Here is a 57,671-nt window from a genome sequence, read left to right on the forward strand (position 1 = left end):
CAAAGCTGTGCGTCTTGGCCTTGTAGGTGAGGTCGCCGTCGCCGGCGTCGACGGTCAGGCTCTTGCCGTTCGAACTCACCGTCACGTTGCCGGACGCGTCCATCTTGATAGTCGCGCCGTCCTTGTGGGTGATCGAGAGAGAGCCGTCCGGAGACAGCGTGAGGGCCTGCTTGCCCTGCGGCTGCTGGGTCTGGGCGGTCGAGTCCTTCCCCGTGGCGGGATCCTTGCCGCCGCGGTTCGGGACCGTGCCGGCGCCGCCCATCATCACGGTGCCGTCCTTCTTGAAGGCCATCACCGCACCGTTGCCATGCACGATCCAGTGCTCACCGGGCTGCATCCCGGCGGGCGGCTGGGTCTGCTCGGACACGTGGCGCTGCTGGATGCGCCCGCTCATGTGGTCGCCTCCCACGAAAGCGACCTCGACCGGATCCCCGACGTTGGGCAGCGAGAAGATACCGTGCCCCTGCCCCGTCGCGACACATTGGATCGGGAGCCAGCCGGACGTCGAGTTGTCTGGGTCGTCGGGGTCGTGCGGCTCGAACCGCACTTTGGCCGAATAGGTGTCCGGGTCGACGCTCGTCACGGTGGCGTTGCGTGGGTGCTTCCGCGTGAAGGCGACCCGCTCGACTTCTTGGCGTATGATGCCCCGCATCATTTCGTACATATGCACGCTCTCAAGTCCTAGACCTGCGGATAGATCTGCGAGGCATCGGGGAAGTTCGCGCCCAGGGCGGGTCCATTGGCGCTATCGAACTGGTGCCGTGTCACGCTCGCTGCAATCTTGCGGCCGTCGAGGTGGATGGCGGTGTGAACCACCGTCTCCCGCTGCCTCGGCACAGGTGCCACCTCGGGGCGGGCTCTGGCTCCCCCGATGCCCTGTCGATTGCCGATGCCGGCCCGCGCGGCACCATGCCAGTCGCCCCAGCCGTGCTTGGCCGCCCACCCCATGGCGAAATCGGTCTGCTCCTTCCAGGTCTTGGGGTCCCGGGCATCGATCCCGCGCCGGCGAAGGACGTCGCCCAGACCGCCCGCGTTCATCCCTCGGATCCCGGAGCCGCCGAAGTGCAGCTGCCAGTCTCCGAACGACGTGCCCTTGTCGCCGACGTAGGTGTTGAACCCCTCGCTCTGCGCGACGCGTAGGGCGACCTCTGGATCGATCCCGTTCCGAAGTGCTGCCGCCCGGATGTACGCGGCGCGCTCGGCCCTGGAGGCGGTGTGGCCGATGCCGGATCCGGATCCTACCGCCAGGGCGCTGACCGGGCCGCCACCGCCGCCGAAGCTCGCGCGCTGGATCAGGCTGCCCCCGCCACCACCGCCGCCGTTGAACGAGATGTTGTTCACGACCGCCTCGGAGACGATCAACTTCTTCATCAGCTCCAGGAGGGAGTGGCCGAAGCTGTCGAGGCTCGATTTCGCCTGGGGGGCGGCCGCACCAACCTCGCGGGCGCCGGCGGCGACGTCTCTGGCGCCCTCGGCGACCTTCTTCTGCTCGGCCTGACCCTTCTCGGCCATCTCGCCGAAGCTATTCATGAGCCAGCCGGCGCCCGACTTGATGCTCTCCCAGATCGAGCCAGCGCCATTCTTCAGCTTCGCCGGGTCGATCGCACTACCGGAGGGGCCGGCCTTGAGCAGGTCGGGCATCTTGCCATCGAGTGTGGCCTTACCCTCAGCCAGCCTGTTGAAGCCGTCGGCCCCCTTTTCCACGAGCTCCTTCGGGCTGAAGCCGAAGAGCTCCTTCCAGGGGATTAGGGCGCCGAGGATCGTGACCGTGGCGCCGGCCCCGACCGCGATGGCGATCGGCGGAAGGGCTCCTAGCGCCGCCGCGCCGAGACCCACCGCGCCGGCTGCGCCAACGCCGCCAGCGAGGGCAGCAACGGCGCCGAAGGCGCTCTGTGCCGCCAGCGGGTTGTCGTGGAGTTTCTTGCCGAGGGCGCTGACCGTCTCGCCGAGATCCCGGAGGATGTTGATGGCGCCCTTCACCTCGGGGTCGGCCATGGTGCTCCCGAGCGTCTTGAACGTCTGGAGGAACATGACGAGCTGGCCACCCATGGTATTGTTCAGGGCGCCGTCGGGGTCGCTCTGCGTCTGGAAACGCTTGAGGTTCTCGTCGATGTTTCTCTTGTTGGCGTTCATCTCGTGGAACATCTTCGCGTAGTTCTTCGCGAAGCTGAGGTTGTCGATCGCCTTGTCGATGCCCTCCTCGCTCGTGATGCCCTTCCGCGCGAGGGCTGGGAGGAAGAAATCCTTGAACCAAGCGTAGATGTTCTTTTTGAGGACGTCGGCTCCGATGATTGATCCGGATTCGAAATCCTTCTTTCCGCGTCGGTTGCTGTCCTTCTGCAGGCCGAGGCTGACCAGCTCGTCAGACTCCGTCCCATTCGACATCTGCCCCTTGAGCAGATGCTTGGCGAACATGTAGATCGAGTCGCCAGCCGCGCCGCCGTTCATCTGCTCCGAGAACATCGGCAACACGCCGCCGACGAACTCCGGCGACCACCCCGTCGCCGTACCGCCGGAGTGCTGGACTGCGTTGAAGAGCTGCTTGCCGTTGAAGATGCCGCGTGTGCCGATCGCACCCTGCATCACGGCATCGAAGTACCGCTGCTGTTCAGCCGCGGGCCGGGCCATCACGCCCATTTGGTCGAGACCGCGAGCGAGATAGCGGCTCTGGCCGCGCTCGTTCAGCTTCCCCTTCACCTCCTCCTGATCAATCAGGGCGGTGATAGCGTTCATACGCGTCACCATGGGGAGGAGGTGCCGCGCCTCCGCGAAGTCGCCCTTACCGAGGTCGGCGAGGTCGGTGATCGTCTTCATGTTCTCCGTCGGGTCGGTGTACCGTTGGGAGAACGCGAGGGCGTAGGCGAGCTGCTTGTTCTTGGCGATCTCGGCGTTGAGCTGGGCCTTCGACATCGGCCGCCCATGATCCAGCCCACCCTGGATGCGCTGGATCTCGGCCACCTGGTCGACGCCGCCGGCGTTCTTCAGGATCTCCTGGAGGTAGTGGATCGAGGTCGTCGGGGCACCGATGGCCGGGTATGTGCCCACGATGGCGTTCGCCTGGTGAGCGCCGGGGCGGTGACGATGCGCTCGCGGGTTGTGGCCGCCGGAGCCCCCACCGTAGCGGATTGAGCGGCCGCCCGCGCCTCCCGAGACGGACGGCATCGCCGGCATCCGCATGGCGCTCGCGACCTGCTCCATCTTGCGCAGCGCGGCGGTCGCCCGGTTGATGCGGCCCTCCCAGGCATCGAAGGACTTCCCGACGCCGCGGGCGGCCAAGCCGACGCCCTGGGTGGCCTTTCTGGTCTCGGCCAGTTCCTTCGTGCTGGCAGCCGCCCAGCGCACAATGTCATTGGCCGGAGCTTGGCCGCCCCTGTGCGACCTGACCCGATCCATCGCGGCGACAAGGCGGTTCACCACCCCGGTCGCGTGCTCGATCGGGCGCTCCCACTTGCTGACCTCACGGGTGACCTCGCGCGCCGTCTTCTCGGCACGCTCCATGGTCTTCAGGAGCTTGGACATCTCGGGCCCGAGCGAGCCCGTGAGATCCAGGGATGTCTGGATGCGGTAAACTTCGGTCATGGCTCCGCCAACCGGCCGGGCAGGTGGCACCCGGCCGTTCATCGAGGGGCTTCGTTTGTCGTTGAGGTGGCCGGCCGATCAGTGGTTGATCTGCCCGGCCAAGTGACCGCCGATCCGGTGGGCAATAGCCTTCACCACTTCGGCTTCCTTCGTCGCGCCCGCGAGCGCGAGAACGGGCCTGGCGGGTATCCGAGGCGTGCCGAGTTCCTGCCAGGTCGCCTTCTCGTCATCGGACCCGACGGCGGCGTGATGGGCGTCCACTACCTTTGCGCCATAGCTGTCGCGCAGCCCCCCGGCCTCGAGGAGCGGGCTGTCACCGGCAGATTTGTGGGCGATGGTCTCGGATTGCAGCGAGGCCCAGCCCGTTTGGTAGGTGCCCGGGTAGGACCGCGCCTCCCGGAGGATGATCTCCGCGCCCTCGGCGAGGGCGGCGTGTTGTGCGGCCGGCAGGCTCGCAACCTGCCGGCTCATGAAGGCGGCGAATTCGCTGAACGACCTGAAGGAGCGGCTCACGGCTCAGTCGTTCTTCCAGCACCACGCGCTGTCGTCCCAGTCGCCTCCCTGTGTGATCCCGACCGCGATCATCCAAGCTTCGCGCTCGATGGCATCCATCGGCGGATAGGTCTGGTCGGAGCCGAACACGATCTCCTTCGGCACGCCGGAGGTGATCAGGGAGACAGACGAGAGGAAGCCCGGGTGCCTAATCAGTTTTTTACGGTCTGGCGCTCCTGGGCGTCCTGAGCCTCGGCCTTTGCCTTGGCGGCGGCGGGCGTGTCTTCGACTTCATCGTCGGCGCCCCCGCTCATCTCGTGGATGACGAGGGCGGTGATGCCCTCCTCACCGAGGCGCTGCGCCAGCGCCTCGAAGGCTATATCCGTCTGCGGGAGATGGACCGTGTCGCCATCGATCGACGCGACCCGCGCGAGCCGCATGCAGAACGAGAAGAAGGGGCTGTTCTCACCGCCAAGGCGGCGCAGCAAGCGCATCTGATCGAGTACGGTGAGCTCGCGCAGCCCAAGATTTCGACCACGGCTGTCGCGGACCGAAAGGGGGGCGGGTGCCGCGGCCACGGCGGAGGCAGCAGCGTGGGAGCGAACAGAAACCTTGGTCATGGGGTGTCCTTGAATGAGGGGGAGGTGGGGTCGCGCGGAGCAGCTTGACCCCGGCGATCGTGGGCGATTGGCGGGAAGGGGTGATCAGAGGGCGAGGGACAGGCGGCGGTTGAGGCCGGCGAGGTCCTTCGTGAACCGCTCAACAGCGGGCGACACGTTCACCAACCAAGAGTGGAACGCGGCGTCGTGTTTCGGTGAGACCACCCCGGCCTCGTACCCGGCGGCGAAGAGGTCAGCGAAAGCGACCATGCGGCTGAACTCGCCTCCCAGCGCAGTGGCATGAGGAGTGAAATCGCGACAGAGCTCGTCGGTAGAGATGCCGTTTCTGACCGGGATACAGGTCCTCATGCACGAGCCATCGTCGAGCAACTTGGCCTCTGTGATGCAATCGACCCGAGCGCTCTCCTGATCCGGTGACTTGCCTAAACTCAACTCAGATATATCGGGGTTGATGCCGAAAAACAGGCAGGCGATGCCGGCCAGAAGACAAATATCCGCGCCGTCGAGCACGGTGTGTGTGGGAGCGATTTGCTTTTGCATGGCTACTCTCCGAATCAGGTGTGATCGTGGGGTTCTTGCTCGGCATCTTCGCCGAGGGGACCGGTCCCAAGTTCTGGTCCGCCAGCCGGGCCGACGAACTCTACGAATAGCGGGGATCGGTTCTTCCGAGCCGTGGCTGTACACCGGGCACGGAAAGCTGGCACATCTTCACAGCCTTCCGGGATAAAGAAGACTTCGATCAAGCTCACTCGTTTGAAACTCGCGAGCTCTTCTTCGATTTTGCGAAGGCGCTTCTTGAGCGATGCTTTCATGCGCGGCTCTCTGACGTTTAGGCGCTCGACGGCCGAGCGGGGGTCGGACCCGCTCGAGCCGATCAGCGGAGTGAGCGCTCGTAGCGGGTCAGCCGGGCGCCGATCTCGAACAGGGAGTGCTCCAGGCCATGGATCACCCCGATGGCGTCGCGGACCGGGCCGCCCGCCGGCATGGCCTTGGCGAGAAAGGCCGGGTCGTCGGCCCGGTCGATCAGGCTTGCCGCGTAGATTTGGGCCTTGGTGATGGCGCCGGTGGCAGGATCCCGGGCGGTGACCCGCACAGCCAGCGCGGCGGACTTGTAGACGCCGGCCACCACCTTCACGGCCGCCGCGCCCCCCTTCACCGCGAGGGTGACATCGACAGCGCCCTGTGCGTTGACGGAAAGGTCAGCGACCCCGCCTGCTGCCGTGGCGCCCGGGGTGAACTGCTCCAGGAGGACCGGAGCGCTGCTGAAGAACTCGGCCGCCGCAGCGCGAAGGATCGCGGGATCGATGTGGGCCGCGCGGGGGTCGCTCGGGCCAGGGTCGACCGAAGCTGTCACCTGCACGGAACCATCCGCCAGCGCGACGGGATCTGAGAGGCTGCCGTAGAGAAGCATCAGGCCGCCTCGGCATGGGGAACGGCCAAGGCATCGGCGTCCGTGAACAGGCGATCCGCGAGCACCTGCCAGATCGTCTCGTCCGTCTCGTTGGCCGGCGTCCGAAGCGATACACGCTTGGCCGTCATCACCTCCGCAGCGGCATTCATCAGCCGAAGGAAGGGACCGCGCGCCTCGCCCTCCTTCAGATAGCTCTTCCTCTCGGCCCACAGGCGGAGCCCGGCCAGGCGCGTCTCAAGGGGGATGAGCTTCTCCAGGTGCGCCTGGATCTCACGATCGAGCGCCCCCAACTCCTCTTCAAGTACCGGGACGACGATGTCATGGACGGCGATGCTCGCCCGGTTGAAGTCGCCGTGCGCCCGGGCAATCTCGGCATTGACGACCTCGATGGCCGGGCCGGCAGCCTCGGCAAGGGCCTCCGCTTCGGCCAGCCGCTCGATCAAGTCCTCCCGGCCGTCCCCCGACAGCTTGGGCGGACGGCCAGAGCCATTTAGGGCATGGTCCGCGAGGGCGGCCACCGCCTGCGCCTTGAGGCCTGCGAGCTGAGCCGCGAGCGCCTTCGCGGTCTCGCCCCGGATGGCGAGACCCCGGGCGGAATTCTGCCGCTCCTCCACCTTCTTCTTCGCGGCCTCCAGCGCCACGATGCGCCGGCTCAGTTCGCCGCGAGCGACGCTACGCGCCGGCGGGGTGTGGGTCGGGGCGGTCTCGTTCTTCTTACTGGTCATGTGATTGGCTGATCCTGTTGAGGAGGGGCCGTCCGTGGTGGACGGATCGCGCCACGCACAGGCGGCGGCGATGGATGGACCGGGCGCGCAGCGCGCCGGTGAAGGGGGAAGGGCTTGCGGCCAGGAGGCGACGCCGTCACACTTCCTCAAAGAAGAGTGACGAACAGGGCGAGCAACGCCATGGCACGCAAGCAGTTAGTTGAGGCTGTGGCCTATTTCCGGACCAGCTCGGCGACCAACGTCGGCGCCGACAAGGACTCCGAGAAGCGCCAGCGCGCCGCGATCGAGGCGTTCGCCAAACGCGCGGGCTATGTCCTCGTGGACACGTTCTATGATGCCGACGTGCGCGGCAGCGATCCGGTGGACGTGCGGCCAGGCTTTGCGGCCATGCTGGACCGGATCGCCGGCAACGGTCTGCGCACCATCATCGTGGAGACCGCCAACCGCTTCTCGCGCGATCTGATCGTGCAGGAGACCGGGCACCGGTTCCTGAAGGACCAAGGCATCACCCTGATCGCGGCGGACTCACCCGAGACCTTCGTGGAGGACACGCCCACCAGTGACATGCTCCGCCAGATCCTCGGGGCCGTAAGCCAGTTCGAGAAGGCGTCGCTGGTCGCGAAGCTGAAGGGTGCCCGCGAGCGTAAGATGAAGGAGCAGGCGGCGGCTGGCGAGAAGGTGAAGTGCGGCGGCCGCTCGTACCGCGAACTCAATGGGGCGATGGTGGATCTCGCCCGCAAGCTGCACCGCTATCCGGTCAACGGCCGGCGCCGGTCCCTCCGCGAAGTCTCAGCGGGGCTGGCCGAGGCTGGGCATTGCGCGGTGTCTGGGAAGCCGTTCGGCGCCGAAGCAATTAAGCGGATGGTCAGACAGTGATTGGTTTTTGCCCACTTAGAAGACAAAATAAGGATCGCCATTTGGTAAGGTAAGATTTCTGACGACGCTCGCCCTTAATTGGTCCTTCTTGACATAATCTATTTCATCTTTGAGTTGTTTCATATTCAATCCGTCTTCGCATCTCTCAATATATACTCTTGATACATACATTCTTGAGCCGGATGTGCCGAAAGCAATGCCACCCAGAGACATGATGCGCGCTTCTTGATGTCCATCGAGAAATTCGTCGTTGAAAACCGTAACAAGAAAATTTGGGCTCTTTTGAACTACATTTCTCTGGAGGCAAATATATCGTCGTCTTTTTCTAACCATGTACCCGTGAAATTCTTCTGATATGGCTCCTTCAATTCCATATTTACTTTTATGATCGTCGGTATCCCCCTTGTATCTGCGTATCTCCGAAACACATAGAGCGTGGGATATTGGATCGACTGTGATTTCGAATACTCCGACCGTGAACATGTCGGGAATTTTCAAAGAAGGTCGGTATAACCGGTAGAGACCCGCGGCGAGTTGCTTTGTTTCTTCCTCAGTGGAGGGGTTGTATCTCAAATATCTAAGCAAGGCAAAATACATATAATCATAGAACCCGCCTAAAAGATCGACCTGAAAGCCAACGTCAATGTTTATTCCCTGTTCATGAATGAATTTATTTAGAGCGTTAACATTTTCGGCAGTGATATTCGCTCGGTCCGGATCGGAAAGAACCGACCTTAACCGTTTGACATTCCAGCCAAGTTCAGGGGCAGCTTCCAAAAAGTCTTCATATGACCAGTTTTGACGTTTGCGAAACAATTCGCATCGACGCAATGCTTCAGCGGCGTCAAGACGATTTGGAATGCGGGTTGGATACAAAAGGGTGCGTAGAGGCAATGCGACCTCCATAGCGCAAAACACTATATCCGAACTGGGATCGGAGGAAATGTCAAGCCTTTGAAATGCTGCGAACCTGAAGTTCCTAGGAATTGAGGAACGGGTCCTTATCAACGATCGTGCTTTCCTGGCCGGCGATCTTCCCGACAAAGTTGCCGTCAATATCGCTGCCAGAGGAGGCCATCATGGGTAATGGTACTCATACCCCGGGAGCTTACGGCGCCCTTGGGTTAGTAACCGAAGGACATCACGCGCTTCATGTGTTGCTCGAGCCATTTGCCGGGTGTGATGGGCTTTGGAGCTGTGCGGCGCGGTTCTATGCTCTGGAGGGAAATCCGCTCTGGGGATCTTTGTTGGCTGCCGCGTTTATCATTGCTTCGTTGTATGGGCTGGCTCATTCGAGCATCAAATTGGCCCAAGCCCTCTTCGGTTCCTCAGGTGATCGAATTGCCGAGGTTCGACCGAGAGCTAAAGCGAAGAAGAGCTCTACGTACAAGAAAAGACAGCCCTCACTTACAAATAAAATCCACAGAACCAGCAAACGAAAACCGGTGAAGAAGGCTGTAAGGCAAGCAGTCTGATGTAGCTATTGGAGGTGCCGGCGCAGAGATCTGCGCCGGCTCAATAGGAGGTAGCGCGTTGGTGTGGTCGATGGGTGGAGGAGTTCACGCCTCCACGCCTCCACGGATCGAAGCCCGCCTCGCCTGGGGCGCGCTACGCCGCCATGCGGCTGGCATCGGCCTCTGCGGCTGCCGCTTCGAGGTCTGCCAGGATTGACCCCATTGCAGATGCCTGCCGCTTGGTGCGCCGGCCGCGCGGATCTGGCTCGGCCGGACACGGCGCTCTGAGGCGAACTCACCGTCTCGGGGACAGTTGCCGGTCCACGGGTTGCAAATGATTAACGAACGGCTAAGCTCGATACGTAAGTACTTGAGGGAGGCGATCCCATGAAATCAGTCGAGGCGCATCGCGAGAGCCACCTAACGACGCAGCAGCCCGCATTGGCAGCCCACCATCTGCATGAGGCTGAGGCAGAGCAGGATAGGCTCCGCCGCCTTCACAATGCTCGGGCAAGGCAACGGGCCGCCCGACATCATCGCCGCGGCCAAGCAATCTGAGGAGGCGCAATGATCCGGATCCGCGCCACAGACGATGGCACCTACACGGTCTACCGCGATGGAAGGGCAATGGTCACCGGCCTGACGCGTGACCAGGCCCAGGCCGCAGCTCAGTCGCTTGGGACGACCGTCACCGACTGACCGCGGCTGCAATCCGCTTCATGCTCGCCCCATTCACGGCTGGGATCCTGAAGGCGTGGGAGAGTTCACGCATGCACGGGTGACGGCCCGAGACGGTAGCCACCCATAAGAGGATCACGTGCGGTCTGGTTCACCCGTGGGCTCTTCCACCAATGATCCTTGAGCCGGCCGGCCGCGCTTGGCGTCTAGCCGATCCATCAGCGCCGAGATCCCTCCGCTTGCCCCGGTGCGCCTAAGCGCGGCCACCTGATCGCGGAGGGCCGCCTCGCGGGCTCGGCCGATCTCCGCCTCAGTTGGGATGGGCCGGCCGTCGGCGCCGGCCATGGACCTGGCGCGGAACGCCTCGGCGAGCTGCTCGACCTTGGCCCGGTCCTTCGGGCTCGGCAGTTCGTAGACCTCGGCGTTCAGGATCCGGTTGACCCGCACGAACTGGGCGCGGACCGGGATCATCCCCTCACGCGCCTCAAGGGCGAACTCCGCAGAGTCGGGACGGAACCCGATCCGGCGCTTGATCAGCGTACGCCCGCTCCGGAAGCGCTCGCTCGCCTCGATTACGGCCCAGAGCGGAAGATCCCGGACGGCGGCGGCATATTCCTCCTCGAGGAGCTGCTGATCCACGGGGTGGGTCGCGTTCCCGTGCTCATAGCGACGCAGAAACCGGTTCACAGCACCTGCGAGCAACTCGGGGCTGTCGCAGGGCTCAAGCCGCCGTACCAGGCGCTCCGCGGCGGCGGAGAGCGCTTGACGCTCGCGAGTCGTGACCGCTCTGTCCGACCGTACGGAGTAGTGCGTCGGACGGGCGGGATCCACCTCCAGCCGCCCATGCAACTCCTCGATCCTCGCCGCGAGCGCCTCCCGCACCTCCGTCGAGAGCGCCGCCTCCGTCCTCGTCGTGCTCAGGACCCGCAAGGAGGAGGAGTTCGACGGCGTCGGGGGTGTCACTGGGGACATGGAGGGCTCCTGTAGCGACGGCTTCGCGTACCTGAACTTTGAGTTCTTCGATCCTCTGGGCGGCGGGGCTCATTCGGGGTTCGCGGCTATAGCGTCCCGCTGATCCGGGAAGCGGCACCGCCTGACGACTTTTCAGCGTTCGGGCCCGCAGCTGGTCCTCGACCCACATAGACGGGTCGAGCTCCCCGCGAGCCTTGGCTTCGCGGAGGTAGGCGAGGATGACGTTCGCCTCGCCGTAGGCCATGCGCATGAAGTGGCCGACGAGCTTCTGGGCCATGAACTCGGTCCGCCCAGTCATCTCCTGGATGAGCGACACCCCCTCGGTCTCCAGCAACTGGCGAACGTCGCGCAGAGGTTGAACCGGCGCAGCCAGCCGAAAACCTTCCGTGGTCTCAACGACGCCGACCCCGGCGATGATCTCGACCTCGACCGGCCGCTTGAGCACAGCTTTCGCCTCGCGCTCTCGCTCGCCCGCTGACTGATGACGGTTCCCCTGATGATTCTGTGACGGTTCATGTCCGGCACCACGTGCCGCTGGTTTGGCACCACGTGCCGCTTGCTTGGCGCCACCTGCCTGTTGCCGGCCGACAACCGGCACGTCCTGCCGCTTGGGCTGGGCGCCGATTTTGAGAGTGATGTTGTCGCTTCGGCGAGAGCCGTCGGAGCGACGCTGCTTTTCACATGTGATGAGGCCCAGCTCGCGTAGAGATGCGATCGCACCACGAACCGCACGAGGGGAGAAGCCGGTGTTTTGAGCCAGCGTCTCCTGCGATGGCCAACAGAGCCCATCTTCATCCGCGTAGTAGGCGAGCGCGATCAGGACGCACTTCACCACCGGCGAACCACAGTCGAGCGGCATGACCCATTTTTGAGCCGCGAAGCTCATGGCTTTCGTCCGACCCTGCCGGCACTGTAATCAGCGCGAGCACCATCGCTCGCCGGAGTTGGCACTCCAGCCCTCGTATCCAAATTGTGCATGGTCTTACTCCGCGGCGGCGGCGATGACCTCAGCGGGAAGTTCGATGCGTTGACGCGCGAACTGGTGGCGGATCTGCTCGCTCGAGCGATCTCCAGCGTGGTATCGAGCCAAGAGCTCGTGCTGCTCTTCAATCCAAAGCTGCACAGCGACTCTGCTCAGGACGAGCTTCTTTCCGATAAGGCGCCCGAGGCCGAAATCATGGCTCCAGCGAAGCAATGTTGATCGGCTGACCCCAAGCAATTTTGCCCCCTCTTCGGGAGACATGCGCTCGTCAGGTATATACGGGATGAGCACGAGCCGGTTGGTCACGACGATCTGACCCCTATAGTAGACCTGTGCGCAACTGACCTATATGCCGCTCGATCTTGAATCGACCTACGACAGATGCTAGCAGTACGGGCCTTCAAGGCACAGGTTATGGCCTGCTGCAGTGAAGCGAGATAGCTTGCAGGCCCTCGCAACACTTAAAAGGGCTCGACGTGGACAGAATCGCGTCGAGCCCTTCTGTTTTAAGTCGGGTCTTTCCGTGTGGAAAGCCCGATAATGATCAAATACGGCCATTGCGGCAGAAAAATTCTGATCACGGCTCACACTTTGGGGCTTGACCACAGAGGTATCAAGTTCAAGGCGCGAACATTTATCCAAGCTACTTGGATATTTCTGGGCGCATCCTCGACGAGATCGGATCCGCCTCGCCGGCTACCCACGTTGCACCCCAGCCAGAGTTGAGCAGCTAATTCGCCTTGGCGACCGGGTCGGCAGACGCATCGCTAACAGCCTGACCTGAGCGCATCTGGTCGGCAAGCCAAGCTTGTAGCGCGTTCCGTTCGGCGTACATCCGCCGCCCGCCAAGCCTGAACACTGGCGCGATCCGGCCCTTCGCCACGAGGAAGTAGACCGAACGCGGGCTCAGGCCGAGAAACGCTCCTAATTCTCTGGCGCCAACGAGGAGGGGATTACCAACCGGCACGGGAGGTTTGCACCTGGTGTTCATTTGGTAGTCCTTCGTTCTCTCTGTCTCTCTGGGAACACAGCGTAATTGAGGAGCAAAAAAATAGGCGCGCCGGAGCGCGCCTGTGGGTCTGACGGGGCTGCCCAGCCCTGGCGTCGAGACACCAAGGCAAGCATCGGCCGGCCAGGAACGAGAAAGGCGCCGCGCAGGTATCCCCGCCGGCGCCTGATCGATGTTTGCGTGTTGGTCTATACGTCAAGCGATACTTGGGGGGAAGCCCCTATCTCACCGTTCGCCGAGCTTTCTTAGGCCCGCGCGCGCTTGGGATCGCTGCGGGCTGGCTTTCGGGTCGTCGGCCGACTGCCGGAGAGCTTCGAGTACCTTCTCCTCCTCGGACCGTTGTACCGGAACGGGAGCATCAGATTTTGGCCGCGAGTCGGGATGCTTACTGGCCATTGCGTTGCTCTGATTTCTCTGCCCCTCGATGGGGCGCGGGTATCATATCTAACGAACCGGGCCACGCTACCGGTCGCTTCGACGGCCAAGCCTCTATCTGCTAAGCTTACTACTCTTCCCCGCCGACACGCCTGAGGTGGTCGCGACTCCAACGGCATTGTGGCGGGCAGACATGCGATGACAGGCGGATGTGGGCCAGTTCCTCACATCCAGTCCGTGAAGCCTTGGCCGGGCGGTCGCGTGAGGGTCGGCGCAGCGGGGGATCTGGACACCGCAGGCGCCGGCCCACGGCCACGATGCAGGGCCAGAGCCGTATCGAGGTGCCGGTGGGCAAGCGCAAGACGAAGACCCTCTCGTCTTCTGACCGTCTCACCCTCGCCAAACAGCGCACCAACGAACTTGTAAATCACATGATTTCGTTGATTGCGCTTCACGAGTCTAACCAAGTCATTTTAAAGACCGATGTGTTATCTCGGCAGATCCCGCGTTCCTATGCCGCCCACGCCTTCAACAATTTCCGTTTTAGTATGGCCGGCTTTGAAGTAGTGCGGCTGTGTGCATTTTGGGAGCCGCCCGACCCCCAGGATGCCAGCATCCCCAATGTGCTGCACTTATTCGATGACCCGGAGGTGCGGGCAGATATACGAGCAGGCATTACGGGAGGGCAGAGTAAGCCGCACATCAGCGAAGAAGCTTATGTATCCGTTTTGGAAGAGATGGCCAGGGAGATCGATGCTCTGATCGACCAAACTCTTGCCAGGGCTCGAGCCGTAGAGAGCAGCTCTCGACAAAAATCCGTCAGAAATCATCGTCACAAATTCCTTGCGCACAACCTCAGTAAAACACGAGCCGAAGAGGCCGGTACTGTTGCACCCATGAAAAATAACGATGTTGATTGGCTGTTTTCTGAGACAGAAACTATCGTTGACGGCCTGCATCATGGCCTGAACCGTACGGGCTTCGATTGGCCGGGGTCTCACGCGATATCCAAGCGGCAGGCAGAGAGCCTTTGGAATTGGACGAAGTTCGAGGGGTTGAAATAGGATTGATTCAGGCCGTCTCGCGACATGCCCGCCATTGTATGAGGAACCGCCCTTGAGCCCTTCCTTGCTGAGGTCGCGCAGCCTAACGTGCAGCTGGCCCTCGAGGAGCCCGATGACCTGCGGGCGATTGTCAACGCGATCCTGACCCTCGACGCGCTCGCCGGCATCATCCATTCCACCGGCGTGGCGGCCGGCGATCCGGCGATGGGCTCCCACGAGAGTGACGACCTGTATCGCGATGCGCTCGTAGAGGTCTCGCGCAGCTTCCAGGTACTCCGGGATGCAGCAGCCTCGATCAAGCACGGCGCACTCGATCCCAAACGGAAAAAGGCTCGCCTCGTGCGGGGGTCCAAGGCGCTGAGGGCGGTCCGGAATGGGGTCGGCCTCTTCCAATGCGGCGACCGTCTTGGAAGTGATGTGATCGTAATCGAGTTCGATCCAGGACCCGGGTACGTGCGCGCCAGCGATGTGATCGCCGACAGCTACCGGATGCTGAAGCGGATTGCAGAGGGCGAGCCGGCCCGGACGGACGAGCATGATCGAGGCAGCTTCTTTCCTGACGGCGACTGAACCCGATCATATGACGTCGACTGTTACTTGACACATGACACCAACCCCTTACATGACGTCATGTGACTGGGCCGCGGTGCCCCGGGGTGGGCGTCATGAAAAGAATTATCGAGGGCAAAACGTATAATACCGAGACTTCAACTCGGATTGCCAAAGCACCACAGCACGAAGATGAGATGGATCAGTTCGATCTTCTCTATCAAACCCGACACGGCGCCTTCTTCTGCTACTATGGCGGAGAGACACCTTTCGGAGACCCATTCGAAAATCTTAAGCCGCTCAGCCCGAGCGAGGCTCAAGCATGGTTGGAGCGCTATAACTTCGTCGATGAGATCGAGAAGTTGTTCGGCGAACAGCCAGAGGCGGGCGAGGCCGAGAGCCGTATCACTGTCCGCATCCCCGACAGCCTGAAGATCCGCATCGAAGCTCTCGCCAAGAGCAACGGCCAATCGCTGAACGCCTGGATCATGCGCTGTCTCGAAACCTGCGCGAATGCGCAGGCCCACGGTCAGGGCCGCTGAGGTCTGCCGTGGCGATCACCTTCACCCCGCGCCGTGGCGCGATCCTTATGTGCGACTTCGGGCCGGACCCCCTGGACCCACGCACCTTCCCCCTTCGATTGCCGCCCGTCTCCGCGGCTCCAGAGGTGTGGAAGGCGCGCCGCGTCATTGTCGTGTCGGTCGACCGGCTGAACCACAAGCATGGGGCGGGACCCGGGCTCTGCACCGTCGTGCCGTGCAGCGCGACCCCGCCGGCCACCGCGGGCCCTTGGGATGTGCCGTTTGCTGCTCGCTCCTATCGGTCCTTCACGAAGGATGTCTGGGCGAGCTGCGCATCCCTATTTCGGGTATCCCATGCCCGCCTTGATCGCGTCATCGCCGGCCAGGGCTACCGCGGCGATTTCCTGGTCCCTGATGACATGGCGCGGGTCGAGGCCGGGATCCGCTCCGCCCTCGGGCTGTGATTGCATCCTTGTGGGCAAGGGCCCATATTAGGTGGGTCCCCGCAAGGGGCTTTGGGAGCCGGCATTCAGCCCAGCGGGTAGAGTTCGTCGGCTTCAGAACAGGCCCTGCCGGCGCAGTCCGGTGGGGCCTTTCTCATCTTGAGCCCACTGCGGACCGCTGCGGTCGAGCGGACCAACCAATCAGGTCCTCGCGCGCCTGCGGCCGCGTTCGCCCTGTTCACGTGCGGGCCGGCGGCCGCGCACAGGCCTTCGCCCTATGTAGCGGGCTTGTCCGTGCGGAGGTCGAGCATGTGGGAGCCGGAAATCCTCAGGCGCGAGGAGGACACGAGCCTTATCTGGATCGCCGCACCGTTCGAGATGCCGCGCATCTCGGGAGCGCTGATCGGGCGGACTCTACTGATCGACGGGGTGCCTCATCGCGTCGAGACTACGATGGCAGGCGCAACGCCGAGGGATACGCCCATCGCCAAGGGCGAGAGGATCAGCCTGCGGGTTCGCCCCCTCGAAATGGGCGGCTGATCTCGGGGGGCCAGAGCGGCCGTCCAACTCATCCGCCGCTGCCGTGATTGCGGGGATGGCGGAGGGCTCATTTTCCGCCAAAGGCGAAAGATCGTCTTCACGAGTTCACGCCTTCAGCCTGACACCCTTCGAAGACTGCAGGAGTTCAAGCGTCGTGGTGACTTGGTCAGCGCTTGCAGGCTCGGTAGCGACCCCTTCTGTGTCACGTAAAGGTGCGCGGCTGATGAGGGCTGGGCAAGAGATGGTCATCACGGGGACGGGGAACGTGTTCGCCGACCTTGGGCTCCCCAATCCGACGCTGTGTCGGCTCAAGGCTGATGTGGTGATCCTGATCCGCGATGAAGCTGAGCAGCTCGGGCTCTCTGAGGTCGAGTTGGCGCGGGCCGTTGGGCTCTCGCCGGCCGAGGTCTCTCGCCTCTTGCGCGGCCAGGTCGGCGACTGCTCGCTAGAGCGGATGCTCGGCTACCTCACATCCTTGGGGGTGGACGTTGATGTCGTCGTTCGCGCGAGGACCGGCCAGCTTCGTGGGAGGAATGGTGACTTGCCCACGCTGGCGTCGGTGGCCGTGGGGGGCGGTTGGCACGAGGTGATCGTGGACTGGTCGGACGGGCCCCGCGCCGGCACGAGTGACGTGATCGACCTCGGCCCGCTCATCTCCACGCACGCCGCGCTCAGGCCGCTGCGCGACGACTCTGCGCTGTTTGCATCGGTCCGGCTGTCGGAGCACGCCGACGCAATCGAGTGGGGGCCGGACGATGCATTGGCAGTCTCAGGAGCGACCCTGGAACGTCTCGCGGCCGAGGCGGTCCGAGCCTCGGAGTCGATCGAGGCGGGCGCCTGATAAGCGAGTGAGCAGGAGGAGGCCGAAACCGCCAGCTAGAGCGGCGGCCGGCAATCCGAACGTAATCGCGCTCGTCACGGCTGCATGACGATCGAGCCGGCAGGCTTCAGGGCCATCTTCGTCACCGCGTCACGCGCACGGCGAATGACGCGCTCCGCTTCCGCGGCGGGAGAGGCGACGACATGGGCCGCGTTGAGGTCGAGCACGGCCGCGCACTCCGGATGCCTCCGCTTGAACGACAGGATGCCAGCCACAATGCACCGCCCGAAGGCTTCCGAGAGATCCGGTCGCCTGGCTTGAAGCCCGAGGACGTCCGCCCGCAGGCTTGCAATGCTGCGCTGACTGACGTCGGACGGAGACTCGGCAGACGGAACTCCCTTTGGTCGCTGATGGCGCCTACAGGCGTGGGACCGTGAACTCCTCGACGGGTGGAGGATGCAGCGGTTCGCCCAAGCGGCATTCTAGGAATCAGCGCCTATTTTCCTGCTCTTGGCCTGCATTTGCAAGGTGGTGCGCCGGACGGCTCCTCCCATGCTTTCGTGCCGGTACGTCAACATGTCACCGCACCAAGACGAGGCGTGATCACGCCAGCGCCCAATCGCGGCTCAACCGATTACCCGCCGACGTCGAGGGTCCCATAGTCCGCGTGTTCGTCGATCGCGGACTTGGTGGCGAGTATCACCTTGCGCAGCTGGACCGGGGGCGTTGCGCACGGCTGCCTAGCGGCCAACCACTTCCGCGCCCTCAGACCCGTTCGGACCGCTGCCGAGTCGAGCCTCTACGGCCGCTTGCGCCGCGTCAAAGGCTTCGGCGGCGAGCAGCATGGGCCTCCCCCCTCACTCACGCGCAACCTAAAGCTATGTCGGCCAGCGCGGGTCCGAGACGGTTTGCACGACTTGGAAATTACCTAGCCTTTTCAATTAGGCCGATTTCCTGCGTTTGCAGAGAATACCCTATCAAATCAACATCTCAACACAGCTTGAGGTGCTAGTCCCGAGAGGGGTGGAGGTTCGAGTCCTCTTGGCCGCACCACATTGTTTCGGTTGCCCGGATCTTCGGCAACCCGGATGTGGTGCCACGCATGGCGGTGCGCCGCTGATCGTCTGAGTCTTCGCGCTGATCGTCGACCTGTTGGGCAGCAGTCCCCCCTGGCGCTGCTGGGTGCTGAGCCGCACCGCCCCGCCCTGATCGCCGACCTGCTGCGTTACGCGGCCGCGACGGGAGTGCTCGTCCGCTAAGCGCGGCGCTCGGCCTGACTGCGCCGCAACCCGGCCCTGCATTGACTTCGCAGCCGCACACCCGCATATCGGCGATGCAGCGTCAGCGGCCGCCATGGCCCGCTTGAGGGGGCTGCGTGACGGATCGGGCGCCTTCCCGGCGTGATCCGGCCCCCCTCTTCATAACGTGCATGCACCCGGGTCGCCCCATCACGCGGGCTGCCCCCTGCCAACGGACCGGCTCAAACACGGTACAGCTCGCGTGCGACGCGAGGCGCCCGGCCGGCCCTGCTGCATCGGATACATCCTTGACCCAATTCACCGATTTCGGACTCGCCCAGCCCGTGCTGCGGGCGCTCAGCGAGGCCGGCTACGTCGCGCCGACCCCGATCCAGGCTCAGGCGATTCCGCCTGCCATGGAGGGTCGCGACCTCTGCGGCATCGCCCAGACCGGCACCGGGAAGACCGCGGCCTTCGCGCTGCCGATCCTGCACCGCCTCTCGCTCTCGGACCGTCGCGCCCCGCGCCGCGGCTGCCGGGTGCTGGTGCTCTCGCCGACCCGCGAGCTCGCCAACCAGATCGCCGAATCCTTCTCGGATTACGGTCGTCACCTGTCCTTCACCAATACGGTTGTGTTCGGCGGCGTCACGATCAGTCGGCAGGAGCGCGCCCTTGCGCCGGGCGTCGACATCCTCGTCGCTACCCCCGGCCGGCTGATCGACCTGATCGAGCGCCGCTCGCTGACCCTGGAAGGCGTCGAGATCCTCGTCCTCGACGAGGCCGACCAGATGCTCGACCTCGGCTTCATCCACGCCCTCAAGCGCATCGTGAGGATGCTCCCCGAGAAGCGCCAGAGCCTGTTCTTCTCGGCGACCATGCCGAAGAACATCGCTGGCCTCGCGGCGCAATATCTCACCGATCCGGTCCAGGTCGCGGTGACGCCCGTCGCCACCACGGCGGAGCGCGTCGACCAGCAGGTGATCTTCGTCCATACCGGCGCGAAGCAGGCTCTGCTCGGCCACATCTTGCGCGATCCGGCGATCGAGCGCGTGCTCGTCTTCACCCGCACCAAGCACGGGGCGGACCGGGTCGTGCGCGGCCTCGACAAGGTCGGCATCGCGGCAGCCGCGATCCACGGCAACAAGAGCCAGCCTCAGCGCGAGCGGGCGCTGGCCGCCTTCAAGGACGGATCCTGCCGGGTCCTGGTCGCCACCGACATCGCGGCCCGCGGCATCGACGTCGAGGGCGTGAGCCACGTGGTCAATTTCGACCTGCCGAACGTGCCGGAGAGCTATGTCCACCGGATCGGCCGCACCGCTCGGGCCGGGGCGGACGGCCTCGCCATCTCGTTCTGCAACGACGAGGAGAAGGCCTACTTGCGCGACATCGAGCGCGTGACCCGGCAGAAGGTGCCGGTGGCGGGCTTCCCCGAGGGCTTCAACCCGCCGTCGCGCCAGGAAGCCGCCGAGATCGCCCGCGAGGAGGAGCGCCGCCCCGAGCGGCAGCGGCCCGGCGCCGGCCGCCAGGGCCAGCGGCCACGGCAGCAGCAGGGCCGTCCCCAGCAGGGCCGTCCCGAGGGCGGTCGCGGCTTCGGCGGCCAGGGCCAGGGTGCCCCCCGGCAGGGTCGGCCCCAGGAGGGTCGGACCGACGCCCGCGGCGACGGGCGGAGCCACGCCACGCAGGGTCGCGACGTCCGCGCCGATCGGCCGGCACGTCCGCAGGGCGAGCGCCCCAACCAGGCTCGTCCGAGCCGCGACGCCCGGCCCCAGCGGGGCGATGCCCGGCCGCGCAATGGCGGCAGCGGCGAGGGTCGCAACATCGGCTGGCTGGAGCGGGCGCCCCGCTCCTGAGCGTTAGGACCGAGCCACCCGGACGGGTCCGTCCGGGTGGCTTTGTCTCTGGACAGCGCGCGGCCGATCAGCGGCACCGAACGGGGTGCGGAACTCCCTGGCGCTTTGAACCCGACCGGTTTGCCCTTCCGCTTCCGCTCGGAATTTGGCATCCTGGCGCCGTGAACTTCTGGTCGGCCCTTCGGCTTCTGTTGCCGCTCCTCGCGGTGATCAGCCTCGCCCTGACGCCGGTGACCGCTCCCGCGGTCACCGCGGGCCCGCACGTGCCGATGGCCGGGCCAGCCCACGGCCATGGGGACCATTACCACGCCGTCGCGTTGGAGATGGCCGCCAGTGACGCCGTCATGATGGCGGACATGGACACCATGCCGTGCTGCCCGAAGCCGGCCAAGGCCGACTGTGCCAAGGGCTGCCCGCTGATGGCGCTCTGCCTGGCCGGCATGGCCTCGCTCCTTCCAGTCGCGATCGCCCTCCCCGTACCGACCGCGATCGGTCTGAGCACCTGCTGGCCCGAGGCCGCAGCCTTCGCCAGCCGGGCGGGGACCCCGCTACCCGAGCCTCCCCGAGCCTGAACCCGATGCCGCCGGCGCGCGCCGGCCACGGTGACGCGCGTCCGCGCGCACCTTCCATCGCGTTCAGGAGACAACACCCGTGATCAAGCTCCCCCTCGCGCGTGCCGCCGCGGCCGCGCTGCTCGCTGCCGTCCTGTCGGCTCCAGCCCAGCCGGCGCACGCCGAAGTCAAGGATTACCGCTTCGAACTCGTGCAGCCGGAGACCAAGGTCGGCGAGACGGTCCTCGCTGTCCGACTCGTCGACCGGCGCAGCGGCAAGCCGGTGCCCGACGCCGTGATCTTCGCCAAGCGCCTCGACATGGCGCCAGACGCCATGGAGGAGATGGCCACCAAGGTCGAGCAGCTGCCGTCCACCGAGCCCGGCATCTACCGGTTCAAGGCCAGACTCTCGATGCAGGGCCGCTGGCGCCTGTCGCTCGCCGCAAAGGTGCAGGGTGAGACCGGCACGGTCGACGACCAGCTGATCGTCCAGGCCGCCAAATGAGCCGCACCGCCTGGTTCGCCGGGGCCCTCGCCGCACTCGCGGCGGGGGGGATCGGCTATGGCGCGGGGCACCGGGGCGACCCCGTGCCGGCGCTGGTTGCGGCAGCCCGGACGCGGTTCGCCGCCTGGTGGCCGAACGGAGCGGCGCCGCCCATCCCGGCGGCGGCGACCGGTTCCGTGGTCTATTATCAAGACCCGGACGGGAAGCCGGTCTACGCGCTCGCCCCGATGATGACCGCGGACGGGCGCGCGTTCCGGGCGGTGCGCGCCAGCGAGGACGTCCGCTTCGGTCTACTGGACGACGCTGCCGGTCCCGACGCGGCCGGCGCGGAAGCCGCCGGCCACCGGCCCGATTCCGGCGCGCGCGCGATCCTCTACTATCGCAACCCGATGGGCCTGCCGGACACGTCGCCGGTGCCGAAGAAGGACTCGATGGGGATGGACTACGTCCCCGTCTACGCCGACGTGGATGGGGGCGGCCCGGTCGTGACGGTCCCGGTCGGCCGGATCCAGCGCACCGGCGTGCGGATCGCGACCGCAGAGCGGCGCGTGGTGGCGCAGCCGGTGCGCGTGCCCGGCACCCTGGCCCTCGACGAGCGCCGCGTCACCGTCGTGGCCACCCGCTCGGACGCCTACGTCGACCGCGTCGAGAACGTCACGACCGGGGACCGGGTCCGCCGCGGCCAGCCCCTGGTCCACATCTACGCGCCGGAGATCAACGCGGCCGCGGCCCAGCTCATCGCCAATCCCGGCTTCGACGGGGCGCGGCGGCGCCTGCAGAACCTCAACATCTCCGAATCCGTCATCGACGCGATGGAGCGCACCCGCACGGTGCCCATGGCCATCACGTGGTCGTCGCCCCGGGACGGCATCGTCCTGCAGCGGAACGCCGTGGAGGGCATGAAGGCCGCGGCCGGCGACACCCTGTTCCGGATCGCCGACATCGCGGTGCTGTGGGTGCTGGCCGACGTGCCCGAGCGCGACCTCGCGGGGATCCGCGTCGGCCAGGTTGCGACCGTGCGCCCGCGCTCGGCGCCGGGCCGGACGGTCACCGGCAGGGTGGCGGTGATCTACCCGCAGGTGAATCCCGAGACTCGTGCCGCCCGGGTGCGGATCGAGCTGCCGAACCCGGACGGCACGCTCCTGCCCGACATGTACGCCGACGTCGCGATCGACACGGGGAGCGCCGAGCCGGTGGTGGCGGTCCCGGACGACGCCGTCCTCGACACGGGCACGCGCCAGGTCGTGCTGCTCGAGCGCGGCGAGGGCCGCTTCGAGCCGCGGGCCGTGACGCTCGGCGCGCGGGGCGAGGGCTTCACCGAGATCCGCGCCGGAATCGCGGCCGGCGACCGGGTGGTCACGGCGGCGAACTTCCTGATCGACGCCGAGAGCAACCTGAAGGCCGCGCTCCAGGGCCTCGCCTCGCCGCGGGACGACCGGCAGGCGGCCCGTGCGGGAGGCGCGCCGTGATCGCCCGCCTCATCGCCTGGTCGGCCCGCAACCTGGTCCTGGTGCTGGTCGGGACCGCGCTGGCGGTCGGCGCCGGCCTCCAGGCGCTTCGGACGCTGCCGCTGGACGCCATCCCCGACCTCTCGGACGTGCAGGCCATCGTCTACACCGAGTATCCCGGCCAAGCGCCGCAGGTGGTCGAGGACCAGGTCACCTACCCGCTCACCACCGCCATGCTGACGGTGCCGCGGGCCAAGGTGGTGCGGGGCTTCTCGTTCTTCGGCGTCTCCTTCGTCTACGTGATCTTCGAGGACGGCACCGACCCGTACTGGGGCCGCTCGCGGGTGCTGGAGTACCTCAACGGCGCGGCGCGCCGCCTGCCGCCCGGCGTGACGCCGACGCTGGGGCCGGACGCGACCGGCGTCGGCTGGGTCTACCAGTACGTCGTGGTCGCGCGGGAGCGGACGCTGGCGGAACTCCGCGCGCTGCAGGACTGGGTGATCCGCTTCGCGGCCTCGCGCGCCGAGGGCGTGGCGGAGGTCGCGGGCGTCGGCGGCTTCGTGAAGCAGTACAACGTCGTCGTCGACCCGAACCGGCTGCGCGCCCAGGGCATCACCCTCGCGGCGCTCCGGGACGCGGTCCGGGCGAGCAACGCCGATGTCGGCGGCCGCACGGTCGAGCTCTCCGAGTTCGAGTTCATGGTGCGGGGCCGCGGCTACCTGCGCGGCGTCGCCGACATCGGGAACATCGTCCTGAAGAGTACGGGCGGCACGCCGCTGCGGGTGCGGGACGTGGCCCGCGTCGAGCTCGGGCCCGACGAGCGGCGGGGCATCACCGAGATGAACGGCGACGGCGAGGTCGCCGGCGGCATCGTGATCCAGCGCTACGGCGCCAACGCCCTGTCGGTCATCGAGAGCGCGAAGGCGAAGCTCGCCGCGATCGCCCGGAGCCTGCCGGCCGGCACCGAGATCCTGCCGGTCTACGACCGCTCCCGGCTGATCGAGGCCGCGATCGACACGCTCCGGCACACCCTGGTCGAGGAGAGCCTCGTCGTCTCCCTGGTCTGCGTGGTGTTCCTGCTGCACGTGCGCAGCGCCCTCGTCGCCATCCTGATGCTGCCGGTGGGGATCCTGATGGCGCTGGCGGGCATGAAGGCCCTGGGGCTCGGCGCCAACATCATGAGTCTCGGCGGTATCGCCATCGCGGTCGGCGCCATGATCGACGCCGCGATCGTGATGATCGAGAACGCCCACAAGCACCTGGAGCGGGCGCCCCCCGGCAGCGACCGGGTCGCGATCCTGGTCGCGGCGGCCGCCGAGGTTGGGCCGTCCCTGTTCTTCTCGCTCCTGGTGATCACGGTCAGCTTCCTGCCGATCTTCACCCTGGAGAGCCAGGAGGGCCGCCTGTTCGGGCCGCTCGCCTACACCAAGACCTTCGCGATGGCGGCCGCCGCCCTGCTGTCGGTGACGCTGGTGCCGGCCCTGATGGTGCTGTGCGTGCGCGGACGGATCGTCCCCGAGCACCGCAACCCGCTGAACCGGCTCCTCGTCGCCGCCTACCGGCCGGTGATCGCCGCCGTGCTGCGGGCCCGGGTGCCGACGATCCTGCTCGCCGCCGGCCTCCTGGCGGCGACGGCGTGGCCGGCCCGGCAGCTCGGCTCGGAATTCATGCCGGACCTCGACGAGGGCACCCTGCTCTACATGCCGACGACCCTGCCGGGGATCTCGGTGACCAAGGCCGGCGAGCTGCTCGCCACCCAGGACCGGATCATCAAGAGCTTCCCGGAGGTGGCCTCCGTCTACGGCAAGGCCGGCCGGGCGGCCACGGCGACCGACCCGGCGCCGATGGAGATGTTCGAGACCGTGATCGCCCTGAAGCCGAAGGCGGAGTGGCGGCCGGGCGTCACGCTCGCGGGTCTCAAGGCCGAGATGGACGCGGCGCTGCAATTTCCCGGCGTGTCGAATGCCTGGACGCAGCCGATCCGCGCCCGCATCGACATGCTGGCGACCGGCATCCGCACGCCGGTTGGCGTGAAGGTGCTGGGCACCGACCTCACGGCGATGGAGGGGCTGGCCCGGCAGGTCGAGGCCGCGCTCCGGACCGTGGCGGGCACGTCGAGCGCCTACGCCGAGCGGGTGATCGGCGGCTACTTCCTCGACATCACCCCGGACCGGGAGGCGCTCGGGCGCTACGGCCTCCGGGTCGGGGACGTCCAGGACGTGATCGCCACCGCACTGGGCGGCCAGAGCGTCACCGAGACCGTCGAGGGCCGCGAGCGCTACACGGTCAACGTCCGCTACCCACGGGCCTTCCGCTCGGACCCGGCCGCCATCGCCGACACGGTGCAGGTGCCGCTGCCGGCGGGCGGGACCGTGCCCCTGCGCGAGGTCGCGGCCGTGGCGCTGAACCGCGGGCCGACGGCGATCCGCACCGAGAACGGCCAGCTCGCGGTCTACATCTACGTCGACATCGCCGGCCGGGACCTCGGCGGCTACGTCGCGGCGGCGCGGCAGGCGGTGGCCGACGCGGTAACGCTGCCGGCCGGCACCACCCTCCAGTGGAGCGGGCAGTACGAATCCCTGGCCCGGGCCGAGGCGCGCCTCGCGATCGTCGTCCCGCTGACGCTGCTCCTCGTGTTCCTGCTTCTCTACCTGAATTTCCGGCGGCTCACCGAGACGCTCATCGTCATGCTGTCCCTGCCGTTCGCGCTGGTCGGCGGGGTCTGGCTGCTCTGGTGGATGGGCTTCAACCTGTCGGTGGCGGTGGCGGTGGGCTTCATCGCGCTGGCCGGCGTCGCGGCGGAGACCGGGGTGATCATGCTGGTCTATCTCGACCACGCCCTCGACGCGGCGCGGGCCGCCTGCGACCGTGCCGGCCGGCCCCTGACCCGCGCGGACCTGCGGGCGGCCATCATGGTCGGCGCGGTCGAGCGGGTGCGGCCCAAGATGATGACGGTCGTGGCCATCATGGCGGGGCTGCTGCCGATCCTCTGGAGCCAGGGCGCCGGCTCGGAGGTCATGCAGCGCATCGCGGTTCCGATGATCGGCGGGATGGTCTCCTCGACCCTCCTGACCCTGATCGTCATCCCGGCGGTCTACGCCCTGGTGAAGGGCTGGGGCCTGCCGGCGGCCGGAGGGGACATGCGGCCGGCGGCGCGGTCCCACCAGCCGCGGAGCGCCGACACAGTCGCCGGATGATGGCTCGACCGTTCTTGCGAACGCAAGGAGGCGATCCGGCTGGCGCCACATCCGCGGATATGGCGCTTCCTCGGGTCACTGCGCTGCGTCGGTGATGAAGAGCGGATCTCCGCGAGCCAACCGTTCAGTTCGCCCGCGAGACCTCGACGAGGGTGTCGGAGAACGAGGGGGCGTGGCCCATGTCGGTGGAGGCCGCCGACCAGATGCGGCCCGTACTGGTCGATGATCGCCTTCCAGCGGGTGACGATCGTGTCGAGCGCCTCGTCCCAGGTGATCCGCTCGAACTGCTTGGAGCCCTTCGGGCCGACGCGCTTCATCGGGTAGAGGAGCCGGTCCGGGTGGTAGTGGCGCTTCTCGTAGTCCTTCAGCTTCACGCAGAGGCCGCCACGGGTCATCGGGTGGTCCGGATTGCCGCGCACTCCCTGGAGCTGGCCGTCCTTGACGTCGAACAGCATCGAGCAGGTGTCGGGGCAATCGTGCGGGCAGCCTCCGAAGAAGACCTCCGAGAAGGCCTCGGGCCGGTCAATCTCGTTGGTGGCTTCCTCCCTGACCGGCCGCGAGCGTCCCGTTATTGTGCGGGTTTCTCAGCGCGGCGCCGGTCCAGCCTATATGCGAAAGAACAAAACTTCTGATCCCATGCGCGGCGGTCGGTCCGCTCAGAATCGTCGCCCGGGCTCAGCTCTCCGGCAGGCCGGCGCGACGCAGTCCGTCATAGATGCGCGCACGCTGGGCGAGGAAGGTCGGATCGGTGGAAGTCAGGCTCCGGTACCGGGCGAGCGTGTAGCCGGGCCGTAGCCTGAGAAATTCGGCGAGGGAGGCCCGCGCCTCCGCCTCTCGGCCGAGCCGCGCGAAGGCGCAGGCGAGATAGAGGTGTGGGAAGTCGAAGAGCGGGTTCACCGCAGCCGCGCGACGGAGCGGCTCGATCGCCTCCTGATCCTGACCGAGATGGAGCTTGGCCAAGCCGTCCCGGGCGAGCCACGCGCCGAGCAGGGGATCCTTCGGACTGAGGCGGATGGCGGCGGCGATGTCGCGTTCCGTCTCCTCGGCCCGGCCAAGGAAGATCTGGATGAGGCCACGATAGGCGTAGGCGCGCGCGAAGCTCGGATTCAGGACGAGTACCCGGTCGAACGCGGCGAGGGCCTCCGCGTAGCGCGAGCGGGCGCGCAGGGTCTCCCCGCGCAAATAATGCGCGAAGGGATGGGTCGGATCGCCCTGCAGGACCGAGGCGATCGCCTGCTCGGCCGTATCGAGATCTGCGGTCCGCTCCGTCGTCCAGCCGTTCAGCACGCCATCGACAAGCACCTCGGCCAGGCCCAGGCGCGCGTCGACATTCGCCGGATCGAGACTGAGCGCGCGCTCGAACAGCGGGCGGGCCTGGGCGTGGTTGTCACGGGCGAAGGGCCGGTTGAGCAGCGCCTGTCCACGCATGATCAGGTCCACCGCGTCCGCCGGCTGACCCGACCGGGCCTGCGTGGCGGCCTCCAGCAGACGCACGCCGAGGGCGCGGCCGACCTGAGCAACGAGGACGTCCTGGGCGGCGCCGACCGCAGCCCGCGGTCCGTCATAGCGATCCGCCCAGAGGGCGGCCCCGGTCTCGACGTCGGTGAGCTGCACGGCGAAACGCACCTGCTCGCCGCTCTGCCGCAGGCTTCCCTGCACGACGTAGCGCACGCCGAGTTCGCGGCCGACGGCACGCGGCTCGACCGGCCGGCCCCTATACGCTTGGGCCGTGCCGTGGGCGATGACGAAGGTGCCCGGTGCGCGGGCGAGATCGGCCGAGAGGTCCTCGGCGAGCTGCTCGGCGAGATAATCCTGGTCCGCCTCGCCACTCTGGTTCGCGAGGGGCAGGACCACCAGCGATAGCCGCGGGCGCGCGGGCTCGGCCGGCCCGTCCGACCGCTCCGATCCGACCAAGTGGGACCAGACCAGGGCCAGCCCAGCGGCTGCGAGAATCGCGAGAGCGCCGAGCGTCGGCCGCAAGGCGGCGCGGACGCGGCCTGCCCGGAGGGACCTCGACGGCCGTTCGTCCGGCGGCGGCACGGCGTACACGCGCACCGGCCGGGTGATGTTCTTCAGCCGCTGGGGGCCGAGATCGATGAAGGGGATCTCGGCAAGGCCGCGCACCTGCAGGTAGGCGGCCTCCGAAAGCCTCAGGGCGCCGGGCTCGGACGCGGTCTGCAGGCGTGCGGCGATGTTCACGCCGTCGCCGAACAGATCGCCGTCATGCACCATGACGTCGCCGATATGGATCCCGATCCGGAGACGGAACTGCGCGGCCTCCCCCTCGGCCTCGGCGAGCGCCCGCTGGATCGCCACCGCGCAGCACACGGCGTCCATCACCGAGGCGAACTCGGCCAGCACGCTGTCCCCGGCGGTGTTGGCGATCCGCCCGTGCCGGGCCGCGATCAGGCGGTCGACGATCCGCCGGGTGGCCTGCAGCGCCCGCATGGCGCCGCTCTCGTCGGCATGCATCGCCTTCGAATAGCCGGCAATGTCGGCGGCGAAGATCGCGGATAGCCGCCGTTCCGGAACCGCCCATTCCGACGCGCTGGACCGTGCCCTGTTCTCGCTCATCGCGATCCGTTCACGCCTCGGAATTCCGAGCCTGGCCGCGCGATTCGCCCCCCGCGCCCGCGACGCAGCCGAATACTGCGTTGGTACGATAATGTCGAGCAAACAACGGCATTCGCATCATCGAAAACAATGAAGCGCGTCGGACCTGAAGCCGTGGCGCGCCACCGGTCGGGTCTGCGATCGGTCGCTGCGCGGCCCGATCGCAGACCCGCCGGGGATGCATCCTTTTTTTGCGCAGCCGGCCACCCATCTCATCCGGTGGATGAATGGGGGCCTGCATCATGCGGTTCGAAATCTACCGGGACGCAACGGGCGAATGGCGCTGGCGCCTGCGGGCCCGCAACGGCGAGGTGATCGCCGAATCGGGCGAAGGCTATGTCCGCCGCGAGGATTGCGAGCACGGCATCGGCCTGGTGCGCCAGAGCGCCGAGGCCCGCATCGAGGACATGACCACCAAGATCGCCTGATCCGTCGGGTCTCAACCCCTGGTCAACCCTATCCGAAACGTCGCAGCGGTTATGCTGCAACGCTTCCGCTCGCTCACGCGTTGCAGCGTTTCGGACCGGGCGGATGTCCTCGCGTCCCGTGCGGTTCGTCGACCAGGACGTAATGACACGAAGGGAGTCGAGACCGTGCTGAGGAAATTCCTGCTCGCGGCCCTGCTGGTACTGGGCTTCGCGGCTGCGGCGCCGGAGGGTGCGTCCGCCGCGCCGGTCGGCCCGGGCCTGGCCCTGCCGGCCGATGCCGCGCCGGCAATGACCGAGAAGGCCCAGTACTATTACCGCCGCCGCTTCTACGGCCCACGGCCCTACTGGCGCCGCCCGTATTACGGCCGCCGGTTCTATTACGGCCCGCGGCCCTATTACCGTCGTCCCTACTGGCGCCGTCGGTTCTACTACTGAGCGGTTCTCAGACTTGACCGGCCCGGCGGCTCCATCGAGCCGCCGGGCTTTTTCGCGCCCCGATTCGGGGTGCGCGACCGCGGCCCTTGCTTTATCGTGCCGGTAACGGGACCGCCGGCGGCAGATCGGCCCGCCCGGGAGGAGGCTCGATGAACGATATTGCGCAACGTGCCGAGCCCGCAGCGGCGACGCCGGACCTCTGGCAATCCATCCCGCTCGAATGCATCCTGAGCGCGGTCGCCGTCTTCCTGGCGGCGGGTCTCAAGCTCGCCGGCCTGTTGTCCTGACGGCGCGCGGGGGGCGGATGGACGGCATGCAGCACGTCGCACTCTCACCGGCCGAAAGCGTGCCGCCGCCCGCGGAGGTCGATCTGCCCAAGGGCGACCTCACGGTGCGCACCATCGCCATGCCGGCCGACACCAACGCCAACGGCGACATCTTCGGCGGCTGGGTGCTCTCCCAGATGGATCAGGCCGGCGGCATCGCGGGGGTCGACCGGGCGCAGGGCCGGGTCGTCACCGTGGCGCTCGAATCCATGACCTTCATTCGGCCGGTCCGGGTCGGCGACGTGCTGTGCGTCTACACCCGGGTGTCGCATGTCGGCCGGACCTCGATGAAGATCGAGGTCGAGGCCTGGGCGCGGCGCTTCTGCACCCAGGTCCGCGAGCGGGTCACGCAGGCGACCTTCACCTTCGTGGCCATCGACGAGGCCGGCCGCCCGCGGCCGATCCCGCCGGCGGTGCCCTCGCCCTCCGCGACTACTTGATCACCCCGCAGGCGACGCGGTCGCCGGCGCCGCCGATCGGCTGGCTGGTGTGGTCGTCCTCGTTGGCGTGGATGATCAGCGCGGCGCCGTCGCCGTCCTTCAGGCCGCCCTCGCCGTTCAGCGGCGTCTCGTTCGAGACCTCGGCATTGGCCGAGCCGTCCTGCGCCGCGTAGAGGTTCGGCAGGTCGCCCTCGTCGGGGCCCTCGGCGTTGAGCAGGCCATGCTTGCTCTGGTCGTGGTTCACATGCGCCTTCGAGTTCATGAACTTCGGATCCGAGCAGTCGCCGACGGCGTGGAAATGCATCCCGTGCCAGCCGGGCGGCAGCCCGCCGGGCTGGATCGTCACGCGCAGGACCAGGGTGTTCGCCCCGTCGCGGATCGCCAGCGTGCCGATCGCGTCGCCCTTGGCGTTCTTGATCGGCGCCGTATAGGTCTCTGCCGGTTTGGCGGCCTCCTTCGGAGGCTCCTGTGCCAGGGCGCCGCCGGCGGCGACGGTCCCGAGCAATGCGAGCAGCGGCAGGGTGCGGGTCATGCGGTGGCTCTCCTGTACGGCCCGGTCTAGTTAGGGAGCGCGCCGGCCTTCGACAGGGCGGCGGCCCGAAACCTCCGCGGCAGATCTGCCTGGACCGTACGAAGCCCCGATGACCCCAGACCGGCCCATCCCGGACCGCGCGCCGCCCGCGGACGATCGCTCCCCGCGGCGCGCCGACCTGTTCCTCGTGGCGCACGGCCATTTCGAGAGTCGGGCCCGGGCGCAGGCGGCCATCCGCGCCGGGCGCGTGCGGGTCGACGGGCGGCCGCTCGCGCGTCCCTCGGACCCGATCGCCCCGGGGGCGCGGATCGAGGCGGAGCCCGAGCATCCCTACGCCTCCCGCGGCGGCCTCAAGCTCGCCGCCGCCCTCGACGCGTTCGGCCTCGATCCAGCCGGCCGCGTCGGCCTCGACGTCGGGGCCTCGACGGGCGGCTTCACCGACGTGCTGCTCGCCCGCGGCGCCTTCCATGTCCACGCGCTCGATGTGGGCAGGGGGCAGCTCCATCCCCGGCTCGCCGGAGATCCGCGCGTGACCAACCGCGAGGGCACCGACATCCGCAGCCTCGGGCCGGACGCCCTGGTCCCCCCCCCCGATCTGGCGAGCGTGGATGTGAGCTTCATCGGCCTGCGCCTCGTGCTGCCGGTCCTTCCGGGCCTGCTGCGGCCGGGGGCGGAGATCGTCGCGCTGATCAAGCCGCAATTCGAGGCCGGCCGGGCCCGGGTCGGCCGCGGCGGCCTCGTGCGCGATCCGGCGGTCCACGCCGAGGTCTGCGCGGCGGTCCGCGGAACCCTGGAGGGGCTCGGCGCCGCGATCCTGGGCCTCATCGACTCGCCGGTGCCGGGCGGCGACGGCAATGCCGAATTCCTGATCGGTGCGAGGTTGCCGTGAGCGAGACAGCTGCAAGCGAGACGGTCACGATCCGGGATCTCGGCGCCCGCGGCGACGGGATCGCGGAGGACGGGCTCCTGGTCCCCTTCACGCTCCCCGGGGAGCGGGCGGAGATCCGCCGCGAGGCGCGGCGTGCCGAACTCATCGCGATCACGCAGGCCGCGCCCGACCGGGTCGAGCCGTTCTGCCCGTACTATATGCGCTGCGGCGGCTGCCGCACGCAGCACCTCGCGCGGCCGGCGGAACGCGCCTGGAAGCAGGGCCTCGTCGCCCAGGCCCTGTCCCAGGCCCGCCTCGACGTGGTGCCCGGCCCGGCGATCGACGCGCACGGGGACGGGCGTCGCCGCCTCACCTTGCACGTGCGGGAGATCGAAGGCCGCGCCGAGGCCGGGCTGATGGCGGCGCGCAGCCATGCGCTGGTGCCGATCGACCATTGCCCGATCACCGTGCCGGCGCTGCACGCGGCCCCCGCGGTGGCGCGCCGCCTCGCCGCACCCCTGGGCCATGGACGCAAGCCTCTCGACGTGGCCGTCACCGCCACGGACCAGGGCCTGGACGTCGACCTGCGCGGCCACGGTCCGGTGAGCGCCGGCGTCGGTGCCGCGCTGGTGCGGATCGCCGGCGAACTCGGCCTCGCCCGGCTCTCCCTGCACGGCGAGCGGCTCATGGAGGCCGAGCCGGTCTCGGTCACCGCCGGCGCGACCCGCCTCTACCCGTCCCCCGGCGGCTTCCTGCAGGCGACCGCGGCGGGACAGGCGACGCTCTGCGATCTCACCCTGGCGGCGCTGGGTCCCCGCACCCGGCGCGTCGCCGACCTGTTCGCGGGGTGCGGGCCGCTGACCCTGGCGATGGCCCGGACGGCCGCGGTCCATGCCGTCGAGTCCGACGCCGCCGCCCTCGCGGGCCTCGAGCGTTCCGCCCGCGCGGCCTCGGGCCTGCGCAGGATCACCAGCGAGCGCCGCGACCTGTTCCGCCGCCCCCTGCTGCCCCCCGAACTCGATGCCTTCGACGCGGTGGTGTTCGACCCGCCGCGGGCCGGTGCCGAGGCCCAGGCCCGTCAGCTCGCCGCCGCGCGCGTCCCCCTGGTGATCGGCATCGCCTGCGATGCCGGCACCTTCGCCCGGGACGCGGCGACGCTGGTCGCGGGCGGGTACCGGCTGGAGACCGTCACGCCGGTCGACCAGTTCCGCCATTCGGGCCATGTCGAGATGGTCGGCGTGTTCCGGCGCGAACCCGCCCGACGCCGCTAGAGCGGCACCCGACCCGCTTGAGGCCGGTCGCGCGACCGGACAGGCACCGGCGGCAGGGACGAGGCGGCGGGCCTCCGCCCCGAGCGGCCCGGAATGGGGCACGGGGCCGTTCCGTCACCGGCTTGGGGCAGGCCGCAAGCCTTGTGGGCACCTCGCAGCCGCTTGCCCCGTCATCCCGGAGCCGCGCAGCGGAATCCGGGATCCGGACCCGCCGACGCGCCAAAGCCCTGCAGGGCGGCGAGTCCGGGTTGCCGGCTTCCGGCGTGCCCCTTCGGGTCCGGGCGCATCTTCGAAGTGCCGACCCGCGAGGAGCGGCGCGAGCGCGCCCCGACCGACAGGATCGGCCGCAGCACCTGCGACGGCTGCAACTGAGCCCAGATCGGAGCCGGCCGCTGCGGCGGCGGATCGCGATGTCACGGAAGCGTCAGAAAACAGCGCCACATCCGCGGCACAGCTTGCATCGGCCGCCGTGGTGCCGGATGCGGGCTGCGGCCCTGCGCTGTCCCGTGACCGATCCGCATCCGAGACCTGTTCGTGATCTTCATCCACCAGCCCGCCATCGGCGCCGGAGCCACGCTGCTTGAACGCCGCGTGATCGATCTCCAGGACACGATCCCCGAGGACACGGTCTGGCTCGACCTGATCCGTCCGAGCCGCGAGGAGGAACTCAAGGTCGAGGCCTTCGCGGGCATCGAGGTGCCGACCCGCGAGGAGATGAAGGACATCGAGCCCTCGGAGCTGCTCTACGTGGAGGACGGCGCCCGCTACATGACCGGGCGGGTGCTCTCGAAGGTCAGCGACGCCGAGGATCCGGGGCTGGCCGGCATCACCTTCATCCTCCGCGGCAACCGGCTGGTAACCGTGCGCCACGAGGAGCCTCAGGCCTTCCGCATGTACACCCAGCGCGCCGGGCGCTCGATGGGCAATGGCAGCGCGTCGGCCACCTCCGGCGAGACGATCCTGGCCGGCCTGATCGAGGCGGTGATCGATCGGGCCGCCGACGTGCTGCAGCTGCAGGGCGAGCGTATCGACCGCCTGTCGGGCAAGATCTTCGAAGTGCAGGAGGATCCCTCCGCCCGCAACACCGCCCTGCAGGACACGCTGCGCGCCCTCGGCCGGCACGGTGATCTCATCTCCAAGCAGCGGGAGAGCCTCGTCTCCATGGAGCGGATCCTGCTTTCGCTGTCGGCGACCTACCGGACCAACAAGGCCCCGCGCGACCTGCGCGAAGATGTGCGTTCGACCCTGCGGGATCTTCAATCCCTCGAGGAGCACGCGACCTTCCTGTCCACGAAAATTCAATTCCTGCTCGATGCGACGCTCGGTTTGGTCAACCTTGAGCAGAACAACATCATCAAGTTGTTCTCGGTGATGGCGGTCGTCTTCATGCCGCCGACCCTGATCGCATCGATCTATGGCATGAACTTTAAGTCCATACCGGAACTAGATCTCACATTCGGATACCCCATGGCACTGATCATGATGGTCGTCGCCGCGGTATTCCCCTACTTCTTCTTCCGTTGGAAGAAGTGGCTCTGACCACAAATGCTGGTATAGAACCGACAAAATATTAAGACCTCTCCGGGAACATGTCGGGACCTGTAGGCGCGGCTCGGCCGCGAGGACGGAACCTCCCATGCGATTCTCCCTCAAGACGGTCCTCGCCGGCGCGATCGGCCTGCTCGCCCTCTCTGCCGTCGGCCAGGGCATCGCCAGCGTCGTCACCCTGTCGGAGATCGAGCGGAACGCCGAGGCGATCTCGCAGCAGGCCCTGCCGCTGCAGAACCAGGCCGAGGCCATCGGAACGGCCGTGCGGGACGCCCGCCTGCGGCTCTACCGCCTCGCGGTGGCCTCCCCGGACGTGGCGGCCCTGGACAAGAACCAGACGGCGCTGACCGACACCCTCGGCGAATTGTCCGGCCTGCGCCAGGCCTATCAGGACCGTCTGACGAGTCCCCAGGCCCGCGCGATCTACGAGCGTTTCACCACCGCCTGGAACGCCTACCAGAACGTCCAGCTCCAGGTGGTCGAGCTGATGATCGCGGGCGACCAGCCGGGCGCCCTCGCGCTCGTGCTGGATCCCGCGACGGGCGCACAGAACGATGCGGCGGTGGCCAGCCTGACCGAGTCGATCGCCGCGGCCCGCGGACAGACCGAGGCCAACGTCGCCGAGACCGTCCAGGCGGCGACGCGCGCCAAGCTGATCGCGATGATCGCCACCGTGGTCGGCCTCGCGGTCGCCGCGGCCGCGATGCTGTTCGCCCTGTTCGGGATCGCGCGCCCGATCGAGCGCATGACCGGGGCGATGGGCCGTCTCGCCGAGGGCGACGAGGACGTCTCGGTTCCCCACACGGGACGGCGCGACGAGATCGGCGCCATGGCGGCGGCCGTGCAGGTCTTCAAGGACAACCTGATCCACACCCGCGCGCTCGAGCGGGAGACGGCCCTGGCCCGGGACGGCGCCGAGGCGCAGCGCCGGCGGGCCGTCCACGCCATGGCCGAGTCCTTCGAGGCCGCGGTCGGCGGCGTCCTGGGGCGGGTGGCGAACGCCGCCCTCGGGCTGCGCACCGATGCCGAGGCGATGACCAGCACGGCCACCCATACGGCCGAGCGCTCGGCGACGGTGGCGGGCGCCGCGCAGGAGGCCGCCCAGCATGTCGGCACGGTCGCGGCGGCCGCGGAGGAACTCGGCGCCTCGGTGCAGGAGATCGGCCGCCAGGTGGACGGGTCGGCCGACCTCGCCCGGAGCGCGGTGGTCCAGGCCGGCGAGACCGCCGGCCTCGTGCAGGAATTGAGCACGGCCGCGGGCCGGATCGGCGACGTCGTGCGCCTCATCACCGACATCGCGGGCCAGACCAACCTGCTGGCGCTCAACGCCACGATCGAGGCGGCCCGCGCCGGCGAGGCGGGCCGCGGCTTCGCGGTGGTCGCCAGCGAGGTGAAGCAGCTCGCGGCGCAGACCGCCCGGGCCACCGAGGAGATTGCCGGTCAGGTCGGCCGCATCCAGGGTGCGACCGGGCAGACCGTGGACGCGATCGACGGCATCGCGGCCCGCATCCGCGAGATCGACGGCGTGGCGACCTCGATCGCGGCCGCCGTCGAGCAGCAGGGCGCGGCCACCCGGGAGATCGCCCGGAGCGTCGCCGAGGCCGCGACCGGGACCGGCGCGGTCACCGGGACGATCGACGCGGTGGCGCGGGCGGCCGACGACACGGGCTCGGCCGCCACGCGGATGCTCGCCTCGGCGGCGAGCCTCTCGGACGAGGCCGCCGAGCTGCGCCGGGAGATCGACGCCTTCCTGCACACCGTGCGCGCCGCCTGACGCTCAGGCCGGGCTCGACAGCTTCATCAGGACGAGCCCGGAGCCGATCAGGCCGGCCGCGAGGATCCGGCTGACACTCGCCTGCTCCCCGAGCACGGCGATGCCCACCAGGAAGGCGCCGACCGCGCCGATTCCGGTCCAGATCGTGTAGGCGGTTCCCAGCGGCAGCGTGCGCATCGCCAGCGCCAGGAAGCCGACGCTGCCGGCCATCGCCACGGCCATGATGGCGCTCGGCCAGAGGCGGGTGAAGCCGTCCGACTGCTTCATCGCGAAGGCCCAGACGACCTCCAGCACGCCCGCGGTGACGAGATAGATCCAGGCCAAGGCGGCCCTCCTGACAGGGCCGGGCCGTCCCGGACTTGGGCCCCGTGGACTGGGGGGAGGACGTGGCCTCGCGGGGATGAGCTAAGGTTTGCGGGCGCCGCTGCAAAGCGCGGCGGCACCCGGATCCCCGCCACCACCCTCATCTTGAGGTGCGGGTAGGCTTTCCCGAACCAGCGGCCGCCTACGCCACCGCCGCGAGGTGCTTGACCTCCGCCTTGATCACCACCTTGCCGACAGGCGGCGCCTTGCAGGTTTCGACCTCGGGCGCCAGGACTGGCGGCCGCACCCAGCGCCCGGCGTCGAGATCGGCGATCCGGCCGTTGATCTCGCGGATGACGTAGCGCGAGAACGGGTAGACGTGCAGGTAGATCACCATGTTGGTGACCACCGCCTCCAGGGCGGCCGGGTTGCGGCGGGCGGTCTCCAGGAACACGCTCCAGAAGTGCTTGGCCAGTTCCGGACGCCGGACGGTCATCCGCCAGCACACGCGCAGAAGCGAGTAGAGATCGTGGGCGACGTGGCGCCAGTTGAGCTTCTGCGCGGCGAATTTCGGCCGCTTCACCTGGCGCGCAACGACCCGCACCCGGTCGAAGAAGTTCGGCGGATCGTAGATCTCCTGGAGGACGTCGCGGTAATCGGCGAGCACGTCGCGCTGCGGGCGCAGGGTCACGAAGTTGATCCCCTGCGTGCACTGGTCGCCCTGATCGGCCGTGGTCGCCGCATAGTTCTCGTAGAGGCGGCCCTCCTTGCGCAGGCGGCGCGAGAGCTGCGTGTTCGGCAGCGCGAACAGCAGGCCGACCATGGCGATCGGGATGCCGGTCTGGCTGATGCAGAGCGACATCGCCTTGCTGATGCTGTCCTTCTCAGTATCGAAGCCGACGATGAAGCCGGCCGTGACGAACATGCCGTGCTCGTAGAGCTTGTGCACGCTGTCGGCGATCGAGCGCTTGGTGTTCTGCTTCTTCTGCGTCTGGATCAGCGTCGCCTCGTCGGGCGTCTCGATCCCGGTGAACAGGGCGAAGAAATTCGCGTCCCGCATCATGCCGAGCAGCTCGTCGTCGTCCGCGAGGTTCAGCGAGGCCTCGGTAGAGAACTTGAACGGGTAGCCGTGCGCCTCCTGCCACTTGATGAGGTGGGGCAGGAACAGCTTGATCGCCTTCTTGTTGCCGATCAGGTTGTCGTCGACGAAGTCGACATGGCCGCGATAGCCGAGGCCGTAGAGCCGGTCGAGCTCGGCCAGCATCTGCGGCGTGGTCTTGGTGCGCGGGGCGCGGCCGTAGAGTTCGATGATGTCGCAGAACTCGCAGGTGAACGGGCAGCCGCGCGAAAACTGGACGCCGATATAGAGGTAGTGGCTGAAGGTCAGCAGGTCGAAGCGCGGGATCGGGCTCTTGGTGACGTCGGCCTTGAACTTCTCGGCCGTGAGCCGACCGCGGCGCTCGCCGGCCTCCCAGGCGGCCACGAACTTGTCGAGGATGCCCTCGGCCTCGCCCAGCACCAGGAAGTCGGCCTTGTCGTAGACTTCCGGCGTCGAGGTGGGGGCCGGGCCGCCGACGCAGACCGGGGTGCCCAGCGCGACGCAGCGGTCGATGACGACGAGGCAATCCGGCTCCTGGGGCAGCATGCCGCCTGTCATCACCAAGTCGGCCGCCTGGATCTGCGCGTCCGTCAGGTCCTCGCAGTTGCGGTTGACGAGCGTCACCTGCCAGGCCGGCGGCAGCATCGCGGCGAGCGTGATCAGGCCGAGGGGCGGCGCCGGCGCGCGGGCGCCCTGCAGCTCCATCGCCTCTTTGAAGTTCCACATCGAGTTCTCGTAGAACTTCGGGAACACCATCAGCACGCGCGGGGCCGTGTTCGCATCCGACATGCCAGTTTCCCTCGTTCACTCGCACGGCCCCGGCCCGAGCCGAGATCGGAGCGGACACAGGATCGCCCCCTCACCTGCGGGTGAATTACGGCCGTTTTTCGCTCCCACAGCAATCGGCTGCGCCGATCCTGGCGGGACGTCCGCCGCGACGCTGCGGGTCACGTCCGCCAGGCGGCGCTAGAAGCCGTCACGGCCCGAGTCGAAACCGCTCCGGTTGCGTTCCATCGGCGTCGGTGAAACCGTAGATCGGAGCGAGGTCGCCGGCATGCAGCACGGTACCGGCCCGGGCGGCGATTGCGGGGTCGGCGGCCAGGGCGGCCAGTGCCCGGCCGGCATAGAGCGGGCTCTCGGTGGCGTGCTGCGCCTGACCGAGATCGCGCGCCCGCTCGGTGGCAACGAAGCCCGGCGAGAGTCCGAGCGCGGTGACCCCGTGGGGCGCGAGTTCCCGGGCGAAGGCCAGGGTCAGCCGGTTGGTGGCGGCCTTGGCGGAATCGTAGAACACGTCGCCGAGATACTCCTCGGTCCCGAAGGAGACGAGCGCGAGCAAGCCGGCGCGCGCCGCCACCATGGCGGGGGCTACCGCACGGGCGAGCAGCAGGGCCGGCAGCGGCCCGGCTTCGAGGAGGCCGAGATAGGGCTCAGCCGAGCGACGCCAGAACGGCGTGCCCCAGCCGGCGCCGTCCGGGTAGCGCTCGCCGTCGTAGCCCTCGTTCCCGCCCCAGACGCTGCAGGCCGCGACGTCGATCCGTCCGAAGCGGCGCAGCATCCAGTGCACCAGAGTATCGGTGGCGCGCTCGGAGCGGTGGTCGCAGAGGTAATGGTGCCCGCGCCCGCCGGCGGAATCGACCAGCCGGGCGGTGTCCTCGATCGCCTCGGACCGCATCTCCGTGCGCGGGCCGGTCTCGCTGGAGCGGGCGGTGACGATCACGGTGGCCCCCGCCTCCCCCAGCGCCCGGGCCAGTCCCCGGCCGACGCCCCGCGAGGCGCCCGCCACGAGGCAGATCTTCTGGGAGAGGTCCGGTGGGCTCACGCCGAGGACGCGGGCTTCGACCGCGACAGGAAGGCGGCGAGCCGGTCCTGGGATTCGGACGAGCGCAACTGTACGTCGAAGGCCTTGGCCTCCGCCTCCAGGGCCGCCTCGACCTGCGCCTGGTCGCCCCGGATCAGCGCCCGCGACGCCGCCAGCGCCCCACGCGGCAGAGCGGCGAGGCGCGTCGCCTGCGCGACCGCCTGCTCCACCAGCATGTCGGCCGGCAGCACCGCGTTGACGAGGCCGAGCGCCTGCGCCTCGTCGGCCTCGAGCGGCCGCGACAGGAGCAGCAGCTCGGTCGCCTTGAGCCGGCCGACCCGCAGGGGCAGCAGGTAGCTCGACGCCGCCTCGGGCACGAGGCCGAGTTCCACGAAGGGCATCCGCAGCCGCGCCGCCGGGCTCGCGTAGACGAGATCGCAATGCAGGCAGAGCGTCGCGCCGATGCCCACCGCGATCCCGTCGACCGCCGCCACCATCGGGGTGCGGGTCCGGGCGAGCTGGCGGATGAAGGCGAGGGCCGGCGAGGCGCTGAACCCGTCCCCGGCATGACCCATGAAGTCGGCCAGGTCGTTGCCGGCGCTGAACATGCCGGGCTGCCCGGCGAAGACCACGGCGCCGATCGCGTCCGACGCGTCGGCCTCGGCCAAGCCTTCCCGCATGGCGTCATACATGACGCCGGTGAGCGCGTTCTTCTTCTCGGGACGGTTCAGGGTGATCAGGCGGACGCCGCCCTGGAGGTCGTCGATCGCGACAGTGTCGGCCATGATCCGCTCCTCAAACCGCCAGCGCTAGCGCGGCATCGTCCGTGAAGGCGCCGCCCGTCACGACAGTCTGCTCCAGGCCCCCGGCCGCGGTCAGCAGATTCTCGGCGTAGAAGCGCGCGAGGGCGATGCGGGCGGCATGCGCCGGGTCCGTCTCGCCGGCCTTCAGCGCGGCGCTCGCGGCGAGCGCGCTTCGGGCGAGGCAGGCGCCTCCGAGAGCCAAGCCGAACAGGCGCAGATACGGCGTCGCCCCCGCCAAGGCCGCCTCGGGACGGTTCGAGGTCAACGCGGTGAGCTGGTGGCTCGTCGCCCGGTCGAGGCTGCCGACCCCATCCCGCAGCCGCGCCGCCATGTGACCGAAGGCGGGATCGCCGGCCTTGAGCAGCCCCTCCGCGGCCTGGCGCATCCAGGCGATCTGCGACCGCACGGTGCCGCCGCCGTTCAAGGGCAGCTTGCGGGCGGTGAGGTCGATGGCCTGGATGCCGTTGGTGCCCTCGTAGATGCCCAGGATGCGGGCGTCCCGCATGAGCTGCGCCGCGCCGGTCTCCTCCACGAAGCCCATGCCGCCATGGACCTGCACGCCCAGCGAGGTCACCTCGTTGGCGAGGTCCGTCGCGAAGGCCTTCGCCACCGGGGTCAGCAGGGAGGCGCGGTCCAGGGCAGCCTGCCCCTCCGGCCGCTTCGACGCATCGAGGGCCGCAGCGGTGAGGTAGCAGATGGCGCGGGCGGCCGCCGTGGACGCCTTCATGGTGAGCAGCATGCGCTGCACGTCCGGATGCGCGACGATCGGGCTCGTCGCCTCGGCGGCTCCCATGGCCTTGCCCTGGCGACGCTCCTGCGCGTAGGCGAGCGCCCGCTGGGTCGCGGCCTCGGCAACGCCGACGCCCTGCAGGCCGACATTGAGCCGAGCGGCGTTCATCATCGTGAACATGCAGGCGAGGCCCCTGTTCTCCTGGCCGATCAGCCAGCCGGTGGCGCCGCCATTGTCGCCGAAGGCCATGGAGCAGGTCGGCGAGGCGTGGATGCCGAGCTTGTGCTCGATTCCGGAGCAGCGCAGGTCGTTGCGGGTGCCGTCGGGCAGCACCTTCGGCACCAGGAACAGGGAGATGCCGCGCGTGCCCGCCGGCGCGTCGGGCAGCCGGGCCAGGACGAGGTGGACGATGTTCTCGGCGAGGTCGTGCTCGCCGTAGGTGATGTAGATCTTGTTGCCGGTGATCCGGTAGGTGCCGTCGCCGGCCGGCACCGCCCGGGTCCGCAGCAGCGCGAGGTCGGAGCCCGCCTGCGGCTCGGTCAGGTTCATGGTGGCGGGCCATTCGCCCGAGACCAGCTTCGCGAGGTAGCGGGCCTTCAGGTCGTCCGAGCCGTGGGCCGCGAGCGCCTCGATGCCGCCCTGGGTCAGGAGCGGGCAGAGGCCGAAGGCGAGGTTGGCGCCGTTCCACATTTCGGTGCAGGCGGCCTCGATCAGCTTCGGCAGGCCCTGGCCGCCGTGATCGGCCTCGGCCGAGAGCCCGTTCCAGCCGCCCTCCGTGAAGGTGCGATAGGCCTCGCGCCAGCCGGGCGGCGTGGTGACGTGCCCGTCCGTGAACGGGGTGCCGTGGCGATCGCCGACCCGGTTGAGCGGCGCGATCACGCCGGCGGCGATCCGCCCGGCCTCGGTCAGGATCGCCTCGGCGTCGTCGGGATCGACCGAATCGAGCCCGGCCACGTGCCGGAGCGTGAAGAGCATCTCGGGGACCGGGGCGCGGTAACTCATACGATCCTCCCGTGTTGCGGCCCGCCCGCTCGTTCGATCCGGGGCGGGTTTGACCGCGCCCGCGCACCGGCGCTAGGGCGGGCGAGGATAGGCGCGCGGCGCGCGCGCCGCCATTACCTCGGAGACGGCTTCCCGCATGAATGATCCCGGGTCAACGGTCCCGGCCGCGACCCGGCGGCTTCCCCCCGATGCCGGCGGCGTCGCGGAGGCCGCCGCCCTCCTGCGGGCAGGACGCCTCGTGGCCTTCCCCACCGAGACCGTCTACGGCCTCGGGGCGGATGCCACCGACCCCGCCGCGGTGACGGGCATCTTCGCCGCCAAGGCGCGGCCGCGCTTCAACCCGCTGATCGCGCATCTGGCCTGTGCGGAGGCGGCCCTGGCCGAGGGGGTGTTCGACGCGCAGGCGCGCCGCCTCGCCGAGGCCTTCTGGCCGGGTCCGCTGACCTTGGTCGTTCCGGCGCATCCCGGCACACGGGTCTGCGACCTCGCCCGCGCCGGCCTACCCAGCCTCGCCTTGCGGGTGCCGGCCCATCGGCTCGCGCAGGCCCTCCTCGCGCAGGTTGGGCGGCCGGTCGCCGCACCCTCGGCCAACCGCTCGGGGCGGGTGAGCCCGACCCGGGCCGCCCACGTCCTCGACGATCTCGCCGGCCGGATCGCCGCCGTGCTCGACGGCGGAGACACCCCGGTGGGCGTCGAATCGACCGTGGTGGCCTGCCTCGGCGGCACGCCGCGTCTGCTGCGGCCAGGCGGCATCACCCGAGCGGCGCTCCGGGACGTGCTCGGCCTCGACCCAGCGGCTCCGGAGGCGGCGGATGCCGACCGGCCGGCGGGGCCTGGTATGCTCGCCTCACATTACGCTCCGCGGGCGCGGGTCCGCCTGGACGCAACGCGGATCGAGCCCGGCGAGGCGGTTCTGCTGTTCGGGTCCCACCTCCCGGCCGGTCACGAGACCGCGCGGGCGAGGCTGAACCTGAGCCCGGCGGGCGACCCCGCGGAGGCCGCTGCCCGGCTGTTCGGCGCCCTGCGCGACCTCGATGCCTCAGGGGCCGAGACCATCGCGGTGGCGCCGATTCCCGAGGCCGGCCTCGGGGAGGCGATCCGCGACCGCCTCGCCCGGGCAGCCGCGCCACGCTGAGGCCGGAGAATTTTTCGCCGGCAGCGGAACAGACTTCGCGCTGACCCGTTTATTGATCACGAAGGCCTTCTCAGCCCCCAATGGCCTTTTTCCTTTCAGGCTCGGAGCAATCCGAGCCTTTTTTCTTGGCTGCTCAGTCTCGCGCCAGCTTGGCGGCAATGCCCGCCACGTGGCGGCCCTGGAAACGGGCGCCGTCCAGCTCGACGGCACTCGGCTGACGGGATCCGTCTCCGTCCGCGATCGTGCTGGCACCGTAGGGGGTGTTGCCCTTGACCGCCTCGACGCCGGCCTGGCCCTGGAAGCTGTAGGGCAGGCCGACCACCACCATGCCGTGGTGGAACAGCACCGTGTGGAAGCTCGTCAGCGTCGTCTCCTGGCCGCCGTGCTGCGAGGCCGTGGAGGTGAAGACCGAGCCGACCTTGCCGACCAGCGCGCCCTTCATCCAGAGCCCGCCGGTCTGGTCGATGAACTGCTTCATCTGCGAGGCCATGTTGCCGTAGCGGGTCGGCGTGCCGAAGATGATCGCGTCGTACTGAGCCAGCTCGTCGACGGTGGCGATCGGCGCCGCCTGATCGAGCTTGAAGTGGCTCTGCCGGGCGACCTCCTCCGGGACCAGCTCCGGCACACGCTTCACGACGACCTCGGCCCCGGTCTCGCGGGCGCCTTCGGCAACGGCATAGGCCATCTGCTCCACGTGTCCGTAGGTCGAGTAGTACAGCACCAGAACCTTGGCCATGTGACGATCTCCATCAGGGGTCTTGGGTGGCCTGCCGAATCATCCGGCGGCGCGGTGCCTACCCATGGCGCGTTTTGGATCTTGCAAGAATGCCTTCGGATGCAAGAATGGTCTTGCATTGACGCAAGGATCACGGCGTGGCGCTCGACTGGGATGCGTTCCGTTTCGTCAAGGCGGTGGCTGACCGGGCCGGCCTGACGGCGGCCGCAGAGGATCTGGGAATCAATCCGTCAACCGCCTTCCGGCGCCTGGGCGCGCTGGAGGCGCATCTCGACGTCCGCCTGTTCGAGCGTTTGCGCACCGGCTACGTGCCGACGGCGGCCGGCCGGGCGATGATTGAGGCGGCGACACGGATCGAGACGGACGTGACGGGTTTCGCGCGCTCGGTGGCGGGTCTGGGGGAAACGCCGTCCGGCGAATTGCGGGTGACCGCACCGGCCAACTTCGCGACCGGCCTGCTCATGCCGATCCTCATGGGCTTCCGCGCCCGGTATCCGAAGATCAACCTCAACCTGATCCTGGCCGAGGAGGCGCTGAATCTGTCCCGCCGCGATGCCGACGTGGCGATCCGCGCGAGCCGCGACCCGAATGAGACACTCGTGGGACGGCGGCTCAGCGGAATCGCCTGGGCCGTCTACGGCCAAGCCGGTCGGGACTATGGCGACCTTGCCCTGGAGACCTGGATCAGCCCCGCCGCGACGGTGGCGGGCGGCCTGCTGGCGCGCTTCGTGGAGGCGCGGGCGGCACCCGAACGGATCGCGCTGCGGATCAACACGGTGACGGGCCTCGACGCGGCGGTGGCCGCCGGGATCGGGATCGGCCCGTTGCCCTGCTTCGGGGCCGACCCCGATCCGGCGCTGCGACGGCTATCGGGTCCGCATCCGGAACTCGGCGTCGGTCTATGGCTGCTGACGCATCCGGACCTGCGCCACGCGGCCCGGGTCCGGGCCTTCATGGAGCATGTCGCCGAGGCGATCCTGCCCCTGCGGCCGCGCTTCGAGGGTCGGTGACCCGGCTCAGCGGATCTCGACGACCTCGACCTCGTGGCCGTTCACCTCGACCACGTCGCCGATCGTCTTGCCGGTGATCGCCCGGGCAAGCGGGGCGACGTAGGAGATCGAACCCTTGTGCGGGTCGGCCTCGTCCTCGCCGACGATCCGGAAGGTCTGTCGGGTCTCCTTGCCGGAATCTTCCTCGCGCACCACCGTGACGGTCGAGCCGAACTGGACGGTATCACCGCCCCTGGGCTCCACCACCTGCGCGGTGTTCTTCCGGGCCGCCCAGTAGCGCAGATCGCGCCCGATCCGGGAATCCTCGGCCTTGTCGGTCGGATCTAGGGAGGCGACCTCCTTCTCCAGGCGCGCGACCTCGGCCTCGATCTGGGCGAGCCCCTCGGGCGTGACGAAGTTGGGGTGGGGCGAGATCGGGCGGTCCGGAAGGTTCTCGAACGCTTCCCCGCCCTCGGGCTCTTTGACGAATGCAACGCTCATGAAAACATCAACACGCGAGATACGGCAAAGGTTCCCGCCATGCCGCGAAAATCCGCCGGCGACGGCCTGACGGAGCAGGATCGGCCGGGCTCCTGAAGCCGCCCGCGCTAACCCACGTCCACCACGGTTCGCCCCCGCACCTTCCCGGCCAGGATCGCCTCCCCAAGCCGGCCGACCTCCGCCAGGCCGACCGTGCTGGTCATGGCGGCGAGCTTGCCGAGATCGAGGTCCCGCGCGAGCCGCGCCCAGGCCTCGCGACGCTTCGGCTGCGGGGTGGTGACGCTGTTGATGCCGAGGAGCGAGACGCCGCGCAGGATGAAGGGCGCCACGGACGTCGGCAGGTCCATGCCCTGCGCCAGCCCGCAGGCGGCGACGGCGCCGTCGGCCTTGGTCATGGCGAGGACGTTGGCGAGCGTGGTGGAGCCGACCGCGTCGACGCCCGCCGCCCAGCGCTCCTTGCCGAGCGGCCTGCCGGGCTTCGACAGCTCGGCCCGGTCGAGGATCTCGGCCGCGCCGAGCCCCTTCAGGTACTCGGACTCGCCGTCCCGGCCCGTCGAGGCGATCACATGCCAGCCCGCTCGGGCGAGGAGCGCCACGGCGACCGAGCCGACGCCGCCGGAGGCACCGGTGACGATGACCGGCCCGTGCTCCGGCTTCACCCCATGGGCATCGAGCGCCATGCAGCACAGCATCGCGGTATAACCCGCAGTGCCGACCGCCATGGCCTGCCCGGGCGTCAGCCCTTCGGGGAGCGGCACCAGCCAATCGCCCTTGACCCGGGCGCGCTGGGCATAGGCCCCGAGATGCGTCTCGCCGACGCCCCAGCCGGTGAGCACGACTGCATCGCCCGGCTTGTAATCCGGGTGATCCGACGTCTCGACGACCCCCGAGAAGTCGATCCCGGGGATCATGGGGAAGCGGCGCACCACCGGCGACGTGCCGGTGAGCGCGAGGCCGTCCTTGTAGTTCAGGGTCGAGTGCGTCACCCGCACGGTGACGTCGCCGTCCATGAGGTCGGCGTCGTCGAAATCCCGGAAGGCGAGGCTCTGGCCGGCCTCGTTCTTCTCGACCACCCAGGCCTTGAACGTCCCCATCGTCACCTCCCGTGTTGCGCGGTGAGGTGTGGCCGGGACGTCCGGAATCAAGCCGCCGGGGGGCGGATCAGTAGCCCTCGTACCGGCTGCCCGTGTAGAAGCCGAGGCCGACGCCGATATCCGACGCGCTGGCCCCGGTGATGCCGAGGGCATCCGGGATCGAGCCGACCAGCGGCCCGCCATAAGCGGCAGGCCGGTAGCCGTAACCGCCGCCGATCGGCGCCCAGCCGGCCCGGGCGGGCGCCACGAGCACGCGACGGCTCACGCTGGCATATTCCGGCGGGATCGTCTCGGGGATCGTCTGCGCCGGGCGGACCAGCACGGTCCGGGTGCGCACCGCGAAGCGCGGCGGCGTCGTCACCCAGCAACCGATCAGTTCGCCGCCGGGGCCGCGGCTCGTCTGCCAGTAGCGGCCGCCGGGCGAGACCATCACGCGCTCGGACACCGTGTCGTAGACCGGCGGCGTGGTGCGGTAGATGGTGCGGGGCGGCCGCACCAGCACGTTCTCCTGAACCGTGTCGTAGACCGGCGGCGTGACGACGCGGCGATAGCATTCGGAGCCGTAGCAGCCGCCGGCCTGGGCGGGAGCGGCGAGAAGCACGCCGCCGAGAGCGGCGGCGAGGAGGGCGGTGCGAGCGACCGGCGCGGTCATGGAAGTCCTCTGATACGCATTACTACGAGACGCGGCGCGGACGCGGCGCTCGTCTCGACGTACCAGAGGCCAGACTCGTTGCCCGGCGCGCAAGCATTATCAGGAACGAAGGTAAAATTAACCCTTGGTTTCGACTGCTTAGGCGTCGCCTACCTAGGTAGCATTGTTCTGATTTTTGCCACTCTCTTTTATGAAGTCAGGCCAGACCCGCCTCAGGTCTGCCCGGCCCGCAGCTGGTAGAAGATGTGCCGGCCGATCACGTCCATCTTGCGCAGCCGGCGCGCCCAGCCCGGACGCACGTAGTCGGCATGGTAGTGGGTCGCGGCGCCGACCTCGGCGAGGTAGGTCCGGCCCTCGATCACCGAGCGGGCGATCCGGGTCGCCGATTCCCAGGCGCCGGCATCGGTGATGCGCAGGGACTTGCCCTCGCAGGCGAAGGAGAATTGGCAGCCCATGTAATGGTGCCGGTTCTGGTAGACGACGCCGCAGACGCTCGCCGGGTAGAGGCCGCTCTTCACGCGATTGAGCACCACCTGGGCCACGGCGGCCTGGCCCGCCTCGGGCTCGCTCCGGGCCTCGAAATAGACCGCCTCCGACAGGCAGCGCTGCTCCTTGTCGAGGGCATTCGGGTCGATCAGGTCGGCGTAGCGCCGGCGGGCATCCTCGGGGACCGGCTGGGCGCTGTCCGGGCGCTCGGTGCGGAGCGCGAAATCGGGGAGCGCGAGGCTGGCTGCGGCGATCTCGACCGGGATCGCATCCGCTGGCGCGGGCGTCGTGGAGGATAGGGCGATGGCCCGGGGCACCGGCGGCGTCGAGCCGTCGATGCGCTCGGGACCGCCATCCTCGGTGAGATCGGCTGTCCCCTCGCCCGTGGAGGCGGCGGTGCCGGCGCCGGTGGTCAGACCGAGATCGGGCACGGGGATGAAGGTGGCCTCCGGCTCGGAATCCGGATCCCAGACGGCAGCCCCCTGGGTCAGCACGCCGGTGACGCTCCCGGTGACGTCGCCGAAGACCAAGGCGCCGCCCGCCTCCCGCAGGTTCGCGGCCCGCCGCGCGAAGCTCTCGGCCGGCGGCCGGGCGGGATTGCCCTTGCCGCCCCGCTGCACCACCGGGAAGACATGGGCACCGGTCTTGAACACCGCCTGAGGCGGCTCGTCGCCGAGGGGGCGCAGGGCGGATCCGATCAGCAGGGTGCCGGGCGGCAAGGGGGGTACGGTCTGGGCGTCGATCACCCCGAGCCGGCTCGCGCCGATGGCGTTCTCCGTGCCGGCATCGGCGGTGAACGACACCAGAAGGCCGAGTCCGGCCATCCAGGGCGTCAGCGCCGCCGAGAGCCAGCGCAGGCTCGATTCCCGTCCTCGTCTCGTGCCCACGACGCCAGACCCGCACTCACGCACCCGAACCGGCCCGATCCTCCCCGTTTCCAGGGTGTTTCTGCGGCCGCGCAGGATTTATCGCGCGGCATGGTTGAGCCGTGGTTAAGGCCGGATGGTTGCGCGTGTCCTGATACGGTTCCGGGTTGAACGCTGCGGTTGACGCTTCCCTCTCCGTCATCACGAACGGGGCGAAGTGACCCAGGGCAGCGGGACGTCAGGAAGCGTGGCGCCGCCCTGGAATGCTTCGCTCCGCTCGCGAGGACGGCCGTATTGGAAACGGAACGCCGCAAAGAAAAAGGGCGGCCCGAAGGCCGCCCTCTCTCATCTCAATCCTGCCCGTCGCTTCACTCGGCGGCGGCGGGCGGCAACTCCTCGACCGGCATCGCGCCGCTCTCGGTCTGCTTCTGCTGCAGGATCATCGCATCGCGGCGGCGGGCGATGGAGCGGATATCCGCCACCATCGAGCCGGTGCCGGCCGGGATCAGCGACCCGACGATCACGTTCTCCTTCAGGCCTTCCAGGGTGTCGACCTTGCCGTTGACCGCCGCCTCGGTGAGGACGCGGGTGGTCTCCTGGAACGAGGCCGCCGAGATGAACGACTTCGTCTGCAGCGACGCCTTGGTGATGCCGAGCAGGACCGGAACGCCCTGAATCGGCTTCTTGCCCTCGGCAAGGAGCTTCTCGTTGAACTCGGTCAGCTCGGTCCGATCGATCTGGTCACCAGAGAGGATGTCCGAGTCGCCGCCATCGGTCACTTCGACCTTCTGCAGCATCTGCCGGACGATCACCTCGATGTGCTTGTCGTTGATCGACACGCCCTGCAGCCGGTAGACCTCCTGGATCTCGTTGACGAGGTAGGCCGCGAGTTCCTCCACGCCCTTGATCGCCAGGATGTCGTGCGGAGCGGGGTTACCGTCGACGATGTAATCGCCGAGCTCGACCACGTCCCCGTCCTGCAGGTGGATGTGCTTGCCCTTCGGGATCAGGTACTCGACCGCCTCCGAGCCGTCATGCGGCGTCAGCGTGAGCCGACGCTTGTTCTTGTAGTCGCGGCCGAACGCGATGGTGCCCGACTTCTCGGCGATGATCGCCGCGTCCTTCGGGCGCCGTGCCTCGAACAGCTCCGCCACCCGCGGCAGACCGCCGGTGATGTCGCGGGTCTTGGCCGAGTCGGTCGAGACGCGGGCGAGGATGTCGCCGGCATTGACCTTCGCTCCCGGATCGAAGCCGATGATGGCGTCGACCGGCAGGAAGTAGCGGGCGTCCGAGCCGCGGGGCAGCTTGAGCGCCTTGCCGTCACGATCGACCACGACCATCGCGGGCTTGAGGTCCGAGGTCCGGGCCGAACCGCGCCAGTCGACGACAACGCGCTTGGCGATGCCGGTCGACTCGTCGGTGGTCTCGGTCATGGACTGGCCGTCGACCAGATCCTCGTAGGCCACGATGCCGTCGACCTCGGTGAGGATCGGACGGGTGTAGGGATCCCACTCGGCGATCCGCTGCCCGCGCTTGATCTTGTCACCCTCGTCGACCCGGAGCTTGGCGCCGTATTGCAGGCGGTGGACCGCCCGCTCGACCCCGTCCGACCCGACGACCACCACCGCCACGTTGCGGCCGGTGGCGATCAGATCGCCATCGGAGTTCTTGGCGATCGCGCGGTTGCGGATCTTGATCGTGCCCTCGAAGCTCGACTCGATGAACGACGAGTCGGCGATCTGGGCCGCACCACCGATGTGGAAGGTGCGCATCGTGAGCTGCGTGCCCGGCTCGCCGATCGACTGTGCCGCGATGACGCCGACGGCCTCGCCCATGTTGACGGGCGTGCCGCGGGCGAGGTCGCGCCCGTAGCAGGTGGCGCAGACGCCGCTCTTGGTGGCGCAGACCAGCACCGAGCGGATCTTCACCTCCTGGATGCCGGCAGCGTTGATCGCCGGCAGGTGCCGCTCCTCGATGGTCTCGCCGGTCTTGACGATCACCGTGCCGTCCGCGGCCACGAGATCCTCGGCCGTGGCGCGGCCCAGGATGCGGGTGGCGAGCGTCGCCACGACCTGGCCGGCATCCACGATGGCGCGCATCTTGATGCCGTTGGTCGTGCCGCAATCGACCTCGCGGATCACGGCGTCCTGGGCCACGTCGACGAGGCGGCGGGTCAGGTAGCCGGAGTTGGCGGTCTTCAGGGCGGTGTCGGCCAGGCCCTTACGGGCACCGTGCGTGGAGTTGAAGTACTCCAGAACGTCCAGGCCTTCCTTGAAGTTCGAGATGATCGGGGTCTCGATGATCTCGCCCGACGGCTTGGCCATGAGGCCGCGCATCGCCGCGAGCTGCTTCATCTGGGCAGGCGAGCCACGGGCACCCGAGTGGCTCATCATGTAGATCGAGTTGACCTGCTTGTCGGCCCCGTGCTCGTCCTTCTGGACGGCGGAGATCCGGCCCATCATCTCGGCGGCCAGCTTGTCCGAGCACTTGGCCCAGGCATCGACCACCTTGTTGTACTTCTCGCCCTGGGTGATCAGGCCGTCGTTGTACTGCTGCTCGTAATCCTTCACGAGCGCGCGGGTCGTGTCGACGATCGACCACTTGTTCTCCGGCACGACCATGTCGTCCTTGCCGAAGGAGATGCCGGCCTTGAACGCGTGGTTGAAGCCGAGCGCCATGATCCGGTCGCAGAAGATCACCGACTCCTTCTGACCGCAGTGGCGGTAGACGGTGTCGATCATCGCCGAGATCTCCTTCTTGGTCATCAGCTTGTTGACGACGTCGAAGGGCACCTTGGCGTGCTTCGGCAGGGCGCCGGACAGGATGACCCGGCCCGGAGTGGTCTCGTAGGTCTTGGTCAGGGGCTGATTGTCCGGGCCGATGCCGGTCCAGCGCCACTTGATCTTGGTGTGCAGCGACACGGCCTTGGCGGCGAGCGCGTGCTCCAGTTCGCCCATGTCGCCGTAGACGCCCTGCATCGGGTTCTTGGTGTTGCCCGGCTTGAACTCGCCCGGCGCCCCCTCGGCCACGATCGACAGGTAGTAGAGGCCGAGCACGATGTCCTGCGACGGCACGATGATCGGCTGACCGTTGGCCGGGTGCAGGATGTTGTTGGTCGACATCATCAGCACGCGCGCTTCCAGCTGCGCCTCGAGCGACAGCGGGACGTGCACGGCCATCTGGTCGCCGTCGAAGTCGGCGTTGAACGCGGCGCAGACCAGCGGGTGCAGCTGGATCGCCTTGCCCTCGATCAGCTTCGGCTCGAAGGCCTGGATGCCGAGGCGGTGGAGCGTCGGCGCGCGGTTCAGCATGACCGGGTGCTCGCGGATCACCTCATCGAGGATGTCCCAGACCTCCGGCTTCTCCTTCTCGACCAGCTTCTTGGCCTGCTTGACGGTGGCCGAGAACCCCTTGGCGTCGAGGCGCGCGTAGATGAACGGCTTGAACAGCTCCAAAGCCATCTTCTTGGGCAGGCCGCACTGGTGCAGCTTCAGCTCCGGGCCGACCACGATGACCGAGCGGCCCGAATAGTCGACGCGCTTGCCGAGCAGGTTCTGGCGGAACCGGCCCTGCTTGCCCTTCAGCATGTCGGCGAGCGACTTCAGCGGGCGCTTGTTGGCGCCCGTGATGACGCGGCCGCGGCGGCCGTTGTCGAACAGGGCGTCGACGGCCTCCTGCAGCATCCGCTTCTCGTTGCGGATGATGATGTCGGGGGCGCGCAGCTCGATCAGCCGCTTCAGGCGGTTGTTGCGGTTGATGACGCGGCGATACAGGTCGTTCAGGTCGGAGGTCGCGAAGCGGCCGCCGTCCAGCGGGACCAGCGGGCGCAGGTCCGGCGGGATCACCGGCACGACCGTGAGGATCATCCACTCGGGCTTGTTGCCCGACTGCTGGAACGCCTCGATGATCTTGAGCCGCTTCAGGAGCTTCTTGGGCTTCAGCTCCGACGTCGTGACCGCGATCTCCTCGCGCAGATCGTTGGCGATCTTGTCGAGGTCGAGTTCCTGCAGGATGCGCCGGATGGCCTCGGCGCCGATCATGGCGGTGAAGCTATCCTCACCGTACTCCTCCTGCGCGCGCAGGTACTCCTCCTCCGACAGGAGCTGACGCTCCTTCAGGGGGGTGAGGCCCGGCTCGATGACGCAGTACGACTCGAAGTACAGGATCCGCTCGAGGTCCTTGAGCGCCATGTCGAGCAGCAGGCCGATGCGCGAGGGCAGCGACTTCAGAAACCAGATATGCGCGACGGGGGCGGCCAGCTCGATATGGCCCATGCGGTCGCGCCGGACGCGCGCGAGGGTGACCTCGACGCCGCACTTCTCGCAGATGACGCCCTTGTACTTCATGCGCTTGTACTTGCCGCACAAGCACTCGTAATCCTTGATCGGTCCGAAGATGCGCGCGCAGAACAGGCCGTCACGCTCGGGCTTGAAGGTCCGGTAGTTGATCGTCTCTGGCTTCTTGATCTCGCCGTACGACCAGGAGAGGATCTTCTCCGGGGACGAGATCGAGATCTTGATCTGGTCAAAGCTGACCGGCGTGGCCTGCTGGTTGAAAAGGTTCATGACCTCTTGGTTCATGATCCGCTCCTTGTTGACGCCGGCAGCCCCGCGCCGGGCCACCGCGTCCTGAAAAAGGTCCGGCGCCGCACCCCGCACGGGCGCTGCTCACCGTCGTCAAACACGGAAGGCCCCTCCCCTTCCCGCTCGACCGTGGCGGCGGGCAACCGCCGCCACGGGAGGTGTGGCTTTCTTGGCTTACTCGGCCGCGTCCGCCGGCGGCTCCAGCTGGTCGTTCGCGGCCTTCTTCGAAGACGTCAGCTCGACGTTGAGGCCGAGCGAGCGCATCTCCTTGACGAGCACGTTGAAGCTCTCAGGGATGCCGGCCTCGAACGTGTCGTCGCCGCGGACGATCGCCTCGTAGACCTTGGTGCGGCCGGCCACGTCGTCCGACTTCACCGTGAGCATCTCCTGCAGCGTGTAGGCCGCGCCGTAGGCCTCCAGCGCCCAGACCTCCATCTCGCCGAAGCGCTGACCACCGAACTGCGCCTTGCCGCCCAGCGGCTGCTGGGTGACGAGCGAGTACGGGCCGATCGACCGGGCGTGGATCTTGTCGTCCACGAGGTGGTGCAGCTTCAGCATGTAGATGTAGCCCATCGTGACCTTGCGGTCGAAGGGCTCGCCGGTCCGCCCGTCATAGAGCGTCGACTGCGCCGAGCGGTCGAGACCGGCCATCTCCAGCATCTGCTCGATGTCGGCCTCCTTGGCGCCGTTGAAGACCGGCGTGGCCATCGGCACGCCGCGGCGGACGTTGTTGCCGGCCTCGGCCAGCTCCTCGTCCGTCAGGCCGTCGAGCTCGCCCGGGGAGTAGATCGCCGTCATCTCCTCCCGCAGCGGCGCGATGTCCTGCGTCTTCAGATAGGCGTCCACCGCCTTCGACACCTTGCGACCCAGGCCCGCAGCCGCCCAGCCCAGGTGCGTCTCCAGGATCTGGCCGACATTCATGCGCGAGGGCACGCCCAGCGGGTTGAGCACGATGTCGGCATGCGTCCCGTCCTCCAGGAACGGCATGTCCTCGATCGGCACGATCCGCGACACGACACCCTTGTTGCCGTGACGGCCGGCCATCTTGTCGCCCGGCTGGATCTTGCGCTTCACCGCCACGAAGACCTTGACCATCTTCATGACGCCGGGCGGCAGCTCGTCACCGCGCTGCAGCTTCTCGACCTTGTCGAGGAAGCGCTGCTCGAGGCGCTTCTTCGACTCGTCGTACTGCTTCTGCATCGCCTCCATCTCGGTCATGAGACGGTCCTCGATGACGGCGAACTGCCACCATTGCGAGCGCGGATAGTCGTTGATCAGCTCGCGGGTGAGCGTCGTGTCCTTCTTGAAGCCCTTCGGGCCGGCCACCGGCGCCTGACCGATCAGCACGTCCGCCAGACGGGCGTAGGTGTTGCGGTCGAGGATCGCCTGCTCGTCGTCGCGGTCCTTGGCGAGCCGCTCGATCTCCTCGCGCTCGATCGCCTGGGCGCGCTCGTCCTTGTCGACGCCGTGGCGGTTGAACACCCGGACCTCGACGATCGTGCCGGTGACGCCCGGCGGCACCCGCAGGGAGGTGTCGCGCACGTCCGAGGCCTTCTCGCCGAAGATGGCGCGGAGCAGCTTCTCCTCCGGCGTCATCGGGCTCTCGCCCTTCGGGGTGATCTTGCCGACGAGGATGTCGCCGGCGTTCACCTCGGCGCCGATATAGACGATGCCGGCCTCGTCGAGGTTCTTGAGCGCTTCTTCCGAAACGTTCGGGATGTCGCGGGTGATCTCCTCCGGCCCGAGCTTGGTGTCGCGGGCCATCACCTCGAATTCCTCGATGTGGATCGAGGTGAACACGTCATCCTTCACGATCCGCTCGGAGAGCAGGATCGAGTCCTCGAAGTTGTAGCCGTTCCACGGCATGAACGCGACGAGCACGTTCCGGCCGAGCGCCAGCTCACCGAACTCGGTCGAGGGACCGTCGGCGATGATCTCACCCTTCTTCACGAACTCGCCGACGCGGACCAGCGGCTTCTGCGTGATGCAGGTCGACTGGTTGGAGCGCTGGAACTTCTGCAGGCGGTAGATGTCGACGCCCGGCTTGTTGGCGTCGGCCTCCTCGGTGGCGCGGATGACGATACGGGTGGCGTCCACCTGGTCGATGATGCCCGCACGGCGGGCCGCGATGGCGGCGCCGGAATCGCGGGCGACCACCGCCTCCATGCCGGTGCCCACGAACGGGGCGTCGGCGCGGACCAGCGGCACCGCCTGGCGCTGCATGTTCGAGCCCATGAGCGCGCGGTTGGCGTCGTCGTTCTCGAGGAACGGGATCAAAGCCGCGGCGACCGAGACGAGCTGCTTGGGCGAGACGTCCATGAGGTCGACGCGCTCAGGCCCGACGACGATCACGTCGCCGGCCCGACGGCAGACCACGAGGTCCTCCGTCAGCTTCTTGTTCTCGTCCATCTGGGCGTTGGCCTGGGCGACATAGTACTTCGCCTCCTCCATGGCCGACAGGTAGGCGACCTCGTCGGTGACCACGCCGTCGCGGACGCGGCGGAACGGGGTCTCGATGAAGCCGTACTTGTTCACCCGCGCGAAGGTGGCGAGCGAGTTGATCAGGCCGATGTTCGGGCCTTCCGGCGTCTCGATCGGGCAGATGCGGCCGTAATGGGTCGGGTGCACGTCGCGCACCTCGAAGCCGGCACGCTCGCGGGTCAGACCGCCCGGGCCGAGCGCCGAGAGGCGGCGCTTGTGCGTCACCTCGGAGAGCGGGTTGGTCTGATCCATGAACTGCGAGAGCTGCGACGAGCCGAAGAACTCGCGTACGGCCGCGGCCGCGGGCTTCGCGTTGATCAGGTCCTGCGGCATGACCGTGTCGATGTCGACCTGGCTCATGCGCTCGCGGATGGCGCGCTCCATGCGCAGGAGGCCTAGGCGGTACTGGTTCTCCATGAGCTCGCCCACCGAGCGGACGCGGCGGTTGCCGAGGTGGTCGATGTCGTCGACCTCACCCTTGCCGTCGCGCAGCTCCACGAGCGCCTTGACCACCGCCAGCATGTCCTCCTTGCGGAGGGTGCGGACCGTGTCGGCGGCGTCGAGATCGAGGCGCATGTTCATCTTCACGCGGCCGACAGCCGAGAGGTCGTAGCGCTCGGAATCGAAGAACAGCGAGTGGAACATCGCCTCGGCGGTCTCGAGGGTCGGCGGCTCGCCCGGGCGCATGACCCGGTAGATGTCGAACAGCGCGCCCTCGCGGCTGGAATTCTTGTCCACCGCCAGCGTGTTGCGGATGTAGGGACCGACGTTGACGTGGTCGATGTCGAGCACCGGCAGCTCGGTGATTCCGACCTCCTCCAGGCTCTTCAGGAGCTTGTCGGTGATCTCCTCGCCGGCCTCGGCCCAGATCTCGCCGGTCTGCGCATTGACCAGATCCTCGGCGATGTACTGGCCGACGAGATCCTCGTCGGTCGCCTTGAGGAACTTGGTGCCCTTCTCGGTGATCTGGCGGGCGTTGCGGGCGTTGAGCTTCTTGCCCGCCTCGAGCACGACCTCGCCGGAATCGGCGTCGATCAGGTCGACGGTGGCCTTCATGCCCTTCATGCGCTCGGCATCGAACGGCACGCGCCAATCGGCGCCGTCCCGGTCGTAGACGACCCTGTTGTAGAAGGTCGACAGGATCTCCTCGCCGTCGAGCCCGAGGGCATAGAGCAGCGACGTCGCCGGCAGCTTGCGCTTCCGGTCGATGCGGACATGCACGATGTCCTTGGCGTCGAACTCGACGTCGAGCCAGGAGCCCCGGTAGGGGATGATGCGGGCGGCGAACAGGAGCTTGCCCGACGAGTGGGTCTTGCCCTTGTCGTGGTCAAAGAACACGCCCGGCGAGCGGTGCATCTGCGAGACGATGACGCGCTCGGTGCCGTTGACGATGAAGGTGCCGTTCTCCGTCATCAGGGGCATGTCGCCCATGTAGACGTCCTGCTCCTTGATGTCCTTCACCGACTTCGCCTGGGTGTCGGGATCGACATCGAACACGATGAGGCGGAGCGTCACCTTCAGCGGCGCCGCGAAGGTGATGCCGCGCTGGCGGCACTCGTCCACGTCGTATTTGGGCGCCTCGAACGTGTAGCGCACGAATTCGAGAAGGGCCGTGGCGGCGAAGTCGGAGATCGGGAACACCGACTTGAACACGCTCTGCAGTCCCTCGTCGCCGCGCCCGCCTTCGGGCTCGTCGACCATCAGGAACTGGTCGTAGGACGCCTTCTGAACCTCGATGAGGTTCGGCATCTCGGCAACTTCCTTGATCTTGCCGAAGAACTTCCGAATGCGCTTGCGACCGACCAGCGTGTTGGCCATGTGACCTCGCTCCTACCCGCGTACCTCTCGCCCGGGGAAGCGTTCCCGACAGGGACCTCCCGCACCGGGCCGCAACGCGCGCCCCGCCGGGCCGCGCCACCGAACCGAATGTCTCGCCAGCCCCTTTCGGGACCATCCGCCGAAGCGGCCTAAAGCCCGCGGGTGCAACACCCGCGGGCTCCGGTCACGACAGGCCCGAAACGGACCTTCGTGGGGTGATGGGCCGGTCCCGGCCCATCGTCGACTTACTTGAGCTCGACCTTGGCGCCAGCCTTCTCGAGCTGAGCCTTGAGCTTCTCGGCCTCGTCCTTGGCGACGCCTTCCTTGACCGGCTTCGGCGCGCCCTCGACCAGGTCCTTGGCTTCCTTGAGGCCCAGGCCGGTGATCGCGCGGACCTCCTTGATGACCTCGATCTTCTTGTCGCCGGCGGAAGCCAGGACAACCGTGAACTCGGTCTGCTC

Annotated in this window: 53 protein-coding genes and 1 pseudogene (2 of these 54 cut by a window edge); 24 read left to right on the forward strand and 30 right to left on the reverse strand. The window is 68.1% G+C overall.

Annotation, left to right across the window (positions count from 1 at the left end):
* The 9 genes from CIW48_RS20215 to CIW48_RS20250 all read right to left on the reverse strand — a co-directional run.
* On the reverse strand, positions 1-664 hold the 5' portion of the coding sequence (locus CIW48_RS20215) for a phage baseplate assembly protein V (protein WP_246695342.1). Its footprint begins 86 nt before the window's first position; the window shows 664 of its 750 coding nt (coding positions 1-664); the start codon lies at positions 662-664; the stop codon falls past the left edge of the window.
* Positions 665-681: 17 nt separating this feature from the next.
* Positions 682-3,579 (reverse strand): hypothetical protein, encoded by a 2,898-nt coding sequence (locus CIW48_RS20220; protein WP_149312372.1) that lies wholly within the window; start codon positions 3,577-3,579, stop codon positions 682-684.
* A gap of 78 nt (positions 3,580-3,657) precedes the next feature.
* Positions 3,658-4,092 (reverse strand): hypothetical protein, encoded by a 435-nt coding sequence (locus CIW48_RS20225; RefSeq protein WP_149312373.1) that lies wholly within the window; start codon positions 4,090-4,092, stop codon positions 3,658-3,660.
* Between the two features lie 3 nt (positions 4,093-4,095).
* Positions 4,096-4,236 (reverse strand): hypothetical protein, encoded by a 141-nt coding sequence (locus CIW48_RS33375; protein ID WP_173009326.1) that lies wholly within the window; start codon positions 4,234-4,236, stop codon positions 4,096-4,098.
* A gap of 47 nt (positions 4,237-4,283) precedes the next feature.
* Entirely contained in the window at positions 4,284-4,691 is a 408-nt protein-coding gene (locus CIW48_RS20230; protein ID WP_149312374.1) for a hypothetical protein, read from the reverse strand.
* 84 nt (positions 4,692-4,775) lie between these two features.
* Positions 4,776-5,231 carry a hypothetical protein gene (locus CIW48_RS20235; RefSeq protein WP_149312375.1) on the reverse strand — a complete coding sequence of 152 codons (456 nt, stop codon included), beginning with the start codon at positions 5,229-5,231 and terminating at the stop codon, positions 4,776-4,778.
* Between the two features lie 14 nt (positions 5,232-5,245).
* A complete protein-coding gene (locus tag CIW48_RS20240) occupies positions 5,246-5,503 on the reverse strand; it encodes a hypothetical protein (RefSeq protein WP_149312376.1) in 258 nt (85 codons plus the stop codon).
* Between the two features lie 62 nt (positions 5,504-5,565).
* A complete protein-coding gene (locus CIW48_RS20245) occupies positions 5,566-6,102 on the reverse strand; it encodes a hypothetical protein (RefSeq protein WP_149312377.1) in 537 nt (178 codons plus the stop codon).
* A complete protein-coding gene (locus CIW48_RS20250) occupies positions 6,102-6,827 on the reverse strand; it encodes a hypothetical protein (protein WP_149312378.1) in 726 nt (241 codons plus the stop codon). Before CIW48_RS20250 ends, CIW48_RS20245 begins: the two co-directional genes overlap by 1 nt.
* 114 nt (positions 6,828-6,941) lie before the next feature.
* On the opposite strand from CIW48_RS20250, the gene CIW48_RS20255 reads away from it, so the two are divergent.
* Entirely contained in the window at positions 6,942-7,703 is a 762-nt protein-coding gene (locus CIW48_RS20255) for a recombinase family protein (RefSeq protein ID WP_246695340.1), read from the forward strand.
* A 15-nt stretch (positions 7,704-7,718) separates the two neighbouring features.
* On the opposite strand, the gene CIW48_RS20260 is transcribed toward CIW48_RS20255, so the two are convergent.
* Complete coding sequence (locus CIW48_RS20260) at positions 7,719-8,597, reverse strand: hypothetical protein (RefSeq protein ID WP_149312380.1); 879 nt, start codon at positions 8,595-8,597, stop codon at positions 7,719-7,721.
* 185 nt (positions 8,598-8,782) lie between these two features.
* Here CIW48_RS20260 and CIW48_RS20265 point away from each other — a divergent pair, with 185 nt between their 5' ends.
* Entirely contained in the window at positions 8,783-9,178 is a 396-nt protein-coding gene (locus CIW48_RS20265) for a hypothetical protein (protein ID WP_149312381.1), read from the forward strand.
* Positions 9,179-9,724: 546 nt separating this feature from the next.
* On the forward strand, positions 9,725-9,856 hold the full coding sequence (locus CIW48_RS34570; protein WP_281407364.1) for a hypothetical protein: 132 nt from the start codon (positions 9,725-9,727) through the stop codon (positions 9,854-9,856).
* 114 nt (positions 9,857-9,970) lie between these two features.
* Here the strand turns inward: CIW48_RS34570 and CIW48_RS20270 are convergent, their stop codons facing one another.
* The 3 genes from CIW48_RS20270 to CIW48_RS20280 all read right to left on the reverse strand — a co-directional run bounded on the left by CIW48_RS20270 (position 9,971) and on the right by CIW48_RS20280 (position 12,095).
* The gene (locus tag CIW48_RS20270; protein ID WP_149312382.1) at positions 9,971-10,474 is read right to left on the reverse strand and encodes a hypothetical protein; all 504 of its coding nucleotides are present in this window, start codon (positions 10,472-10,474) and stop codon (positions 9,971-9,973) included.
* A gap of 82 nt (positions 10,475-10,556) precedes the next feature.
* Positions 10,557-11,693: a helix-turn-helix domain-containing protein gene (locus CIW48_RS20275; protein ID WP_149312383.1), complete on the reverse strand. Its 1,137-nt coding sequence runs from the start codon at positions 11,691-11,693 to the stop codon at positions 10,557-10,559.
* A 96-nt stretch (positions 11,694-11,789) separates the two neighbouring features.
* Positions 11,790-12,095, reverse strand: coding sequence for a helix-turn-helix domain-containing protein (locus CIW48_RS20280; RefSeq protein ID WP_149312384.1), 306 nt, complete (start codon positions 12,093-12,095; stop codon positions 11,790-11,792).
* A gap of 1,425 nt (positions 12,096-13,520) precedes the next feature.
* On the opposite strand from CIW48_RS20280, the gene CIW48_RS20290 reads away from it, so the two are divergent.
* The 6 genes from CIW48_RS20290 to CIW48_RS20315 all read left to right on the forward strand — a co-directional run bounded on the left by CIW48_RS20290 (position 13,521) and on the right by CIW48_RS20315 (position 17,131).
* Complete coding sequence (locus tag CIW48_RS20290; protein WP_149312386.1) at positions 13,521-14,237, forward strand: hypothetical protein; 717 nt, start codon at positions 13,521-13,523, stop codon at positions 14,235-14,237.
* Between the two features lie 87 nt (positions 14,238-14,324).
* Positions 14,325-14,807 carry a hypothetical protein gene (locus tag CIW48_RS20295; RefSeq protein WP_149312387.1) on the forward strand — a complete coding sequence of 161 codons (483 nt, stop codon included), beginning with the start codon at positions 14,325-14,327 and terminating at the stop codon, positions 14,805-14,807.
* 95 nt (positions 14,808-14,902) lie between these two features.
* Positions 14,903-15,328, forward strand: coding sequence for a toxin-antitoxin system HicB family antitoxin (locus CIW48_RS20300; RefSeq protein ID WP_149312388.1), 426 nt, complete (start codon positions 14,903-14,905; stop codon positions 15,326-15,328).
* An 8-nt stretch (positions 15,329-15,336) separates the two neighbouring features.
* Entirely contained in the window at positions 15,337-15,771 is a 435-nt protein-coding gene (locus tag CIW48_RS20305; RefSeq protein ID WP_149312389.1) for a type II toxin-antitoxin system PemK/MazF family toxin, read from the forward strand.
* Between the two features lie 288 nt (positions 15,772-16,059).
* Entirely contained in the window at positions 16,060-16,290 is a 231-nt protein-coding gene (locus CIW48_RS20310) for a hypothetical protein (protein WP_149312390.1), read from the forward strand.
* 265 nt (positions 16,291-16,555) lie between these two features.
* Positions 16,556-17,131, forward strand: coding sequence for an XRE family transcriptional regulator (locus CIW48_RS20315; protein ID WP_173009328.1), 576 nt, complete (start codon positions 16,556-16,558; stop codon positions 17,129-17,131).
* Positions 17,132-17,205: 74 nt separating this feature from the next.
* Here the strand turns inward: CIW48_RS20315 and CIW48_RS34575 are convergent, their stop codons facing one another.
* Complete coding sequence (locus CIW48_RS34575; protein ID WP_281407366.1) at positions 17,206-17,337, reverse strand: hypothetical protein; 132 nt, start codon at positions 17,335-17,337, stop codon at positions 17,206-17,208.
* 1,319 nt (positions 17,338-18,656) lie between these two features.
* Here CIW48_RS34575 and CIW48_RS20320 point away from each other — a divergent pair.
* The 5 genes from CIW48_RS20320 (at position 18,657) to CIW48_RS20340 (ending at position 25,899) form a co-directional block, all read left to right on the forward strand.
* On the forward strand, positions 18,657-20,198 hold the full coding sequence (locus CIW48_RS20320; RefSeq protein ID WP_149312392.1) for a DEAD/DEAH box helicase: 1,542 nt from the start codon (positions 18,657-18,659) through the stop codon (positions 20,196-20,198).
* A 161-nt stretch (positions 20,199-20,359) separates the two neighbouring features.
* Complete coding sequence (locus CIW48_RS20325; RefSeq protein ID WP_149312393.1) at positions 20,360-20,770, forward strand: hypothetical protein; 411 nt, start codon at positions 20,360-20,362, stop codon at positions 20,768-20,770.
* A gap of 79 nt (positions 20,771-20,849) precedes the next feature.
* The gene (locus CIW48_RS20330; RefSeq protein WP_149312394.1) at positions 20,850-21,254 is read left to right on the forward strand and encodes a FixH family protein; all 405 of its coding nucleotides are present in this window, start codon (positions 20,850-20,852) and stop codon (positions 21,252-21,254) included.
* Positions 21,251-22,723 carry an efflux RND transporter periplasmic adaptor subunit gene (locus tag CIW48_RS20335; RefSeq protein ID WP_149312395.1) on the forward strand — a complete coding sequence of 491 codons (1,473 nt, stop codon included), beginning with the start codon at positions 21,251-21,253 and terminating at the stop codon, positions 22,721-22,723. The genes CIW48_RS20330 and CIW48_RS20335 overlap by 4 nt, the downstream gene beginning before the upstream one ends.
* Positions 22,720-25,899, forward strand: a complete 3,180-nt coding sequence (locus CIW48_RS20340) for a CusA/CzcA family heavy metal efflux RND transporter (protein ID WP_149312396.1) — start codon at positions 22,720-22,722, stop codon at positions 25,897-25,899. The genes CIW48_RS20335 and CIW48_RS20340 overlap by 4 nt, the downstream gene beginning before the upstream one ends.
* A gap of 206 nt (positions 25,900-26,105) precedes the next feature.
* Here CIW48_RS20340 and CIW48_RS34730 read toward each other — a convergent pair.
* Both CIW48_RS34730 and CIW48_RS20350 read right to left on the reverse strand, forming a co-directional pair.
* Positions 26,106-26,426, reverse strand: a pseudogene (locus CIW48_RS34730) (molybdopterin-dependent oxidoreductase); the annotation flags it as partial.
* A 148-nt stretch (positions 26,427-26,574) separates the two neighbouring features.
* Complete coding sequence (locus tag CIW48_RS20350) at positions 26,575-28,473, reverse strand: tetratricopeptide repeat protein (RefSeq protein ID WP_149312397.1); 1,899 nt, start codon at positions 28,471-28,473, stop codon at positions 26,575-26,577.
* A 281-nt stretch (positions 28,474-28,754) separates the two neighbouring features.
* Between CIW48_RS20350 and CIW48_RS20355 the strand changes: the two genes are divergently transcribed.
* From CIW48_RS20355 to CIW48_RS20365, 4 genes are all read left to right on the forward strand, one after another.
* A complete protein-coding gene (locus tag CIW48_RS20355; RefSeq protein WP_149312398.1) occupies positions 28,755-28,940 on the forward strand; it encodes a DUF1508 domain-containing protein in 186 nt (61 codons plus the stop codon).
* A 165-nt stretch (positions 28,941-29,105) separates the two neighbouring features.
* Positions 29,106-29,375, forward strand: a complete 270-nt coding sequence (locus CIW48_RS20360) for a hypothetical protein (RefSeq protein WP_091786892.1) — start codon at positions 29,106-29,108, stop codon at positions 29,373-29,375.
* A 149-nt stretch (positions 29,376-29,524) separates the two neighbouring features.
* Positions 29,525-29,662, forward strand: coding sequence for a hypothetical protein (locus CIW48_RS33380; RefSeq protein ID WP_173009329.1), 138 nt, complete (start codon positions 29,525-29,527; stop codon positions 29,660-29,662).
* Positions 29,663-29,688: 26 nt separating this feature from the next.
* On the forward strand, positions 29,689-30,141 hold the full coding sequence (locus CIW48_RS20365) for an acyl-CoA thioesterase (protein ID WP_173009330.1): 453 nt from the start codon (positions 29,689-29,691) through the stop codon (positions 30,139-30,141).
* On the opposite strand, the gene CIW48_RS20370 is transcribed toward CIW48_RS20365, so the two are convergent.
* Complete coding sequence (locus CIW48_RS20370) at positions 30,134-30,673, reverse strand: superoxide dismutase family protein (protein WP_149312399.1); 540 nt, start codon at positions 30,671-30,673, stop codon at positions 30,134-30,136. The two genes, CIW48_RS20365 and CIW48_RS20370, sit on opposite strands and share 8 nt — an antisense overlap.
* Positions 30,674-30,782: 109 nt before the next feature.
* Between CIW48_RS20370 and CIW48_RS20375 the strand changes: the two genes are divergently transcribed.
* From CIW48_RS20375 to CIW48_RS20395, 4 genes are all read left to right on the forward strand, one after another.
* Positions 30,783-31,562, forward strand: a complete 780-nt coding sequence (locus CIW48_RS20375) for a TlyA family RNA methyltransferase (RefSeq protein ID WP_091786873.1) — start codon at positions 30,783-30,785, stop codon at positions 31,560-31,562.
* The gene (locus tag CIW48_RS20380; protein ID WP_149312400.1) at positions 31,559-32,812 is read left to right on the forward strand and encodes a class I SAM-dependent RNA methyltransferase; all 1,254 of its coding nucleotides are present in this window, start codon (positions 31,559-31,561) and stop codon (positions 32,810-32,812) included. Before CIW48_RS20375 ends, CIW48_RS20380 begins: the two co-directional genes overlap by 4 nt.
* A gap of 534 nt (positions 32,813-33,346) precedes the next feature.
* Positions 33,347-34,351 (forward strand): magnesium transporter CorA family protein, encoded by a 1,005-nt coding sequence (locus tag CIW48_RS20390; RefSeq protein WP_149312402.1) that lies wholly within the window; start codon positions 33,347-33,349, stop codon positions 34,349-34,351.
* 97 nt (positions 34,352-34,448) lie between these two features.
* Positions 34,449-36,134 (forward strand): methyl-accepting chemotaxis protein, encoded by a 1,686-nt coding sequence (locus CIW48_RS20395; protein ID WP_149312403.1) that lies wholly within the window; start codon positions 34,449-34,451, stop codon positions 36,132-36,134.
* A gap of 3 nt (positions 36,135-36,137) precedes the next feature.
* Here CIW48_RS20395 and CIW48_RS20400 read toward each other — a convergent pair whose 3' ends face one another.
* From CIW48_RS20400 to CIW48_RS20420, 5 genes are all read right to left on the reverse strand, one after another.
* Positions 36,138-36,458 (reverse strand): multidrug efflux SMR transporter, encoded by a 321-nt coding sequence (locus CIW48_RS20400; protein WP_149312404.1) that lies wholly within the window; start codon positions 36,456-36,458, stop codon positions 36,138-36,140.
* Positions 36,459-36,639: 181 nt separating this feature from the next.
* On the reverse strand, positions 36,640-38,325 hold the full coding sequence (locus tag CIW48_RS20405; protein ID WP_149312405.1) for a B12-binding domain-containing radical SAM protein: 1,686 nt from the start codon (positions 38,323-38,325) through the stop codon (positions 36,640-36,642).
* Positions 38,326-38,512: 187 nt separating this feature from the next.
* Positions 38,513-39,319, reverse strand: a complete 807-nt coding sequence (locus CIW48_RS20410; RefSeq protein WP_149312417.1) for an SDR family NAD(P)-dependent oxidoreductase — start codon at positions 39,317-39,319, stop codon at positions 38,513-38,515.
* Positions 39,320-39,351: 32 nt separating this feature from the next.
* Entirely contained in the window at positions 39,352-40,119 is a 768-nt protein-coding gene (locus CIW48_RS20415) for an enoyl-CoA hydratase-related protein (protein ID WP_149312406.1), read from the reverse strand.
* Between the two features lie 10 nt (positions 40,120-40,129).
* A complete protein-coding gene (locus CIW48_RS20420; RefSeq protein WP_149312407.1) occupies positions 40,130-41,869 on the reverse strand; it encodes an acyl-CoA dehydrogenase in 1,740 nt (579 codons plus the stop codon).
* A 136-nt stretch (positions 41,870-42,005) separates the two neighbouring features.
* Between CIW48_RS20420 and CIW48_RS20425 the strand changes: the two genes are divergently transcribed.
* Positions 42,006-43,004, forward strand: a complete 999-nt coding sequence (locus CIW48_RS20425; protein ID WP_149312408.1) for an L-threonylcarbamoyladenylate synthase — start codon at positions 42,006-42,008, stop codon at positions 43,002-43,004.
* Between the two features lie 133 nt (positions 43,005-43,137).
* Here CIW48_RS20425 and wrbA read toward each other — a convergent pair whose 3' ends face one another.
* A complete protein-coding gene (wrbA, locus tag CIW48_RS20430) occupies positions 43,138-43,740 on the reverse strand; it encodes an NAD(P)H:quinone oxidoreductase (RefSeq protein WP_091786857.1) in 603 nt (200 codons plus the stop codon).
* A 137-nt stretch (positions 43,741-43,877) separates the two neighbouring features.
* On the opposite strand from wrbA, the gene CIW48_RS20435 reads away from it, so the two are divergent.
* Positions 43,878-44,750: a LysR family transcriptional regulator gene (locus tag CIW48_RS20435; RefSeq protein WP_149312409.1), complete on the forward strand. Its 873-nt coding sequence runs from the start codon at positions 43,878-43,880 to the stop codon at positions 44,748-44,750.
* Between the two features lie 6 nt (positions 44,751-44,756).
* Here CIW48_RS20435 and greA read toward each other — a convergent pair whose 3' ends face one another.
* The 7 genes from greA to rplL form a co-directional block, all read right to left on the reverse strand.
* Entirely contained in the window at positions 44,757-45,230 is a 474-nt protein-coding gene (gene greA, locus CIW48_RS20440) for a transcription elongation factor GreA (RefSeq protein WP_149312410.1), read from the reverse strand.
* A 107-nt stretch (positions 45,231-45,337) separates the two neighbouring features.
* The gene (locus tag CIW48_RS20445) at positions 45,338-46,324 is read right to left on the reverse strand and encodes an MDR family oxidoreductase (RefSeq protein ID WP_149312411.1); all 987 of its coding nucleotides are present in this window, start codon (positions 46,322-46,324) and stop codon (positions 45,338-45,340) included.
* A gap of 67 nt (positions 46,325-46,391) precedes the next feature.
* A complete protein-coding gene (locus CIW48_RS20450) occupies positions 46,392-46,976 on the reverse strand; it encodes a hypothetical protein (protein ID WP_149312412.1) in 585 nt (194 codons plus the stop codon).
* 212 nt (positions 46,977-47,188) lie between these two features.
* The gene (locus CIW48_RS20455; protein ID WP_149312418.1) at positions 47,189-48,286 is read right to left on the reverse strand and encodes a cell wall hydrolase; all 1,098 of its coding nucleotides are present in this window, start codon (positions 48,284-48,286) and stop codon (positions 47,189-47,191) included.
* Positions 48,287-48,696: 410 nt separating this feature from the next.
* Positions 48,697-52,908, reverse strand: coding sequence for a DNA-directed RNA polymerase subunit beta' (gene rpoC / locus CIW48_RS20460; RefSeq protein WP_149312413.1), 4,212 nt, complete (start codon positions 52,906-52,908; stop codon positions 48,697-48,699).
* A gap of 177 nt (positions 52,909-53,085) precedes the next feature.
* Entirely contained in the window at positions 53,086-57,210 is a 4,125-nt protein-coding gene (rpoB, locus tag CIW48_RS20465) for a DNA-directed RNA polymerase subunit beta (protein ID WP_149312414.1), read from the reverse strand.
* A gap of 245 nt (positions 57,211-57,455) precedes the next feature.
* A protein-coding gene (gene rplL, locus CIW48_RS20470) for a 50S ribosomal protein L7/L12 (protein WP_056526337.1) crosses the window boundary here: on the reverse strand, positions 57,456-57,671 show its 3' portion. Its footprint extends 162 nt past the window's final position; 216 of the gene's 378 nt are visible here — the last part of the coding sequence; its start codon lies beyond the right edge, outside the window; its stop codon occupies positions 57,456-57,458.

This window comes from Methylobacterium sp. P1-11 (assembly GCF_008329595.1).
Classification (GTDB): Bacteria; Pseudomonadota; Alphaproteobacteria; order Rhizobiales; family Beijerinckiaceae; genus Methylobacterium.

Coding starts and splice junctions, on each gene's coding strand:
- CIW48_RS20220 (WP_149312372.1), bottom strand. CDS start 3,579: ATGACCGAAGTTTACCGCATCCAGACATCCCTGGATCTCACGGGCTCG.
- CIW48_RS20230 (WP_149312374.1), bottom strand. CDS start 4,691: ATGACCAAGGTTTCTGTTCGCTCCCACGCTGCTGCCTCCGCCGTGGCC.
- CIW48_RS20235 (WP_149312375.1), bottom strand. CDS start 5,231: ATGCAAAAGCAAATCGCTCCCACACACACCGTGCTCGACGGCGCGGAT.
- CIW48_RS20240 (WP_149312376.1), bottom strand. CDS start 5,503: ATGAAAGCATCGCTCAAGAAGCGCCTTCGCAAAATCGAAGAAGAGCTC.
- CIW48_RS20245 (WP_149312377.1), bottom strand. CDS start 6,102: ATGCTTCTCTACGGCAGCCTCTCAGATCCCGTCGCGCTGGCGGATGGT.
- CIW48_RS20250 (WP_149312378.1), bottom strand. CDS start 6,827: ATGACCAGTAAGAAGAACGAGACCGCCCCGACCCACACCCCGCCGGCG.
- CIW48_RS20265 (WP_149312381.1), top strand. CDS start 8,783: ATGGGTAATGGTACTCATACCCCGGGAGCTTACGGCGCCCTTGGGTTA.
- CIW48_RS34570 (WP_281407364.1), top strand. CDS start 9,725: ATGATCCGGATCCGCGCCACAGACGATGGCACCTACACGGTCTACCGC.
- CIW48_RS20275 (WP_149312383.1), bottom strand. CDS start 11,693: ATGAGCTTCGCGGCTCAAAAATGGGTCATGCCGCTCGACTGTGGTTCG.
- CIW48_RS20300 (WP_149312388.1), top strand. CDS start 14,903: ATGAAAAGAATTATCGAGGGCAAAACGTATAATACCGAGACTTCAACT.
- CIW48_RS20310 (WP_149312390.1), top strand. CDS start 16,060: ATGTGGGAGCCGGAAATCCTCAGGCGCGAGGAGGACACGAGCCTTATC.
- CIW48_RS20335 (WP_149312395.1), top strand. CDS start 21,251: ATGAGCCGCACCGCCTGGTTCGCCGGGGCCCTCGCCGCACTCGCGGCG.
- CIW48_RS20350 (WP_149312397.1), bottom strand. CDS start 28,473: ATGAGCGAGAACAGGGCACGGTCCAGCGCGTCGGAATGGGCGGTTCCG.
- CIW48_RS20355 (WP_149312398.1), top strand. CDS start 28,755: ATGCGGTTCGAAATCTACCGGGACGCAACGGGCGAATGGCGCTGGCGC.
- CIW48_RS33380 (WP_173009329.1), top strand. CDS start 29,525: ATGAACGATATTGCGCAACGTGCCGAGCCCGCAGCGGCGACGCCGGAC.
- CIW48_RS20365 (WP_173009330.1), top strand. CDS start 29,689: ATGCAGCACGTCGCACTCTCACCGGCCGAAAGCGTGCCGCCGCCCGCG.
- CIW48_RS20370 (WP_149312399.1), bottom strand. CDS start 30,673: ATGACCCGCACCCTGCCGCTGCTCGCATTGCTCGGGACCGTCGCCGCC.
- CIW48_RS20375 (WP_091786873.1), top strand. CDS start 30,783: ATGACCCCAGACCGGCCCATCCCGGACCGCGCGCCGCCCGCGGACGAT.
- CIW48_RS20395 (WP_149312403.1), top strand. CDS start 34,449: ATGCGATTCTCCCTCAAGACGGTCCTCGCCGGCGCGATCGGCCTGCTC.
- CIW48_RS20405 (WP_149312405.1), bottom strand. CDS start 38,325: ATGTCGGATGCGAACACGGCCCCGCGCGTGCTGATGGTGTTCCCGAAG.
- CIW48_RS20415 (WP_149312406.1), bottom strand. CDS start 40,119: ATGGCCGACACTGTCGCGATCGACGACCTCCAGGGCGGCGTCCGCCTG.
- CIW48_RS20420 (WP_149312407.1), bottom strand. CDS start 41,869: ATGAGTTACCGCGCCCCGGTCCCCGAGATGCTCTTCACGCTCCGGCAC.
- CIW48_RS20425 (WP_149312408.1), top strand. CDS start 42,006: ATGAATGATCCCGGGTCAACGGTCCCGGCCGCGACCCGGCGGCTTCCC.
- wrbA (WP_091786857.1), bottom strand. CDS start 43,740: ATGGCCAAGGTTCTGGTGCTGTACTACTCGACCTACGGACACGTGGAG.
- greA (WP_149312410.1), bottom strand. CDS start 45,230: ATGAGCGTTGCATTCGTCAAAGAGCCCGAGGGCGGGGAAGCGTTCGAG.
- CIW48_RS20445 (WP_149312411.1), bottom strand. CDS start 46,324: ATGGGGACGTTCAAGGCCTGGGTGGTCGAGAAGAACGAGGCCGGCCAG.
- CIW48_RS20450 (WP_149312412.1), bottom strand. CDS start 46,976: ATGACCGCGCCGGTCGCTCGCACCGCCCTCCTCGCCGCCGCTCTCGGC.
- CIW48_RS20455 (WP_149312418.1), bottom strand. CDS start 48,286: ATGGCCGGACTCGGCCTTCTGGTGTCGTTCACCGCCGATGCCGGCACG.
- rpoC (WP_149312413.1), bottom strand. CDS start 52,908: ATGAACCAAGAGGTCATGAACCTTTTCAACCAGCAGGCCACGCCGGTC.
- rpoB (WP_149312414.1), bottom strand. CDS start 57,210: ATGGCCAACACGCTGGTCGGTCGCAAGCGCATTCGGAAGTTCTTCGGC.